The organism is Algoriphagus lutimaris (assembly GCF_017051705.1).
GTDB classification, from domain to species: Bacteria; Bacteroidota; Bacteroidia; order Cytophagales; family Cyclobacteriaceae; genus Algoriphagus; species Algoriphagus lutimaris.
On record NZ_JAFIDJ010000001.1, the window covers coordinates 1,496,142 to 1,553,812 of the forward strand.

The 57,671-nt window shown below is 38.2% G+C and carries 45 protein-coding genes, 2 pseudogenes and 1 riboswitch (2 of these 48 cut by a window edge); of the genes and pseudogenes, 23 read left to right on the plus strand and 24 right to left on the minus strand.

From position 1 onward, the window contains the following. Window positions 1-962 carry the 5' portion of a M14 family metallopeptidase gene (locus tag JYB62_RS06110; RefSeq protein WP_205644530.1) on the minus strand. The gene continues 301 nt to the left of window position 1, outside the view, so only the first 962 of its 1,263 coding nucleotides appear in the window; its start codon is at window positions 960-962; the stop codon falls past the left edge of the window. A gap of 636 nt (window positions 963-1,598) precedes the next feature. On the opposite strand from JYB62_RS06110, the gene JYB62_RS06115 reads away from it, so the two are divergent. Next, the gene (locus JYB62_RS06115; RefSeq protein WP_205644531.1) at window positions 1,599-3,137 is read left to right on the plus strand and encodes a S8 family peptidase; all 1,539 of its coding nucleotides are present in this window, start codon (window positions 1,599-1,601) and stop codon (window positions 3,135-3,137) included. A gap of 262 nt (window positions 3,138-3,399) precedes the next feature. Then, on the plus strand, window positions 3,400-5,247 hold the full coding sequence (locus tag JYB62_RS06120; RefSeq protein WP_205644532.1) for a prolipoprotein diacylglyceryl transferase: 1,848 nt from the start codon (window positions 3,400-3,402) through the stop codon (window positions 5,245-5,247). Between the two features lie 53 nt (window positions 5,248-5,300). Here the strand turns inward: JYB62_RS06120 and JYB62_RS06125 are convergent, their stop codons facing one another. Further along, a complete protein-coding gene (locus JYB62_RS06125; RefSeq protein WP_074223733.1) occupies window positions 5,301-6,641 on the minus strand; it encodes a Gfo/Idh/MocA family protein in 1,341 nt (446 codons plus the stop codon). 73 nt (window positions 6,642-6,714) lie between these two features. After that, window positions 6,715-7,482, minus strand: a complete 768-nt coding sequence (locus tag JYB62_RS06130; protein ID WP_205644534.1) for a 3-keto-disaccharide hydrolase — start codon at window positions 7,480-7,482, stop codon at window positions 6,715-6,717. 129 nt (window positions 7,483-7,611) lie between these two features. On the opposite strand from JYB62_RS06130, the gene JYB62_RS06135 reads away from it, so the two are divergent. Further along, complete coding sequence (locus JYB62_RS06135; protein ID WP_205644535.1) at window positions 7,612-10,152, plus strand: M14 metallopeptidase family protein; 2,541 nt, start codon at window positions 7,612-7,614, stop codon at window positions 10,150-10,152. Between the two features lie 116 nt (window positions 10,153-10,268). Here the strand turns inward: JYB62_RS06135 and JYB62_RS06140 are convergent, their stop codons facing one another. From JYB62_RS06140 to JYB62_RS06150, 4 genes and pseudogenes are all read right to left on the minus strand, one after another. Then, on the minus strand, window positions 10,269-10,673 hold the full coding sequence (locus tag JYB62_RS06140) for a TonB family protein (protein ID WP_205644536.1): 405 nt from the start codon (window positions 10,671-10,673) through the stop codon (window positions 10,269-10,271). Between the two features lie 110 nt (window positions 10,674-10,783). After that, a pseudogene (locus tag JYB62_RS20030) lies at window positions 10,784-11,098 on the minus strand (energy transducer TonB); the annotation flags it as partial. Between the two features lie 216 nt (window positions 11,099-11,314). Further along, a pseudogene (locus JYB62_RS20035) lies at window positions 11,315-12,064 on the minus strand (M56 family metallopeptidase); the annotation flags it as partial. Further along, complete coding sequence (locus JYB62_RS06150; RefSeq protein ID WP_074223727.1) at window positions 12,057-12,434, minus strand: BlaI/MecI/CopY family transcriptional regulator; 378 nt, start codon at window positions 12,432-12,434, stop codon at window positions 12,057-12,059. The pseudogene JYB62_RS20035 and the gene JYB62_RS06150, both read right to left, overlap by 8 nt. Before the next feature lie 491 nt (window positions 12,435-12,925). Between JYB62_RS06150 and JYB62_RS06155 the strand changes: the two genes are divergently transcribed. The 3 genes from JYB62_RS06155 to JYB62_RS06165 are packed head-to-tail and all read left to right on the plus strand — an operon-like array spanning window position 12,926 to window position 18,347. After that, complete coding sequence (locus JYB62_RS06155) at window positions 12,926-14,269, plus strand: ATP-binding protein (protein WP_205644537.1); 1,344 nt, start codon at window positions 12,926-12,928, stop codon at window positions 14,267-14,269. Window positions 14,270-14,318: 49 nt separating this feature from the next. Continuing rightward, on the plus strand, window positions 14,319-17,972 hold the full coding sequence (locus JYB62_RS20040; protein ID WP_205644538.1) for a sensor histidine kinase: 3,654 nt from the start codon (window positions 14,319-14,321) through the stop codon (window positions 17,970-17,972). 3 nt (window positions 17,973-17,975) lie between these two features. Then, window positions 17,976-18,347, plus strand: a complete 372-nt coding sequence (locus JYB62_RS06165; protein WP_074223725.1) for a response regulator — start codon at window positions 17,976-17,978, stop codon at window positions 18,345-18,347. A gap of 13 nt (window positions 18,348-18,360) precedes the next feature. On the opposite strand, the gene JYB62_RS06170 is transcribed toward JYB62_RS06165, so the two are convergent. From JYB62_RS06170 to JYB62_RS06185, 4 genes are all read right to left on the minus strand, one after another. Next, window positions 18,361-18,987 (minus strand): low molecular weight phosphatase family protein, encoded by a 627-nt coding sequence (locus JYB62_RS06170; protein ID WP_205644540.1) that lies wholly within the window; start codon window positions 18,985-18,987, stop codon window positions 18,361-18,363. Between the two features lie 9 nt (window positions 18,988-18,996). Next, window positions 18,997-19,464: a DUF6428 family protein gene (locus JYB62_RS06175; protein WP_205644542.1), complete on the minus strand. Its 468-nt coding sequence runs from the start codon at window positions 19,462-19,464 to the stop codon at window positions 18,997-18,999. 196 nt (window positions 19,465-19,660) lie between these two features. Next, window positions 19,661-20,491: a DUF4249 family protein gene (locus JYB62_RS06180; protein WP_205644543.1), complete on the minus strand. Its 831-nt coding sequence runs from the start codon at window positions 20,489-20,491 to the stop codon at window positions 19,661-19,663. A gap of 1 nt (window position 20,492) precedes the next feature. Then, the gene (locus JYB62_RS06185) at window positions 20,493-22,895 is read right to left on the minus strand and encodes a TonB-dependent receptor (protein ID WP_205644544.1); all 2,403 of its coding nucleotides are present in this window, start codon (window positions 22,893-22,895) and stop codon (window positions 20,493-20,495) included. Window positions 22,896-23,039: 144 nt separating this feature from the next. On the opposite strand from JYB62_RS06185, the gene JYB62_RS06190 reads away from it, so the two are divergent. From JYB62_RS06190 to JYB62_RS06235, 10 genes are all read left to right on the plus strand, one after another. Further along, window positions 23,040-24,005, plus strand: coding sequence for a vWA domain-containing protein (locus JYB62_RS06190; RefSeq protein ID WP_205644545.1), 966 nt, complete (start codon window positions 23,040-23,042; stop codon window positions 24,003-24,005). A 2-nt stretch (window positions 24,006-24,007) separates the two neighbouring features. After that, window positions 24,008-24,652 (plus strand): hypothetical protein, encoded by a 645-nt coding sequence (locus JYB62_RS06195; RefSeq protein ID WP_205644546.1) that lies wholly within the window; start codon window positions 24,008-24,010, stop codon window positions 24,650-24,652. Next, window positions 24,642-25,265, plus strand: coding sequence for a hypothetical protein (locus JYB62_RS06200; protein WP_205644547.1), 624 nt, complete (start codon window positions 24,642-24,644; stop codon window positions 25,263-25,265). The genes JYB62_RS06195 and JYB62_RS06200 overlap by 11 nt, the downstream gene beginning before the upstream one ends. 168 nt (window positions 25,266-25,433) lie before the next feature. After that, the gene (locus JYB62_RS06205) at window positions 25,434-26,615 is read left to right on the plus strand and encodes an acetyl-CoA C-acyltransferase (RefSeq protein ID WP_205644548.1); all 1,182 of its coding nucleotides are present in this window, start codon (window positions 25,434-25,436) and stop codon (window positions 26,613-26,615) included. Between the two features lie 45 nt (window positions 26,616-26,660). Beyond that, a complete protein-coding gene (locus JYB62_RS06210; protein WP_205644549.1) occupies window positions 26,661-27,749 on the plus strand; it encodes a toxin-antitoxin system YwqK family antitoxin in 1,089 nt (362 codons plus the stop codon). 62 nt (window positions 27,750-27,811) lie between these two features. Beyond that, on the plus strand, window positions 27,812-28,750 hold the full coding sequence (locus tag JYB62_RS06215) for a phosphoribosylaminoimidazolesuccinocarboxamide synthase (protein ID WP_205644550.1): 939 nt from the start codon (window positions 27,812-27,814) through the stop codon (window positions 28,748-28,750). Window positions 28,751-28,764: 14 nt separating this feature from the next. Then, window positions 28,765-29,148: an STAS domain-containing protein gene (locus tag JYB62_RS06220; protein WP_205644551.1), complete on the plus strand. Its 384-nt coding sequence runs from the start codon at window positions 28,765-28,767 to the stop codon at window positions 29,146-29,148. Then, the gene (locus tag JYB62_RS06225; RefSeq protein WP_205644552.1) at window positions 29,145-30,074 is read left to right on the plus strand and encodes a ribonuclease Z; all 930 of its coding nucleotides are present in this window, start codon (window positions 29,145-29,147) and stop codon (window positions 30,072-30,074) included. Before JYB62_RS06220 ends, JYB62_RS06225 begins: the two co-directional genes overlap by 4 nt. After that, window positions 30,071-30,862: a queuosine precursor transporter gene (locus JYB62_RS06230; RefSeq protein WP_205644553.1), complete on the plus strand. Its 792-nt coding sequence runs from the start codon at window positions 30,071-30,073 to the stop codon at window positions 30,860-30,862. Before JYB62_RS06225 ends, JYB62_RS06230 begins: the two co-directional genes overlap by 4 nt. Before the next feature lie 204 nt (window positions 30,863-31,066). After that, window positions 31,067-32,815 (plus strand): DEAD/DEAH box helicase, encoded by a 1,749-nt coding sequence (locus JYB62_RS06235; RefSeq protein ID WP_205644554.1) that lies wholly within the window; start codon window positions 31,067-31,069, stop codon window positions 32,813-32,815. Window positions 32,816-32,964: 149 nt separating this feature from the next. Here JYB62_RS06235 and JYB62_RS06240 read toward each other — a convergent pair whose 3' ends face one another. Next, window positions 32,965-35,571 (minus strand): ABC transporter permease, encoded by a 2,607-nt coding sequence (locus JYB62_RS06240; protein ID WP_205644555.1) that lies wholly within the window; start codon window positions 35,569-35,571, stop codon window positions 32,965-32,967. Then, window positions 35,564-35,902, minus strand: a complete 339-nt coding sequence (locus JYB62_RS06245) for a PadR family transcriptional regulator (protein ID WP_205644556.1) — start codon at window positions 35,900-35,902, stop codon at window positions 35,564-35,566. The genes JYB62_RS06240 and JYB62_RS06245 overlap by 8 nt, the downstream gene beginning before the upstream one ends. A gap of 200 nt (window positions 35,903-36,102) precedes the next feature. On the opposite strand from JYB62_RS06245, the gene JYB62_RS06250 reads away from it, so the two are divergent. The 3 genes from JYB62_RS06250 to dprA all read left to right on the plus strand — a co-directional run bounded on the left by JYB62_RS06250 (window position 36,103) and on the right by dprA (window position 38,348). Continuing rightward, window positions 36,103-36,807 carry a 16S rRNA (uracil(1498)-N(3))-methyltransferase gene (locus tag JYB62_RS06250; protein ID WP_205644557.1) on the plus strand — a complete coding sequence of 235 codons (705 nt, stop codon included), beginning with the start codon at window positions 36,103-36,105 and terminating at the stop codon, window positions 36,805-36,807. 88 nt (window positions 36,808-36,895) lie between these two features. Next, window positions 36,896-37,249: a MerR family transcriptional regulator gene (locus JYB62_RS06255; protein ID WP_205644558.1), complete on the plus strand. Its 354-nt coding sequence runs from the start codon at window positions 36,896-36,898 to the stop codon at window positions 37,247-37,249. Continuing rightward, the gene (gene dprA / locus JYB62_RS06260; protein WP_205644559.1) at window positions 37,230-38,348 is read left to right on the plus strand and encodes a DNA-processing protein DprA; all 1,119 of its coding nucleotides are present in this window, start codon (window positions 37,230-37,232) and stop codon (window positions 38,346-38,348) included. The genes JYB62_RS06255 and dprA overlap by 20 nt, the downstream gene beginning before the upstream one ends. On the opposite strand, the gene JYB62_RS06265 is transcribed toward dprA, so the two are convergent. Further along, window positions 38,345-38,896 carry a PepSY domain-containing protein gene (locus JYB62_RS06265; RefSeq protein ID WP_205644560.1) on the minus strand — a complete coding sequence of 184 codons (552 nt, stop codon included), beginning with the start codon at window positions 38,894-38,896 and terminating at the stop codon, window positions 38,345-38,347. The genes dprA and JYB62_RS06265 overlap by 4 nt on opposite strands. Next, window positions 38,897-39,751 carry a hydroxymethylglutaryl-CoA lyase gene (locus JYB62_RS06270; protein ID WP_205644561.1) on the minus strand — a complete coding sequence of 285 codons (855 nt, stop codon included), beginning with the start codon at window positions 39,749-39,751 and terminating at the stop codon, window positions 38,897-38,899. A 304-nt stretch (window positions 39,752-40,055) separates the two neighbouring features. On the opposite strand from JYB62_RS06270, the gene JYB62_RS06275 reads away from it, so the two are divergent. Next, complete coding sequence (locus JYB62_RS06275) at window positions 40,056-40,577, plus strand: hypothetical protein (RefSeq protein WP_205644562.1); 522 nt, start codon at window positions 40,056-40,058, stop codon at window positions 40,575-40,577. A gap of 71 nt (window positions 40,578-40,648) precedes the next feature. Here JYB62_RS06275 and metF read toward each other — a convergent pair whose 3' ends face one another. The 5 genes from metF to JYB62_RS06300 all read right to left on the minus strand — a co-directional run bounded on the left by metF (window position 40,649) and on the right by JYB62_RS06300 (window position 51,226). After that, a complete protein-coding gene (gene metF / locus JYB62_RS06280) occupies window positions 40,649-41,602 on the minus strand; it encodes a methylenetetrahydrofolate reductase [NAD(P)H] (RefSeq protein ID WP_205644563.1) in 954 nt (317 codons plus the stop codon). Then, window positions 41,599-44,295, minus strand: coding sequence for a methionine synthase (gene metH / locus JYB62_RS06285; protein WP_205644564.1), 2,697 nt, complete (start codon window positions 44,293-44,295; stop codon window positions 41,599-41,601). Before metH ends, metF begins: the two co-directional genes overlap by 4 nt. Before the next feature lie 4 nt (window positions 44,296-44,299). Next, on the minus strand, window positions 44,300-45,349 hold the full coding sequence (locus tag JYB62_RS06290) for a homocysteine S-methyltransferase family protein (RefSeq protein ID WP_205644565.1): 1,050 nt from the start codon (window positions 45,347-45,349) through the stop codon (window positions 44,300-44,302). A 58-nt stretch (window positions 45,350-45,407) separates the two neighbouring features. Beyond that, a riboswitch (SAM riboswitch) is annotated at window positions 45,408-45,505 on the minus strand. 82 nt (window positions 45,506-45,587) lie between these two features. Continuing rightward, complete coding sequence (locus JYB62_RS06295) at window positions 45,588-46,802, minus strand: hypothetical protein (RefSeq protein ID WP_205644566.1); 1,215 nt, start codon at window positions 46,800-46,802, stop codon at window positions 45,588-45,590. A 161-nt stretch (window positions 46,803-46,963) separates the two neighbouring features. Then, the gene (locus tag JYB62_RS06300) at window positions 46,964-51,226 is read right to left on the minus strand and encodes a PAS domain S-box protein (protein WP_205644567.1); all 4,263 of its coding nucleotides are present in this window, start codon (window positions 51,224-51,226) and stop codon (window positions 46,964-46,966) included. 238 nt (window positions 51,227-51,464) lie between these two features. Here JYB62_RS06300 and JYB62_RS06305 point away from each other — a divergent pair, with 238 nt between their 5' ends. Further along, entirely contained in the window at window positions 51,465-51,785 is a 321-nt protein-coding gene (locus tag JYB62_RS06305; RefSeq protein ID WP_205644568.1) for a YbjQ family protein, read from the plus strand. A 17-nt stretch (window positions 51,786-51,802) separates the two neighbouring features. Here the strand turns inward: JYB62_RS06305 and JYB62_RS06310 are convergent, their stop codons facing one another. The 4 genes from JYB62_RS06310 to JYB62_RS06325 all read right to left on the minus strand — a co-directional run bounded on the left by JYB62_RS06310 (window position 51,803) and on the right by JYB62_RS06325 (window position 54,641). After that, the gene (locus JYB62_RS06310; protein ID WP_205644569.1) at window positions 51,803-52,045 is read right to left on the minus strand and encodes a (2Fe-2S) ferredoxin domain-containing protein; all 243 of its coding nucleotides are present in this window, start codon (window positions 52,043-52,045) and stop codon (window positions 51,803-51,805) included. Then, window positions 52,046-53,299, minus strand: a complete 1,254-nt coding sequence (locus JYB62_RS06315; RefSeq protein WP_205644570.1) for a DUF819 family protein — start codon at window positions 53,297-53,299, stop codon at window positions 52,046-52,048. Window positions 53,300-53,362: 63 nt separating this feature from the next. Beyond that, window positions 53,363-53,998 carry an NUDIX hydrolase gene (locus JYB62_RS06320; protein WP_205644571.1) on the minus strand — a complete coding sequence of 212 codons (636 nt, stop codon included), beginning with the start codon at window positions 53,996-53,998 and terminating at the stop codon, window positions 53,363-53,365. 1 nt (window position 53,999) lies between these two features. Then, the gene (locus JYB62_RS06325) at window positions 54,000-54,641 is read right to left on the minus strand and encodes a hypothetical protein (RefSeq protein ID WP_205644572.1); all 642 of its coding nucleotides are present in this window, start codon (window positions 54,639-54,641) and stop codon (window positions 54,000-54,002) included. 358 nt (window positions 54,642-54,999) lie between these two features. Here JYB62_RS06325 and aceK point away from each other — a divergent pair, with 358 nt between their 5' ends. Continuing rightward, window positions 55,000-56,727, plus strand: coding sequence for a bifunctional isocitrate dehydrogenase kinase/phosphatase (gene aceK, locus JYB62_RS06330; RefSeq protein ID WP_205644573.1), 1,728 nt, complete (start codon window positions 55,000-55,002; stop codon window positions 56,725-56,727). A 30-nt stretch (window positions 56,728-56,757) separates the two neighbouring features. After that, window positions 56,758-57,671: the 5' portion of a leucyl aminopeptidase family protein gene (locus tag JYB62_RS06335; protein ID WP_205644574.1), read on the plus strand. Its footprint extends 523 nt past the window's final position; 914 of the gene's 1,437 nt are visible here — the first part of the coding sequence; it begins with the start codon at window positions 56,758-56,760; its stop codon lies off the right edge, out of view.

A 57,671-nucleotide genomic window follows, 5' to 3' on the forward strand; every position in this document is an offset into this window, starting at 1 on the left:
TGGAAGTCGGCTGCAAAAACAAACTTCCCTCCTGTTTCCTTTACCTTATTTTCCATAAAATCCGATAAGGCCTTGGTTTCAGGTTGATTGAAATTCACCCAGTCCCGATTTAAATCGATTCCCCCTAAATTATGTCTCCAATGCCCATTGGCCACCCCATCGGGATTCATCTGGGGCATCAGATATAAATTGTATTTTCTCCGAAATTTTCTGGTTTGGGGACTATCTTTCACCAGTTCTTCGATAAAAGCTTGCATTGCTAGAAAACCTGTCAATTCCGGGGGGTGCTGCATAGAAATGACCATCAACATTTCCTTGTCATCCGCTTCCCCGATCTTCAACACTTCCAAAGGTCTTCCTCCTTTACTTTTTCCAATTGTAATCTTAGAAACAAATTCTTTTTGTAAAAGGTCCTCTTTCCATTGTTGTACATGAGCAGTCCCCATTCTGTCCTGAGCAGCAATCCACAACGTATCAGAAGAACTTGCTACTTTCAAAAATCCAAGCTCTGGTCTCCTTTCGTCTGTTTCAGGTTGAAAAAAATCAGTAGAATCCACGTTGACAAAATTTACTCCATCTCTACTGAATTTTGGAAAATAACGGTGAAACCCAATACCTCCATAGGTAAACTGGATCCAAAATTCCTTGGACTCTTTAGACCATAGTTTGAACCCATACCAAGGGCTAGGATTGATCGGTTGGTTTTCCGGTAAAATCGTCACCTGGATTAACGTATCATTAACTCTCTTTACTTCATTCAGCCTGGCCCCTTCCAGTTCATTGGAGAAATAAACTCCCTCCCCTGCATCAAATTTTTGTTTGGTCTCGAGAGTGATCGGTTGATCTGTTGTCTCTATAATCTGAATAGGTCCTTGTCCCTCCCATTGGGTGACAGTCTTACAGGAAAAAAGAAGAACCAAGGACATCAACATCAGTAGGCCACTAGGTTTGGATGTTTTCATAGGTAAGAATTAATGAATAAGCTCAGGTTCTGAAGATATGCTTTACTGATGGAAAAACCCGCTGGCTCCCGACGGAATTTAAAAGCCCTTTTCATCAAACATAAAATTGATTTTTACCAAAACAAATTTTGAGATTGGCAAGAATTGAAATTTTTTACTTTTTGGACCTTGAGCCAATTTTAAAAAAGCAGTGTAATATTATCAAAAGAAAATTATGGGGAGCTGGAAGGCAATTTTTTCAACTCTTTAAATCTTGATTCTTGGATGAGGTAATCTCTTTTCCCTTTTTATTATTTTTTAGTTACATGCCTTCCTATCACTTAAATTAATTTTCACTAGATTTTTTCCTAAACGGATTGTACAAATAAACTTCAGGCAGTTAAAAAGTAATTTTTTAATCAAGATTGCAATACTAATATATTAAATACTAGATACTTTAGTTTTTTTGTAATATTTACCCTAAATCCTTAAATATCAGAAAGTGATTGATATTTTTTTATATTATTAGAGGTTTTAATTATATATTAAGGAGGTGAAGAAAAGCTGCAAATATCAATCATATTTTAAGCATGTAGCCTCTTTTCAGTCAAACATTAAAAACCCATTTCAACAATTTTTCATCAACCAATTAACTTTATGAAACAACTTAAAAAATCCAGATTTCTGCCCTTTTTAATTGCTTTGGGCTTTTTATTTAATGCTTGCGAAAGCATCATCATTGAAGATGAACATGTAAATACCATGGCCTCTGAAGATGAATTAAATACCAGTCGTTTTAATCTAAATGAATTACCTGTAGTCACAGATTTTTCCAACTTAAGAGTAGGCGACTATACAGGTAGGTATCTTATCTTAACGAAAGGAGATAATCTACCTAAAAACATCGGAAAAAGTATTGCTGATGCAGGAGGAGAGATCGTGAAGTCTTATCCTGAAATTGGGGTTGCGGTGGCTATATCCAAATCTTCGGAATTTCTTATTAAAGCACGAAAGATCAGTAGTGTTGAATCGGTAACTCCAGACTTTATTTTGCAGTACACCAAAGATCCTGAAGAGGTAAATGAACTAGAAGGACCTGTAGCACAAGGCGATCCCTTTGATTACCAAAGTGCATTTTTCGATGGTTTCCAATGGGCTCCTGAATCAATCAACGCTCCTACCGCCTGGGACAATGGCTATACAGGTGAAGGTGTTAGAGTTGCTATTATCGATGGAGGTATCCATTCATCCCATCAAGACCTTGCCCCTAATCTGGACATGGCTAGTTCTGTTTCAACTGTTCCAGGACAACCTTGGAACTTTGATACTGGAACTTTTTGGCATGGAACTCACGTGGCTGGGATTGTAGCGTCTTCAGGGTTAGCTACTGTCGGAATTGCACCAAAAGCTACTTTGATTGGGGTTAAATCCCTTCACAGTGGTTCTGGAGCATTTGAATGGGTTCTAGAAGGAATGGTTTATGCAGCTACTCCTCAATCTATGGGGGGAGCAGGAGCTCAGGTAATAAATATGAGTCTTGGAGCTACCATCGATTATAGAACTGATTGGAAGGATAAGGAATTCAGAGAGGCCATTACAGAGTTACAGAAGATTTTTGATCGTGTGAGCCGTTATGCTTATCAACTTGGCGTAACCATTATTGTAGCTGCCGGAAATGATGGATTAAACTTGGACGACAATAATGAATTCACTGTGATCCCAGCACAAAATCAACATATCATTTCTGTTGGTTCTACTGGGCCTACCGGCTGGCAATTAGGAGCATCTAATTTTACGGATCCAGCTTATTATACCAATTCCGGTAAATCTGGAGTGGACATTGCTGCTCCAGGGGGTACTGTAGGTCTTGCTTTGATTGACGGGAATTTTTCGAATTGTCAATTGGACGGCACCAATTTATCTCTTGTAAGATTTTGCTATGTATTCGATATGGTATTTAGTACTGTCAGAGGAACTACAAATGGATCTTACGGTTGGGCACAAGGTACTTCTATGGCAGCTCCTGCAGTAGCTGGAGTAGTTGCACTCATTATGGAATCAAATGGAGGAGCAATGAAACCTGCACAAGTGAAGACTACCCTATTCAGCTCTTCAACAGATCTTGGTAAGCCAGGAAATGATGAATATTATGGAGCAGGTTATGTCAATGCTGCAAAAGCCTTAGGATTAGAATAGTAAAAAATTAAAATTGACATTTGAAGCACTGAGAGCAATCTCAGTGCTTTTTTATTGGTATTCATTCCTTTTTTAGACACCCTCCATTCCAGCAACTCACCAATTCTTAAACAAGTTCCGGAAAAACACTATACTTCCGGAAAAATGATATTATGCAAAATATTATTTTACACTTTTGCATTTATTGCAATTTTTAATCCTTCCCAGAAAATATTGAATGATAGTTTATGGCTAAATTCAAAGTACTATTTATCAACAGGAGATGAAATTACTTTTTCGAAATGATCTGGCCATGATTCTAGGGGGAGATTACCTCTCTTCTTTTTTTAACATCTTCTATATCATCGCTTTCTTAGCTGTAACCGCTATCCTGATTTTAGAGGGTATTAAAAGAAAAATACCTCTTGTTAGTTGGTTGATTGTGTTAGCATTCTCAAGGCTTTTTTTCATCATTGGCACCAAAGTCAATTCTTATGAATCTTCTGAATGGCTGCACCTATTCCAAAACCTAGCCCTTCCTGAGGCGGAAGGAAAAGTTCTTTTGGGAGGAGTTCTTTTGGGGCTGATCAGCTTTATAATCGGGATTAAACTGTTTAAAATCTCATTTTCAAGTATTGATTCATTTGCTTTTGCCTTTCCTGTTGGGTTGGCTTTACAACGTTTTGGATGTCTGCTATTAGGATGTTGCTATGGTACTCCAACCACATTACCCTGGGGGGTAAGGTATGGATTTGATAGCCCTCCACATGCCCATTATTTTAATCTTGAACTCTTAGAGGGACTGAACTCCCCCACTCCTAGTTTACATCCTTTTCAGTTCTATGAAATCTTAAATGGGATCGCGGTAATCCTGATTTTAGTTTATTTAAAAAAGAAAATTAAGAAGTCCGGAAATTTATTTTTGATTTCTTTAAGTATCTGGGCTTTTATCAGATTTTTTACAGAGTTTTTTAGGGATCCTAGTGCACACGCCATGGGTGGAACACTAGTTTATGGTCTGAAAACCATGCAGTGGGTTTTACTTTTCATCTCTATTTTCACCACACTCATCATTATATATAGGGAAAGAAAATCCGAGCATTTGACCTTAGTCACAAAAAACTACTATCCAAGCTTTTTTACCGCTATCATTTTTTTAGGGATGACAGTAGTGATGACTTGGTCCCTAAGATTCTGGATGAGTTTCGCTGAATTGCTAGCAATGAACCTCATGCTTTTTCCCAGTATAGCCCTCTTTTCCGTTCATTATTTTAAAGAAAATACGGTTCCTCAATTTCGTTGGGGAGTGTTAGCTAGTATGATTCTACCTGTTTTTTTAATGAGTCAAACTTGGAACAAATTACCTAAAGACAGCACTCAGGTAAAAAGCTATGATTTTATCAAAGGAGGGTATTCATCCGGAAATTATTTTTCTACCTCAGTTTATAGAGGCTCCTCAAGTAGCAATTCTGGTTGTGCAAATAACTATCAATATTCTGCATTTGAATCTACTTATTCGACAGGAGGCCTTGGGATTGGAAGAGCAAAAATCAGTGATGATGGAATATTAACCTATGGCATTAATCTCTCTTATGGTCAACTTACAGAGAAGAAGCTCGATGCTGATCCAATTACCTCCAAAAGCAAAACTCTTTTCTCAGTAAACCCTTATGTCAAAAAAGATTGGAAATGGATTGGATTAGGAGCTGGGCTTCATTTGGGAAGTCTAGGATGGAATGGTTTTACAGAAAAGGAAGTAGATAAACCCGACCCTGCAACTTTAATTGTAAATACACCAGTTTATATCCAATCCTATATGAGAATTGGGCCAGAAAGAATTCTATTCATTGATGGAGGAGTTTCCAACAATCTTCCTAGCCCCTTTCCAGGGATGAGGTTTGAAGGCGCAATCGGAACAGGATTTGGGTTGCCCGCAGGAAATAAATTTAGAATTGGAACCAGTGACCTGGGAACATTCATCCAAGCTCAAGCGATCATAGAAAGAAAGTATTTGTTCAACCTGACTTATCAATTTTCAGATGTTACCGATGGAGGATATCCAGGATACAACAACCCTCGAAACAGCCAGATTTTATTGAATTTCGAATACCGCTTTAATTTCAGAAAATAAAAAAACCCTCCAATGAATTGGAGGGTCATTTCTAAGTTTAACTTCTTTAAATTTTAAACTTTCGGCAGTTCCCATCCATTGTGGTAATGCGCCTTGATCAATTGGTTGGCCTCTGAATCCGTAAACTGATTTTTGGTAGCATCCCAATACACTTTCTTACCGGTCTTATAGGCAATATTTCCCATCTGCGCATTAATAGCGGCCACACTTCCTGTTTGAATGGCACAATGCAACAAACTCGGATCATTCGCCTTCACCGCTTCCACAAAATTGACAGCATGATGATCCAAGGCATTTCCTTCTCCTCGAGTATGAGGAACCTCAGCCACTTTTGGAACACGCTGTCCATCTTTATTCTCCGTTTCAGGAATCACTTTCCATCCTCCTCTATTCACCACCAAAGTTGCATTGTTTCCAATAAAAGCAATTCCCTCAGTAGTACCATAATTACCTCCATCTATACCTGTGGCATGTTCCCAGAGCATATTAAATCCGTCGTACTCATATACCGTCTGAAGGGTATCTGGGGTTTCAGAAGCATCATCCGGGTAAGCAAATTTTCCTCCAGAAGCCATCACGGATTTAGGTGCGCTCACTCCCATTGCATAGAGGGCTATATCGATTTCATGTACTCCCCAATCCGTCATCAAGCCACCTGCATAGTCCCAAAACCAACGGAAATTGAAATGGAATCTATTGGGGTTGAAAGGACGCTCAGGCGCAGGTCCTAACCACATCTTATAATCTACCCCAGCAGGGGCAGTTCCATTTGGCAATACTGGAACAGGCTTCATCCAACCCTGGTAGGCCCAACATTTAACCAATCGAATTTGGCCCAACTGGCCAGATTTCACATAATCTATTGCTTGGGCATATTGTGTTCCGGAACGCTGCCACTGCCCTACTTGCACCACTTTCCCATATCGCTCCTGAGCTTTTACCATCAGTTGACACTCTTCTATTGTATTAGCAATAGGTTTCTCTACATACACATTCTTTCCGGCAGAAACGGCATCCACCATATTCAGGCAATGCCAATGGTCTGGAGTCCCAATGATGACAATATCTATATCTGGATCCTCCAGCAACTTTCGATAATCCTTGTACAGCTTGGGACGGGTTCCACGAAGTTTGAATACATCTTCACTTCTCCGGTCCAAAACACTTTGATCCACATCAGCAATTGCCACGCAATTGACTTCAGGTAATTTCAGATGGGCGTTCATATTGGACCAGCCCATTCCATTTGCTCCAATCAATCCATAGTTCAATTGATCAGATGGTTTTACTTTTCGGGTGTATCTTCCAAAATCTGCTGCGGTCAAGATCGTAGGCATGCTTAATCCTGCTCCTACCAGAATGGAATTTTGGATAAATCGTCTTCTAGATGACATGGTTATTTGGTTTATTGAGTTTGGACAAAAAAAGGAGCAGCATAAAAATATGTTGCTCCTTTCAAATGATTATTTAAAGCTTACGAACCCAAATATTTCTAAATCTTACTGGGTTTCCATGGTCTTGCAATTTGAGAGGCAATTCTTCTGGATGTGCTTTATAATTTGGAATACCAATGTATTCGGTTGGACCTTTTAAGGTAACATGGTTTTGAACCAAAACTCCATTCATTAACACGGTAACAGTAGCTGGAGAAGTGACGATCCCATCTTTGTTAAAGCGAGGTGCTTTAAAGATGATGTCATAGTAATTCCATTCACCAGGAGGTCTTAAAGCCATTGCCAAAGGAGCAAACTGCTTGTAAATACTACCTGCTTGACCATTGGTATAGGTTTTACTTTCGTAGCTATCCAATACTTGAACTTCATACAATCCCATCAAAAAGAAGCCTGAATTACCACGGCCTTGACCTTCCCCAACAATTTCGGTAGGTGCTGACCATTCTACATGATATTGTGCATCTCCAAAAGCAAGTTTGGATTGAATATCACCTTTTCCGCGAGTAACTACCAACTCACCATTTTCGATGGTCCATTCTGCCGGACTGGTCCCATCTTTTGCGCTTACAAAACCATTCAAGCTCGTTCCATCAAACAAAACGATGGCATCAGATGGTGGTGCAGTGTTATTGGCTCCAGGAGTAACTCTTGGAGGTACTGGAGTGTAAAATTCAGTTGCCTCTGGTCTCATTGGAGGCGGGGTTTTCTCTTGAGCATAAGCTAAAAAGCTGATACTAAATGCTGATAAGGTAAGCGCCAGGGTCAGCGATGTCTTTTTCATACAATAGATTATTTTAGGATAAATACTAAGGAGGATAATTTACTTCAAATTGACAGCAAACAAAAAACCATTGATGGATTTTTACCATTTTCCCTGAAATTCTATTCGATTTTGAAATAAATTGGACCTATGAAAAAACCACTACTTTCTTTATTTCTCGGAATATTCATGTGTTTGACCAGTCAGGCACAAGAAAACTACTTCTTTCCCGGTGAGACATTTAACCCGAATGTTCCATCCCCTTCCGAATTCCTTGGCTATAAAATTGGTGATTGGCATACCCGATATGATCTAATAGTCAAATATTTTGAAAAGCTCGACGAACTCTCGGAAATGGCTTCCCTAAAAACGATCGGTTATACGCATGAATTGCGACCCAAGATCATTTTAACCATTGCCTCTGAAGCCAATATGGGGAATTTGGAAGAGATTAGGTTAAAGCAATTACAATTAGCAGACCCTTCACAACCGAAACCAGATGTGAGCACCATGCCATCCATTATTCACCAAGGATATGGAGTACATGGAAATGAGCCTTCTTCTGCGGAAGCGGCCATGCTTACCGCCTACTGGCTATTAGCCTCTCAATCAGATTTAGCGAAAAACTTAAGAGAAAATGCAGTGGTCCATTTTGATCCAACAGTCAACCCAGACGGAAGAGATCGTCACAGTCATTGGGCCAATACCAATAAAGGCTTCCCTCCTGTAGCAGATCCTATGGATAGGGAACATAACGAAGTTTGGCCGGGAGGTCGAACCAACCACTATTGGTTTGACTTGAACCGTGATTGGCTTCCTTTGGCACACCCTGAATCCCAGGCCAAAATTGCCTGGTATCATACTTGGTATCCTAATGTGACTACTGACTTCCATGAAATGGGAACAAACAGCACCTATTTCTTTGAACCTACCAAACCATATGGAAGCGAAAACCCTGTGGTACCCAGAAAAAATTACGATGACATCAACACGAGATTTGCGAAATATTTTTCAAAATACCTAGATGAAATCGGTAGCCTGTATTGGACCAAAGAAGTCTTTGACAACAGCTACCCAGGCTATGGAAGTACCTACCCTGATATCCATGGAGGTTTGGGACTAGTGTTTGAGCAAGCAAGTAGTCGTGGTCATTTGCAGAGCAGCCAAAGAGGTGACATTAGCTTTGAATTTACAATTCGAAACCATGTAAGAAGTTCCCTGGCCACTATGGAAGCTGCATTGGACAACAAAAACTTCATGCATGATTATTTAAGAGAGTTCTTTGAAACTGCAGTTACTGAAGGAGCGAAAGACCCTACCAAGAATTATGTTTTTGGGGATGAATTTGACGAGAATAGAAACAGAATGTTTGTTCAATTCTTAATGGACCATCAAATCAAAGTCTATGAAAACACTGCTGACCTAAGTTTGGGTGGCTATGATTTCAAGAAAGGAAAATCCTGGGTCGTTCCTACTTCACAACCACAGTATAGAATGGTGAGAACTATGTTTGAAGAAGTCACCGAGTTTGCCGATTCTGTTTTTTATGATGCATCTACGTGGACCATGGCACATGCCTATGGTATGCCTTTCGCTGCCGGTCCATCTGTAAAGTTGGGGGAACAAGTAATTAACAATACTCCTACTCCCTATGAATTTCCAGATGGAAAAGCTTATGCCTACTTAATTGATTGGTCTGACTATTATGCTCCAAAAATGCTTTTCGATTTACAGAAAGCAGGCATCCATGTTGAAATTATCAACAGACCTTTTACTTCCCAAACCCAAAATGGACCCAGAGAATTTAGTGCAGGAACCTTGATGATCCCCATGGGATTCCAAAGTTTGAGTGAAAGCAATTTAGTAGATGAATTGAAAACTTTATCAATGGTGAATCATCAGCAGGTCTATGCTACTAGTACTGGTTTCAATTTGGAAGGAATTGATCTTGGTTCCAATCTAGTGGGTGCAGTAACCCAACCAAAAGTCATCATGGTGGTGGGAGATGGAGTGTCCAGTTACGAAGCTGGTGAAATCTGGTATTTACTAGACTCTGAGCTAGGCATGCCGATTACCAAAGTCAATTCTGATCAGATGGGAAGAGTAAATCTATATGATTATAATACGCTTATCCTTCCATCAGGTAATTACAATTCTTTTTCGGAATCAGTGGTAAACCATCTAAAAGACTGGATTAATAGAGGAGGAACCGTGATTTCCATGAAAACTGCCAGTCTTTGGTTAAATCAAAAGGAAATTATTAAAGAAAATATGGTCGCTCGAGGGGAAAGCACAGACCCAAAAGAGCTTCCATTTGCTGAAAGGTCTGCATTTGAAGGGGCAAAACAAGTGGGTGGAAGTATCTACATGGCGAGGTTGGATCTTACCCATCCCATCACATATGGCTACAATAGAGAAACACTTCCTGTATATAGAAACAATTCCATCTTCGTTCAACCAAGCAAAGACAAGTACCTCACTCCTATTCGATATACCGAAAACCCATTACTTGGAGGGTATATTTCTAATAAGAATCTGGAGCTGCTAAAGCAGAGTGCAAGTCTGATCGTTTCTCCTGTTGGAAGAGGACGAGTGATCAATTTCTTTGATTCCCCGAATTTCAGAGGAACTTGGTTTGGTACCAACAAACTCTTTCTAAACGCAATTTTCTTCGGAGACAAAATGGATTAACTCCCTTGGAAGCTCCCAATATAAAGCCAACTTGAATATTGATGTGCCCCCAATAAGTACCTAACTTTTTGGGGGCACATCATTTCAGAGGCTTTTCATTATTCAAGAACCATCAACTAAAGCTTGTATTTCACTGGCAGTTGAATTTGTGTATTTACTTTTTTTCCATCTTTCTCCCCAGGCGTCCAGCTTGGAAATGCTTTGACAACCCGAATCGCTTCTTCATCACAGCCAGCTCCTATACCTTTTAAAATTTCAGGATTGGAAATAGACCCATCCTGTTGCACCACAAAAGAAACTACCACTACTCCCTCAACTCCTTTTTCCTTTGCTTGCTCTGGATATTTCAAATTCTCCATCATAAATGCCATCAATCCCGACATACCTCCTGGTGGTTGTGGCATCACATCTACCTCCTGATGAACTTCTTGAGTTTGAGCAGTACCTTCCTGAACATTCATGAAAAAAATCATGCACAGCATCAGGGTAGTTATAATAATTGGTTTTGCGCTAGTTTTCATTGTTATACATTTTTTGGGTTTTACATATTGAATTAATTAGAGATCGGAATCTCAATTTCTTCAGGAAAGTCCTTTTTTACTTGGGATGGTTCTTTAGAGACTTCACCATTGCCTAGCATAAACCGGATCGGCAATCTCATTCTGGTATTGACAGCTCGGCCTCTTTGATTTCCAGGCTTCCAATCAGGAGAATTTTGCACTACTCGCAGCGCTTCTTCATCTGCACCTGCACCAATACCTCTTAAAATTTCAACATTGGAAACAGATCCATCCTTATTCACCACAAACTTTACGATGACAGTACCCTCCACTCCCATTCTTCGGGCCTGATCAGGATAGGATAAATTATTAGCCAAATACTCATTCCACCCTTTCATTCCACCTGGAGGAATAGGTTGATTTTCTACTATATCAAAAATTTCCTCTCCATCTTTACCTACATCATTTATCCTTGCTTTTAAATCAGTAATACCTACCGCAACTTCTTTTTCCCCATTTTGAACAGGCCCTTCTAATTCTTCATCAACTTGAGCGAGATCACAGGAAAATGCAAAAAACAAAAGTCCCAACACCGGTACAGCCCATAAAAAACGGCTTTTCTGTTTGCTTTGAGATTTTGTTTTATTCATCATGATAATCCTTTTTTTGGTTTGAAATTGGTTAAAGTTGTTCATGAATTGCCAACCCCTTCCTGCTGTTAACAACCTCAAAAGAAGTCTTGAATAGTCAGATTGGGAATAGGACTCAGTCACTCCTTGATCCGCCTGAAATTCATGCACCTCCCGAATCGAATTCTCATAGATGTATATCAAGGGATTGAACCAAAAAACAGTTTTTGCTAACTGTAGAAAAAGTAAATCCCAACTGTGCTTCTTCTTGACATGAACCGATTCATGAAGAATAATCCGTTGCTGATCTTCATCATCCATATGAAACTCAGGTAACAAAATATATTGAAAAAAGGAAGCAGGACTGAAATCAGGGTGCACTGCGATCATTTGATTTTGATAAAAAAGTAAGTTGGATTTACCCAGTAAATTGAACGACTGAAAAAATCCCAAAATCAATCTAGATGCAGTAAATAATACACCTAGTAAATAAATCCCACCAATTAATTGAAGCCAATTTAGATCAAAAACACTTTGATTATTGGCTACCTGATCTCCTACCCAAACCAAGGGAAGGGTTACCTCTTGTATCACATCGTTGTTTTGAAACAGAGCAAAATCAATGGAAATAGCTGGAATCATCAATGAAATTGCCAACATCGAAAGAAGAAAAAACCTATTCAAAGAAAAGAAAGTCAATTCACTCAATACCAATCTATAAAAGACCAAAGAGGCTGTAAGGCAAATACTCGCCTCGAGTAAATAGGTTAATAAATCATTCATTTTTCTTGGGGTTTTCGTAGTCCTCTATTAGCTTTTGCAAATCCTGGATCTCATCATCAGAGATATTCTTTTCTTTAACCATAAAGGAAAGAAAGTTACTAACAGAACCTTCAAAGAAATTCTTGACGATTCTATTGATGCTCTTTTTACTATACTCTGCTTGAGAGATAATTGGAAAAAACAAATGGGTGGTTCCATAGGTCTTATGACTGAGATACCCCTTCTTTTCCAATAATCTGATGGAAGAAGCCAAAGTAGTGTAAGGCGGTTTTGGTTCGGGTAATTCCTCCAAAACATCTCTGACCAAGGCATTTTCAAGCTTCCAAAAAATACCCATGATCAATTCTTCGTTGTGGTTTAATTCATTCATATGTCTAATCTAAAATGAATTTTTTAGAAACACTACGAAATTTTCATATATCTACGATTTTTTTGCTGAAACCCATTTAAACATCTTTTTAAATCGGAATTTTCTATGCTAGAAAAGGTTATTTTTCAAAATATTATTTAGTTAAAAAATCTGTCTATCAAATTTAAAATCTATTTTTTTGTAGTTAATCCCTATAAAATATTTTTTACCAATATTTTCTGTTAAATTATCTGAAGGTAAGTGCCTAAAGTATGGATAGTAATAACAGTTTATCCATCCCATTCATTCTTATGGTACTTTACTTCAATAAAAGTTCTTCATGATGCAAAAACCAGCAGCTAACTTTAAATTATTTCTTTAATCCCTTCGGGTTAAAAAAGCTTATTGGTTTACTTCATGCTAGGGTTAGGGCCACCATTTTTAGAAAAGCACTACAAACACTGAATAGATTCTAATTCTTCAATGAATCAAGACCATTCAATTGATAAGAGATGAGTTTAGATAAAGATTACTTACTTCAAAAATCAAAAGAAGAAATACTGAAGATATTCACTTCTGAGTATCCTTTGGAAAAGATTCCTGAGTTTATCGCAGAAGAAGTAAGTGGTTTTGGCACTACCCAAGATGAACGAGCCCATAATTTTCAAGAATTCATGAAAATATTGGTTTTACAATACCAACAATCCCAAGAAATGGGAATAGAAGTTTCTTTTGTAGAAAAGCCCTTTCATCAATGGCAAAATCTATCTAAAGATCTTGCGCTCTTAGTTCAGGAATTTGATTTATCTATCAAAAGTAAGGTTGGAGTGAATACTATTGACTTCAGGTTGAGTAGTCTTTTTGAATGGAAACAGGATTCCTGGAAACTCATCCATTGGCATGGCAGTACACCAGTCAATGTAGAAAAAGATGCCTGGCATGTGACGGAGTGGCAGAAAAAGAACGATGAGTTGAAACAGAAAGTCGAAGAGCAAACACAAAACTTAATGTTGAAGAACGAGCAACTCCAAAAAGCAAAAGAACAGATCGAAGACACCTTAAAAGAGCTTAAAGAAACGCAAGACCTTCTGATTCAATCAGAAAAAATGGCTTCTCTGGGCGAGTTGACTGCTGGAATTGCCCACGAAATCCAAAATCCACTCAATTTTGTCAACAACTTCTCAGAGCTCAGCAATGAATTGCTGGAAGAAATTCAGGAAGAAATAGAAAACAAAGACTTTGATGAGGTAAAGGCCATTTGCCAGGACCTGAAAGGAAACTTGGAAAAAATCAACCATCATGGCAAAAGAGCTGACTCCATTGTCAAAGGAATGCTTCAACATTCCCGAGCAAGTACAGGTCAAAAAGAATGGACTGACCTTAATGGCTTGGCAGATGAATATTTAAGATTGGCCTACCATGGCTTACGAGCCAAAGACAAATCCTTCAATTCTGAATTAAAAATGGATCTTGATCCGAATTTGCCTAAAGTCGAAATTATAGCCCAAGATTTTGGACGAGTGTTATTAAATATGATCAACAACTCTTTTTATTCGGTCAATGAAAAAAAGCAACAGCTCGGAGAATCATTCCAACCCGTAGTTTCTGTATCTACCAAACTATTAGACGGTCAAATTCAACTGAAAATCAGCGATAATGGAAATGGAATTCCTGAAGAAATAAGGCATAAAATCTTTCAACCTTTTTTTACTACCAAAGAAACTGGTCAAGGTACTGGCTTAGGTTTAAGTTTAAGTTATGACATTATAAAAGCACATGGAGGCACAATAAAAGTAGAGAGTAAAATTGGTGAAGGAACCTCCATCCTAATTGAAATTTCACAAAAGAAGGAATGAAATGAAGATGAACCATCAATCCTTTATAAGCTTATTGTCAACATGCTGTATGTTGGTTTTTTTGGCATCTTGTAAGCAAAGCAAAGAGGTCCCTTTTCCGGATAATCCATCTGGACTTTCCGCTCCTGTCACCAAACCTTTTTCCTTTCCCGAATTCAAAACCTTTGAATGGGAAAAAATCGAACAGGAAAACCATCCTAAAATCTCGAAAATCAATTTTCGCATAAGTAATTACCCCTCCAAACACTTTTCCATTCATGATTTCAAACCCCTCTTAGCCCCTATTTCCAAAAGTCCAATTAATTGGAAAAATCCTGAAGAAATTCAAATCAACTTAGATACCATTCAAACAGAAACCGTCCCCTATATCAGGTATTTGCTAGATGAGCCCACGATCACCAAGCTTGGCTCCTTGACAAAATGGGAAAACACAACTTCAGGAATTTTAAGAATCGGACAATCAGAAGGACTTTTGGGAAACTCAGTATACGCCATACTTGACGATCTCCAAGGTTCCATTTGGTTTTCCACAGAGAAAGGAATTCATCGATTCACCGGAGACCAGTTTGAAAACTACAATTTCACCCAAAGAACACTGGATGGAAATCAGGATCCAATTTCAGAAATGGTATTACTTTCTGATGGGAAAATTGCAATGATAGCCAATGGAACAGGGTTATACCTCTTGGATATACAAATCAAACTTGTTGAACAATATAAAATAGGCTCCAATTTCATAAGGTTAATGGAAGATGAAAAAGGACTTATATGGTTTTCCAATACCCAAAGAGGAGTTTCATTCTTAGATAGAGAAACCAAAACGATCAAGTTTTTAGCTGCCTTGACGGAAAAGACCGGGATTTTTTCGGCAGGTCTATTTATGGATTCAAATAGAAATATCTGGATGGGTTTTTTTCAGAAAATTGGTATTCTAAATCCTCAACGAACAGTCATTAGGATTCTGGACGAACAAAGCGGATATGATATAAAAACAATTGCGGCCAATTTTACAGAAGACGCCAATGGAGTGGTATGGGTCGGTAATTTTTCAGATGGAGCAAAAGGCATCTCTTTGGAAAAAGAAGAGTTATTGACATTGGGTAAAAAACAAGGTTACTATGGGCAGGGAAAGTCTTTTGAAATTGACTCTAAAGAAAGGTTATGGGTAGTGGATAATGATACCATTACTCTATATGACCCCCATAAAAACCTGATGAAAAAAATTCCAACAGGAGCAGAAGTTAGAGGTGCTGGAATTCCTAGTGCTACTTTACTGGACTCAAAAGGAAATCTTTGGGTAGGAACTACGTTGGTTGGAACCTTATTAATCAATCCTACAGGTATTCTTGCAGAGCATTTTGACAAATCAAATGGTTTGGCTAGCAATGACACCTGGGGTATGGCAGAAGATAAAAACGGAAAAATCTGGCTAGCTACCTATGAAGGGATTAACGTATATGATCCTGATTTAGAACAACTTTACTTAATAAAATTCCCAGATGACTTACTCGTAAACAATTATAGATCAATCAGTAAGCTCAAAAACGACCGATTGTTAATCGGGGGAATCAGAGGATTTGTTATCATAGATTTAGATCAAAATAGTGCAGAACTATTTCAGTTTAAAGCAGAGGTTTCCAGAATATTCTGGAAGGCTCATGAAAAAAATGACGGATCTATTTGGATGGGAACCCTTGATGGATTGATCAAATATGATCCAGCCGAAAATAGTTTTTTCAAAATAGATGAGTTTTCAGGCCTTTCTTCTAGTCGAATTTGGCTAATTGAAGAAGATAAAAACGGGAAACTCTGGCTGGGAAATGACTTAGGAATCAATGTACTCGATCCCAGCAATAACACCGTTACTTATTTAGGAAAATTCAATGGTTTGACGAGTGATTATGTATCCATGCTTCTTCAAACTCCACAAAAGGAATTGGTTTTTGGAGGAGACAATGGATTTTCCATCCTTAATCTGGACTCAATGAGCATCACGAATGTTCTTCCAGAAAATGGAATGGTCCCTCCTATTATGTATGACATGCTTGCCATAGGCGAGGATATTTATGTAGGGTCTGAAAATGGAATTGTAAAAGTGGTCAGACCAACCTACCAAAATCCAGATAAATCATGGAAATTTACTCGGTTCAGTAAACCCGAAGGATTTCCTTTTAATGATTATAATCAAGCCACTGCTATTTATACCTCTACAGGACAAATGTGGTGGGCTGCAGCGCCTATTCTTTCAGTGATAGAACAAAATGCTGAATTAGATACCATTAAGCCGACTGTAAGTATCTCTTCTGTAAATGTGATGGGGGAAAGTCCGAAATTTGTTAACTCTTCTTATTTAAAAAGTCAGCTTTCGGATACCGATTCTATTTTCAGTTCAGATCAATCTATTTTATATACCAAAAGCACCTTGCCTTTGGATTCGGGACTAATAAGCCATCAAAAAATTAAATGGGATAGTTTAAATCTAGCAAGTGGTTTACCAATTGGGATGAAAGTGCCCTATGACCAAAACTCATTTAATTTTTCATTTAACAATCCAGCAATCAAGGGCCGGGATAAAATTTTATACCGCTATGTATTGGAAGGAGCCGATGACTCATGGTCTTCCCCCTCTCCTGTAAGCAACTCTAAAAACTATTATAATTTAGTTCCGGGAGAATATAAATTTAAAGTTGCAACCACTGGATTCAACGGAGTTTGGAGTGACCCAGCCTCTTTTGAGTTCACCATTCTTCCTCCCTGGTGGCAAACCTGGTGGGCCTACCTCCTATTTTTCACGTTATTCTCTGCTTTGACTTATTCCATCGTGTACTTGCGTTCACAATGGCTTCAAAAAGAGAATAGAATTTTGGAAGAAAAGGTAAACCACAGAACCATTCAGCTTAAAGAAAAAATCGAAGAACTTAAAAACACCCAAAACCAATTAATCCAATCCGAAAAAATGGCTTCACTTGGGGAATTGACTGCAGGTATTGCACATGAAATTCAAAACCCATTGAACTTTGTGAATAATTTCTCAGAGGTAAATGCTGAGTTATTGGTTGAACTAAAAGAAGAAATTGATGCTGGAAACAAAGAGGAAGTTGCTGATCTCATCAAAGACATTATTGATAACGAAGAAAAAATAAACTTACATGGCAAAAGGGCCGATGCCATCGTAAAAGGCATGCTTCAACATAGTAGATCCAGTAATGGGCAGAAGGATCCAACAGATATCAATGCGTTGGCAGATGAATACCTTAGGCTTTCCTATCATGGATTAAGAGCTAAAGACAAATCCTTTAATGCAAATATGGAAACTGATTTTGATCCAACTTTGCCTAAAATCAATGTGGTAGCTCAAGATGTAGGAAGAGTAATCCTCAACCTCATCACCAACGCATTTCATGCCGCTTCAGAAAAGAAGCAGAAGTTAAATGGTACCGAATTTATTCCCACTGTAAAAGTGACCACAAAAAATTATCAAGACCATATCGAGATTTTGATCAAAGACAACGGAAACGGTATTTCCGATTCGGTTAAACAAAAAATTTTCCAACCATTTTTCACCACTAAACCAACGGGCCAAGGAACCGGTCTGGGGTTATCTCTCAGCTATGACATCATTAAATTTCATGGAGGAGAAATTCAAGTTGATTCGGAACTTGGTTCAGGAGCACAGTTCAAACTTATTATTCCAAAAATTTAAATTATGAAAATTCTTGTTGTTGACGATGAAGTAGACGTGAAAACCTTATTTGAACAGCGGTTCAGGAAGGAAATTCGTTCTAAAGCAGTAGACTTTGTCTTCGCTTTTTCGGGAAAAGAGGCATTGCAGTACATTGATCAATTGAATCATGAAGCAATTCTTATTCTCTCTGATATCAATATGCCAGGCATGAGTGGCTTAGAGCTTTTAAAAGAAATCAAGCAAAAAGAGCTCGTCCCAAAGCCAATCGTCATGATGATCTCGGCTTATGGAGACGAGCAAAATTACAATACCGCCAAAAGTTTAGGGGCTGATGAGTTTTTAACTAAACCTGTAGATTTTAAATTATTGAAAGAAAAGCTTCAACTGAATTAACAAATAGTCCCGCCTAATTTTGGGTTTCTTGTTCTTGAACCATCCCAAAAACATAAAATAGCTCTGAGGCAATTTGAATAGATCGTTCCCTATACTTTTGACTTTCTAGTTCAGTATCGTCAAATAATTTCGGATCCTCGTATTTTAAAGGAAGTCTGACTTCTGCTCCAGGTATGAATGGACAATTTTTATCCGCATGGTCACAGGTCATCACGGCTGCAAAATCATTCTTTGGATTGATTTCGTCAGAGAAAATTTTTGAAAACGCAATGATAGCAGGCCGGTCCTTGGCATATTTAATCTCATAAGTAGGATTTGATCCAGCTCCTGATTGAATTTCAAAGCCCATTTCTTCTAAGGATTTAATTGCTCTCGGATTAAAAGCGGTTATTTCCACACCTCCTGAATAACTACCTAATACTATCCCGAAATAATCTGAAGCCACCTTAGCCCAAACTTGGGAGAACTGACTCCTGCGGCTATTATGGGTACAAATAAAATTCAAATTGACAGGATCACCATTATTCAGCTTTTGACTAATATAATGTATCAAAGGGGCAAGCTCCAATTTTCGGCTCTCCTGGATAGGAGTTTGCTTAACCTCTGTAAGTGTTTGCAATAATTTAGGAAAAATCTCCATAGTGTAAATTTAGCAAAAACCTCCTCCCGGTGAACAAGAAATAGCTGTATTCATTTTATTTATTGATAATTCAGAACTTGATTTTGGAGCTCCACAAGTCTCTTTGGCTAGACAGGTAGTTTGTTTAGTAGTCAAATTGATATTTCCATCAATGACTTGAATACCATATTTACCGATGGTATCACCTTGGTATTCTACCTCAATTTCATGATCCTCTAACCTCAAGGCTTGTACGGATAAGTTAATAATATGTAAAAGCTTCTTGGCTCCTAATCTATGATTAAAATCCCCATCTTCCCAAAGCTGGAATGATACTGCTTTGTCCTCTCTGATTTTCCCACCACAATCAATAAACTTCTTATTGATTTGGCCTATTTCGGTTACATGAAAATGTGAAGGAACAAGTTCACCATTTGGAAGAACAAATCTCAACTCTTCCAATTCTTTCAATTCTGTTGTCAATTCTGATAGTTTCATAGCTATTAATTGTAATATTGCGATAAATAAATTCAAATTTTTTTCTTTCCCCAATTAGACCTATTCAAAATCTGCTCTTCCCAAAATTATTCTGGATGGAGATGTTTTTGAAAATAACTCATTGAAAAGAATATGCATTGAAGTGGTTTTTTTAATACATCGTAATATTACGATTAAATAAGAAATTAAAAAAGGATTATTCCTTTTTTATAAAAATCGATTCATTTAATACCGGAGAAACTAGAAAATACCCTAAGACTTTTCCTTTGCCGGAATCCACCTTGAAATTGGTTTCCGGATTTTGAGGAGGAGGACTAAACAAGCCTCCGTCATTGAATAGTAACCCGACTAATTGAGTAAAATAATCATAGGTATCTTTATTCATTCGAAACAATTCAAGTCTTACCTTATCCCCTTCTTCAAAAGGATAATTCAACTCCAAGCCTTCTTCAAAAAACTTCAATCCAAACGTATCGTCAAACAACAAATAATCATCACGATCATTTCTCAAGGTATCATTTTCAATTACCCGAATTCTATAATAATTATCTTCTTCAAAAGGAATCTTACCATAAACTTTAATGTAATATCCTTCTTCCCTGAATAATCGCTCTTCTTGGTAGCTATAGGTCAAACTATCTAAGGTAGGTGCTTCTAGCATCAGCCCTCTCGCTGAATATAGTTCATCTTCCCACCTTACTTGTACTTCATAGGTCACCCCCACTTTTGCCACATAATTATTAGATATAGGCTTATAACTCTTGGTTTCATTATTAAATCTAAAGGGAATCCGTTCTTGCGTTCCAGGAACCAATATGGACACCTGTGCGTCAGAAATGATGGTAATGTCAGTAGTATCAAAATAATTTTCGGCCAAGGAAACTTTCACTTCATTGAAAAATGGTTTATCAGTCCAGGTTGCTTCAATTACAGGCACTACCTCATCCAAAGTAGTTAAAGGAAGCGTTACCTCTTCTTGACAAGAAAAAAGTCCAATTAATAATAACAGGTATCCTAATTTTTTCATCTTAAAATTGAAAGTTATAGGTAATTGATGGTAAAAAAGTAAATAAATAAGTCATTACAATCCCTTGCTCTTTTGACACCACAGGGCCATCCACATCTGGATCATAATTTATTTGACCATTAAATATTTCTCTGAATTCATAGGCAAAAGGATTCTTCCTTCCGTACAAATTATAGATACTGAAATTCCAACTTCCTTTCCATTTTCTCCCCTTATCCGGGTTTTTCCAAGTGATAGAGGCGTCCATTCGGTGATAATCAGGAAAACGATCTTTATTTCTGTATTCAGAATAAAGAGGAATTACTTGATTGTCTACCTCATAGGTCCCTATTGGAAATGATACAGCCTGCCCAGTAGTATATACGAAAGTCAAACCAGCTGACCATGCAGGAGAAAACTCATGGTTCAACACCAAGGTAACATCATTGGGTCTGTCATACCGAGGGTTATATCTTTCTCCTAGACTTATCCCTTCAATCTTCCTCCATGTCCGTGAATAGGTATAAGAAAGCCAACCCGTGGTCTTCCCTACATTTTTTCTTAATAAAAATTCCACCCCATAAGCATAGCCATCCCCAGTCAGAATTTCCGTTTCCACCTGATCTGTAAAGAGCACAGAGGCCCCATTTTTTAGGTCTATGACATTTCTGATATCCTTGGCATACGTTTCTAGTGAAAACTCCCATTTATTGTCTAGGAAATTTCTGTAAAACCCGATTGATAGTTGATCTGACCGCAAAGGGGCCATGTATTTCCCAGCTAGTATCCATCGGTCTATAGGTAGACCTGCCGAACTATTAGTCGCAATTTGTACGTACTGAAAATTTCGGTTATAGGCAGCTTTGATAGAAAATTCATCATTTACCAAGTATCTAAAGGCTAGCCTAGGCTCTAAACCTTGGTAAAAATGCATGGCCTGAAAAGCAGGGTACCCAATACTGTCCACCACTTCAACTTCCTCGTCCGGAATTCCACCTTCGTAGAAGTAGTCTACCCCTTTTCCTATCTGATGGTAAAATCCCCATCTCAACCCCAAATCAACGCTAAATTTAGGACTTAGCTCTTTTGTCATTCCTGCAAAAACACTATTCAGAATCCCGTTTTTCGGATTGGTTGCGATTGGTTCGATGGCACTTCCTCCCTTAGGATACAAACCGATGGGTGCAAAATGATAATATTGACTTTGAAATCCCCAAAAGGATTGGAATCGATCCGTTTTGTTCCAGCTCCATTGCCCTTTTACTCCTGTCTCAGAAAGCTTATTCTTCCAACTAAAGCCATTATCGGGATCTTCAAAATCTACTTGATAATTATATCTAGAGTGGTATGCCTCCAAATCGAAAAACGAATTTTCAGAAATGATATGTCCCCAGGTAGCAGCACTCACCCAATTTCTCCACCCTAATCCGAACTGGTCATCCAACCCTAAAAAATCACTTCCTTCATAGCTTGAAAGCGTAAGTTTATCTTTATCACCTAAGCGAAATGCGAATTTGGCACTTAAATCATGAAAGTTTAATTTATTGTTTCTTACATCCTCATTATTGGAGAGTTTCAAAAATAAGTCCGCATAAGTTCTCCTTCCCGATATCGCAAAAGTCGAATTTTCAGAAAAAAGTGGACCATCCAGCATCAATCGAGAAGAAATGGTTCCAATCCCTCCCTGCCCATGAATTTGATCATTATTCCCTTCTTTTAAAGAAACATCCACCAAAGCGGCTAAACGTCCACCATAACTAGCAGGCATATTGCCTTTGTAGAAATCTATCTGATCTAATGCATCCGGACTAAAGACTGAAAAAAAACCAAAAAAGTGAGAAGGGTTATAAACTGGAGCTCCATCCACCTGAACCAAATTTTGATCTGCAGATCCACCCCGTACAAACAATCCTGTGGTTCCTTCGCCTGCAGTCTGAATTCCTGGAAGAAGTTGCAAACTCCTAAGCAAATCTACCTCTCCAAATAATGCAGGGATATTCTTGATGGTTTCAATAGGAATTCTTGCTTTCCCAGTTTCCAAATTCCGGACTTGTTCATCAGGCCTCCTTTCTTGAATGATGATTTCATCCAAAGAAAGCTCTGAAGGTTTTAAGAAAAATCGAACATCTTTTCCTTCTTCAATTTTCGAAATAGTCCGGATTGACTGTTCATATCCCACATAGGACACTACTAATCTTGCTGGTAATTCCCGGCTTTTCAGTCGGAAATTTCCATTTAAATCAGTCACTACCCCAGAAGAAACGTCCTCTTCCCAATATACGCTGGCTCCAATTAATGGCTCGGAATTACTCGCGTCTAGGACTTCTCCGATTAGAATAGAATTGTTTTGAGCAGAAAGAGTACCTGATATCCCAAATAGTACCCAGACAAATAAAAAAATGAAATCCTTACGGAAAAGCTGCATTCTTCGATCTTTAGTGCTTTAACTTCATTGTTATACTAATAATTAAAATTAATGTTTGTTAATTTTCTCAATTCTTTAGACGTACATCCGACCACTCTTTTATTAGTAGCTTTTAAAGTAAGGTTTATTTTATAATTTCAGGCCATGATTTGGGCATATCCCGACGTAAAACTCACACTCTTATTAGCCGGTATTTTTGGCTTGTTATATTTCATTTACCTAACTAGGTATTGGTCAATCAATAAGCGGCTAGAAGTAGAAAAAAGAAGACTATTCACCAAAATGGTCATTAGAACTACTTATTTCGTATTGTTTCTAATTGCATTTGCAGGCCCCTCCATTGGTACCTCCACAAAAGAGATCAAAGAAGAAGGCAAAGATATCTTCATTGCGGTAGACCTTTCCCAGTCAATGAATGCTACTGACATTGGCCCTAGTAGGCTTCAGCGGGTGAAGTTTGAATTAAAAGAACTTACTAAAAGCTTCCCTTCAGACCGAATTGGATTGATCATATTTAGTTCAGAGGCATTTTTACAATGCCCTTTGACCTTTGACCAAAGTGTTCTTCAACTATATATTGATGGATTGAATACAGGGTTAGTTCCCAATTTTGGAACAGATTTGAATTCCCCTCTTCGAATTGCACTAGATCGATTTGAAAAAGATGAAAGTCAAGAAGTGAAATCCAAATCAGTTATTTTGATTTCTGACGGAGAAAACTTTGGGGATGAATTGGAAACCATAGGAAGTCAGTTGAATGACTTGGGAGTGAAAGTGTTTTCCTTGGGTATAGGAACAGAAGCAGGAAGTACCATCCCAAGAGGAAATGGCGTGGTGATTGATCCACAAACTGGAGAACCTGCTAGATCCGTCCTCGAGAGAACCCCTCTCCAACAAATTGCTGCTGAAACAAACGGTCAGTATTTTGAGATTTCTGATCAAGTACAGGAAATTGGTGAATTGATCAACAGTTTAGAGAGATTAGAAGGAGGAGTGACAGGTTCCAGAATTGTTGAAGCTTCAGCAAATAAGTATTTCTATTTTCTTCTTGCTGCATTAGCCTTATCTTTAATAGATATGATTTTACCTATTAAAACCATTAAATTATAATGATGAGTTGGAGCAAAGTTTTATTGGCAACCTTGGTGCTAATTCCTGCCTCCTGGACTCGGGTTTCACGCCTCAATACTGCCATTGAAGAAGCGGAAGAAAGTTACTCTAAGACAGAGTATGAGCTTTCTGTTGAAAAGCATTTGGCTTTAATTGAAAACTTTCAATATGCTTCACCTAATCTGGATTTTAACCTTGGATTAAGCTATCAATATTCTGAAAAACCAGATGAAGCTGCTGCATCTTTTGACAAGGCTTCGATCTCTCCTGATAAAACCATTTCTTCATTTTCCTTCAACCAATCCGGTGTCTTACTCGGAAATAAGCAGGAATATGAAGCAGCGTTAAACAAATTTCAATCGGCATTGATTAAAGACCCCACAAATGAAGTGGCCCGTTACAACTATGAAATGTTGGCTCGCTGGTTGAAGAGAGATGAGGAGCGTAAAAATGAAGATCAAAATAAACCAGAGCCATCCGAGTTTGCTAAGCGAAAAAAAGCAGAAGCAGATCGATTGGTGGAACAATTTAGATTTAAAGATGCGTTGAACTTAATGAACGAGGCGTTACAGCAGGATGAAACTGTTGCTGCCTATCAAGAGTTTATTAGTACCTTAACCGAAGTCACAGAAATCGATGAAAATTAGAATAGTAACATTTCTTGGATTATTCTTAATGCTTGCTTGGTTTCCAGTAAGTGCACAGACTTCTGGAGATTATTTTAACAGAGCTGCAAGGTCCTATGTTAAAACACAAAAAGAACAAGCTTTAAACACTGTAAATGAAGGGCTTGGAAAGTTTCCAGGCGATGCAAAGCTCCAGGCTTTGAAAGAAAAGCTGGAAAAAGAACAAGAAGAAGAGCAGGATAAACAACAACAAAACCAAGACCCTCAGCAAAACCAGGATCAGCAGCAGAAAGATGATAATCAGCAAGGAGAAGGGGAACAATCTGAGCAGCAACAGCAAAAGGATCAGGGAGAGAAAACCCAGGAAGATCAAGCCAAAGAAGGACAGGAAGGAGATCCCTCCGAGAAAACAGAAGATGAGGTAGGCGAAAATGCCAACGATCAAAAGGATGCAAATTTAGCAGATAGGCAAAAGGCTATGGAAGAGTTTAAAGAAAAACTCAAAGCCATGAATTTGACACCTGAACAGGCAGCCCAAATTTTGGAAAGTATGAATGCTGCAGAATTGCGTTACATTCAACAGAATAAGAAAAAACCAACTCAAAGACCGAAAAGAGGGATTCCTGATTGGTAAATCGACCAAAACATTGCCTGTCTAAATTCAACCCTTGGCACTGATACTTGGATTCTGCTATGCAGATATTATTTGACCTTTAAGACCAATCAATTGGTTCATTCAAGTCAATCTTATTTGATCCATATTCCTCAGTTTTATTATTAGATTAATTAAAACCCAAATAGCATGTTTAAAGAAGTTTTTATAGTTGCCGCAGTTAGAACTCCCTTGGGAAGTTTTGGTGGTAAATTAGCTGGTTTAACCGCGGTGGAATTAGGAAGTACTGCCATCAAAGGTGCTTTAACCAAATCAGGTGTAAGTTCCGAGGAGGTAAATGAGGTGTTTATGGGAAATGTAATTTCAGCCAATTTAGGGCAGGCTCCTGCACGGCAAGCTGCTTTAGGAGCTGGGATTGGTTATGATGTTCCTTGTACAACCGTCAATAAAGTCTGCGCTTCAGGAATGAAAGCGGTCATGTTTGGAGCTCAATCCATTATGCTAGGGATCAATGATGTGGTAGTGGCCGGCGGAATGGAAAGCATGTCCAATGTTCCTTTTTATGTCCCTAAAGCCCGATTTGGTTACAAATATGGAAATGCCGAATTCGTAGATGGTTTAGTTAAAGACGGGCTTTTCGAAGTTTACAATAAGTTTCCAATGGGAAATTGTGCTGACAATACAGCACGTGAAATGAATATTAGCAGAGAAGAGCAAGATGCTTATGCCATTCAATCTTATCAACGATCTGCAGATGCTTGGGCAAAAGGTTATTTCAAAGAGGAAGTAGTTCCTGTAGAAATGAAAGGTCGCAAAGGTGAGGCAATCGTTATAGACGAGGATGAGGAATATAAGAATGTCATGTTTGATAAAATCCCTTCTCTCCGTCCTGTGTTTGATAAAGAAGGCACCGTCACTGCTGCTAATGCCAGTACAATGAATGACGGAGCTTCCGCATTGATTTTGGTAAGTAAAGAAAAATTAGAAGCGCTTGGTCTTACTCCATTAGCTAAGATCCGAGGTTTTGCAGATGCTGCCAAAGACCCTCTTTGGTTTACCACAGCACCAGCCCTAGCAATACCCAAAGCGCTTAAGCATGCTGGAGTGTCTGCAGATGAGGTAGACTTTTATGAAATTAATGAAGCCTTCTCAGCTGTGGCATTAGCTAATCAAAAAGAATTAAATCTTAATAATGATCGTTTGAATGTTTTTGGGGGCGCAGTCTCTTTAGGTCATCCACTTGGAGCTTCCGGTGCTAGAATTATTTCTACTTTAAACTCGGTATTACATCAAAAATCAGGTAAAATCGGAGTGGCAGGAATATGCAACGGAGGCGGGGGTGCATCAGCAATCGTAATTGAGAAACTATAATAGTCAGCAGAGGTCCTACTACATTTATAACCGGAATACTTGAATATGGGAATGAAATTTCCAGTCATCTTCTTTTTTTCAATTCTTATCAATTGTTCCGTTTTTGGACAAGACACTGTAAGGACTTATTACGGTGGAGATTTCCCTACTCTAAAAGAAGTTTTTGTCAAAGTAAATGGAGTAGCACAAGGCGTAGTCAAACGATATGATGAGGAGCGAAACCTTATTTTAATTGGACATTTAAAGGATGATAAAAAAGAGGGACTTTTTTACGATTTGGACCCAAGAACAGGTGACACTACCAGAATCACTCAATTTGTAGATAATGAGCGATCAGGCCCAAGCAAAAGCTTTTATCCTAATGGACAAATCCGTCAGGAATTGACTTTTGAAGGGAATCAAATTGAAGGTTTAGTGACTTCCTATTTTGAAAATGGTCAAGTCCAGGACAAAACGGTATTCATGAACAATAAACCCAATGGGTTAAGTGAAAAATACTATGAATCTGGGGTTTTAGCCTCAAGAATATATTACCAGGACGGAACACTCGATGGAACCTACGAGGAATTTTACGAAGATGGTACACCACAGATTACCTCCTATTATATCGAAGGTGATTTGGATGGTCGCGAAACGGTTTATTTTCCGAATGGAGGAATAGAAGCCATTCGAGATTATAAAAGAGGTGAACTTCACGGTTCCTATGACCTCAACTATGAAACAGGGGAGCCTTTGAGAAGAAGTACTTATAAAAAAGGGCTTGCGGAAGGAGAACTTGTGATTTATTATAAATCAGGTGAAATCAAGGAAAAAGGAATTTTCAAAAAAGGTGTCGCTTTAGAGCCCTATAAAGAATATTATCAGTCTGGAATACTCAAAGCACAAAAGAATTTTGATACACAGGGTAATATCATCAATGAAATCACCTACCATGAAAATGGTCAGGTAAACTTTGAACTGAACTACCTAAACGGGGAACTAGAGGGTGAAGTAAAAATATTTAGAGAGGATGGCTCACTAGAGGAAATCCGCCGGTATCAAAAAGGATTTCTTTCAGGAAAGCAGGAGTTTTTTGATGAAAATGGAACGTTAATCCGGACAGTGGTTCATGAAAATAGAAACCAAAGATCATAATTAATAGAAATCGAAGGAGAAGAAAGCAAAAGCTTTTCTATTTTTGCCAAAACTGAATTCGCATGAGCAACGCTATAAAAGAAACTCAATTTAAATTTCCAGGACAGATCGGATTTTACAAGGGAAAAGTACGTGATGTATATATTTTTGAAAAAGAACTTGTAGTTGTGGCATCCGATAGAATTTCGGCTTTCGATGTAGTGTTGCCTAGACCCATCCCTTTCAAAGGTCAGGTATTAAATCAGATTGCTGCAAAATTTCTAGAAGCCACCTCTGATATCGTTCCTAATTGGGTAACTGCTACGCCTGATCCAAATGTGACGATTGGTAAAAAATGTGAGCCCTTCAAAGTTGAAATGGTGATTAGAGGGTACATGGCAGGCCATGCTGCCAGAGAATACAAAGCTGGAAAAAGAACACTTTGTGGAGTAGAGCTACCTGAAAACATGCGTGAGAATGATCCTTTTCCGGAACCAATTATTACTCCAACTACCAAAGCTTCTGAAGGTCATGATGAAGACATTTCAAAAGAGGCTATTTTAGCCCAAGGCATTGTGAGTCCTGAGGACTATGCTATTCTTGAGAAATATACACGAGCACTTTTCAAAAGAGGACAAGAAATGGCCAATGCCATGGGGTTGATTTTGGTGGACACCAAATATGAATTCGGAAAGTTCGGAGACAAAATTTTACTGATCGATGAAATCCACACCCCTGATTCCTCCAGGTACTTTTACGCAGAAGGCTATGAAGAAAATCAGGAAAAGGGGCTTCCTCAAAAACAATTGTCTAAAGAATTTGTGAGACAATGGTTGATTTCTAATGGATTTCAAGGTAAAGAGGGACAAACTGTTCCCGAAATGACAGATGAAATTGTAGATAGCATCTCTGATCGCTATATTGAGCTGTTCGAAAAAATCACCGGCGAATCATTCCAAAAAGCTGAAACCAGTCAAATTTCTAATAGAATAGAAAAAGCAATACTTGCCCATTTGGGTTAATATTTATAAATGTTATGAAATACTCAATAGATAAAAAAGAACAATACGTTGTATTTTCCCCACAAGAGGAGAAAATCGATTCCTTGCTTGCTCCTGCATTAAAATCTGAGATTTTAACCATCCATGCAGAAGGATACCCTCATATGGTACTTGACCTTAGTGAAGTTAAATACGTAGATTCCAGCGGATTAAGTGCCCTACTTGTAGGAGATCGTGAATTTGGTAGAAACGGAGGGATTTTCGTTATATCCGGAATTCAGGACCATGTAATGAAGTTGTTGAAAATCTCTATGCTTGATAAAAAGCTTAACTTAGTGAGTACTTTGGAAGAGGCTGGTGAAGCAATTTTCATGCATGAGATTGAAAGTGGTGAAGAAGAAGAAGAGGAGGAAGATTGATTCCCGACTTTGAAGTCACCATATTAGGAAACACTTCTTCCATCCCTGTACATGGAAGAAACCATACCTCTCAATTAATCCGCTTTGGCCAGGAGCTTTTGCTCCTGGATTGCGGTGAGGGAACTCAGATGCAACTCAGGAAGTACAAAATCAAAACTTCCCGCATCAATCATATTTTTATTAGCCACCTACATGGCGATCATTATTTAGGCTTAATTGGCCTGCTCTCCTCCTACAATCTTTCGAAAAGAACAAGTCCTTTGACCATTTATGGACCTCTAGGACTAAATGATATCATTACCACCCATTTCCGTTGGAGTAATACAAAATTGGGATATCCTTTATCTTTTGTGCAGACTTCAACTGAAGGAAGTAATATCTTACTGGAAACCTCATCATTTACAGTATTGAGCTTTCCTCTAAAACACCGGCTGCCCACCACAGGATTTTTAATTACTGAAAAAGCTGGACTGAGAAGTTTAATCAAGAAAAAATTAGAAGAACATCCTATCACCGTGGACGCAATCCAATCCCTTCGACTGGGAAAAGACTTTATAATGGAGGACGGGAAAATCATCAAAGTTTCGGAATATACCTATCCCCTACATTCATTGCGGAAATATGCATTTTGTTCCGATACTATTTTTGATCCAAGCATCGCCAAATACCTGGATCAGGTGGATTTGCTTTACCATGAATCCACATTTTTGACCGCGGAGGAAGCACGTGCTGCTGAAACTTTTCACAGTACCAGTGCCCAAGCTGCTCAAATTGCTTCTTTATCCGACGCAAAGAGCTTATTATTAGGACACTTTTCTTCCAGATATAAAGAATTGGGTCAAATGCTTCAAGAAGCGATACAAGTTTTCCCAAACAGTATCATTAGCGAAGAAGGTCAAACTTATCCTGTCAATCCAGAAGTATGAATAAATCTCAAAACTCCAGAAAAACCAACCTATTCATCATATTAGGAGGCATCTTTTTGACGAATGCTATATTGGCTGAAATCATTGGAGTCAAGATTTTTTCAGGTGAAAAAACACTAGGTTTTCAACCAGTCAATTGGACCTTTTTCGGGGAATTTGTCCTTGACTTTAACCTGACAGCAGGAGCGATTATTTGGCCAGTGGTATTTATTACCACCGACATCATCAACGAATATTTTGGAAAGAAAGGAGTAAGAAAAATCAGTTTTTTAACCGCAGGACTGATAGGATATGCATTTTTGGTTATCATGGTCGTAACCAGATTAGTACCTGCAGACTTTTGGTTGATAGTAAATTCAGAAACACCAACAGGAGAACCTTTTAATATAGATTATGCCTTTAATACCATATTCAGACAGGGAGGAGGAATTATCATAGGATCATTGACCGCATTTTTATTGGGTCAATTAATTGATGTATATGTATTTCAAAAATTAAGGGCTATCACTGGTGAAAAAATGATTTGGCTTCGAGCAACAGGTTCCACGTTTGTTTCTCAGTTTATTGACTCATTTGTAGTACTTGGCATCGCATTTTATGTTTTTGGCAATTGGAGTTTAAGTCAAATCATTGCCGTCGGTATCATGAATTACATCTATAAATTTGTGGTTGCCTTGGTTTTGACTCCCCTACTCTATTTGGGACATAGTTTGATTGACAATTATTTGGGAAAAGAATTAGCTGAGGAAATGACAACTGAAGCAGCAAAAGACAAGTCATTTATCTAGAAACCAAATTTATTTTGCTCACAAGCTTGATACATTACTTGTATTTATAGAAACTTTTGAATAAAGCTTTGTTTTCAAAATAATTTATTCTACTTTTGCACCGTCAATAAGACGAAGAACAATTTTTCTGAGCCGTGAAATCCTTACTGTCGCTTGTCTGGGATAATCACTAGGAGTACATGGCAAGAAAAGTAAGGAAACATCATGGAAAATACACTCAAGTTCTCTGACTTGGGAATTTCTGACGAAATTCTTAAGTCCGTGGAAGAGATGGGCTATACCCAACCTTCCCAAATTCAATCACAAGCTATTCCTTTCGTACTAGAAGGTAGAGATGTCATCGGACAAGCTCAAACCGGTACTGGAAAGACTGCAGCTTTTGCTATCCCTATCATTGATTTAGTAGATTCGGATTTAAACCACCCACAAGCTATCATCCTTTGCCCTACTCGTGAACTTGCAGTTCAAGTAGAAGGTGAAATCCAGAAGTTGGCTAAATTCCATAGAAGAATCAATTCTGTAGCTATTTATGGAGGGGAATCAATCGACAAACAAATCAGAACCCTTAGAAAAGGTGTTCAAATTGTGGTAGGTACTCCAGGTAGAGTTCAAGATCACATCAACCGTGGTACTTTAAAATTGGATAACGCTGGAATCATCGTTTTGGATGAAGCTGATGAAATGCTAGACATGGGCTTCAGAGATGATATTGAAGCAATTTTGCAAGAAATGCCTGAAGAAAGACAAACTGTCTTCTTCTCCGCAACCATGGCAAAGCCTATTCTAGATTTAACTAGAAAATATCAAAACAACCCTGAAATCATCAAGGTTGCTAAAAAAGAATTGACTGTAGATCGTATCGAGCAAGTATTCTATGAAGTTAAACCTTCATTGAAACTAGAATTGATGGCTAGATTGATGACAGTAAATAACTATGCATTGAGCGTAGTATTCTGTAATACTAAAAGAATGACAGATGAGGCTACCGAATCTTTGGGTTCAAAAGGTATCCTTGCAGAAGCGCTTCACGGAGATTTGTCTCAAGCTCAAAGAGATAAAGTAATGAACAAATTCCGTAAAGGTCTATGTACAGTCCTAGTTGCAACTGATGTTGCGGCAAGAGGGATTGATGTTGACAATGTGGAAGCTGTTTTCAATTATGATTTGCCATTGGACGATGAGTCTTATGTACACCGTATCGGTAGAACAGGTCGTGCAGGAAAATCAGGTATTGCCATCAATTTTGTTACTGGAAGAAGAGATCTAGGAAAGATCAGAGATTTGGAGAGATTCACCAAAGCTACGATCAACAAGATGACTCCTCCATCCGTCGCGGAATTGATTGAATTAAAGAAAGCTCAATTTGTTAAAGACGTTCATAAAGTTTTAAGCAAAGAAGAGGATAATCAAATCTTCGAAGCTACTGTAGGTCAGCTATTGACCGAAGGATTATCTATCGAACAAATCGCTCTTGGCCTGATGAAACTTCAAATGGGAGATGTGGTGAAGGAAATGAGAGATCAAGACTTCAGCTTAAGCTCTTATGGAGACAGAAGAAGAGATGGAGGTCGTGAAGGCGGTCGTGAAGGCGGAAGAGAAAGATTCGGTCGTGGCGGAGAAAGAGGAGAAAGACGAGGTGGAGAAAGAGGAGAAAGAAGTGGAAGAAGAGAAGGTGGAAGAGAAGGAGGAAGAAGACCAGAAAGAGTTAGAGATGCTAACATGGCCAGATTGTTTATCAATCTTGGTAAAAGAGACAGAATCCGTCCAAATGATATCGTAGGAGCTATTGCCGGTGAAGCGGGCGTTCCAGGAAGATCAATTGGAGGAATCGATATATATGACAACTTCTCCTTTGTGGATGTACCTCAAAAAGATGCTGATCACGTGATCAAAGTGATGAAGCATAATACCATCAAAGGTAAGAACGTCAATATGGAAATTTCAAAAGGGTAAATTGGTTATAAGGTTATTTGGTTTAAAGCACATTTCTTGTTAGAAATGTGCTTTTTTTTTATCCTAAACCCAAAATAAAAAGTGTTCAAGCCATTTAAACTTGAACACTTCAAAGAGCCTATTTTTCTACAAAACAACCAAATCAATCCCTACTCAGACTTTAGAATCATTGAAGGGTTTGCTTTGATCACTTTCAAAATTTGCGAAGCAACAGTAGTAATGATCACTCCTAATAATATAAATAAGGCAAAACCTAGAGGGATAATCCCTACCCCAGAATGGAAAGCAAAAAAGCTATCAAGGAAAGACGAAATGAAGATCACAGAGAAAACACTTCCAATTACCGCTGCTATCCCCCATATTAACAAATACCGCTTTACCAATTTCTTAGAAAGGTCCTCAACATTTGCCCCAAAGACCTTTCGGATGCAATAATCTTTGATACGGGCAGTCATATTCAAGGACACCAAACCGAAAAGACCCAATAGCGCTAGAGTTACAGATAGTGTGGCTGAAAACGAAATTAACTTCGCAATCCCATTCACATCAGCAATTTCTCGCTCAAATACTTCGGTCTGCAACTTCCCTTCAAATAGGCCTAGCGGCACAATTTCATGCCAAATTTCCTTAACCGATTGCATAGAAGCTTCCGCAGAACCGGGATTCATTTTCAATGTCAAGTAATTAAATACTGAATCAGGGGAAGAACGAATCGCCATCGGTGCAATTTCATTTTTGAAAAATGTCGTGTGAAAATCCTCGACCACCCCGATGACATGATAATTAGCGCTATCAATGGTAACCGTTTGATCAAGCGGAAATTCCAACCCAAGCTGGTCCAGAAAAGTTTGATTCACCAATAACGACTCCTGAGTATCTGAAATCAGATTGGGATTAAACATTCGCCCCTGCTTCAATTCCAAATCCAGTAATTCAGGATAATTGGACTCCGCATCCAAGAAGTTGACATTATACTTCTCATCTCCTATTTCCACTTCCTCCTCTCTAATCCAATTTCCTACGTAATCCTGGCTTCCACTTACTTCCACCACAGATGAGAGCGCTGAAAGCTTGTTCTTCAGAGGCACATAATCCTTGGATTCCGGCACATTGATAATAATCTTATCCGCAGAATTGTACCCCCAATCCCTGTTGGCATTGATATAATTAGTTTGCACAAAGGCAATAGCTGCTACCATACTGATAATAGCCAGCGTAAATTGGAAAGTTAAAAGCACACTGGTGAATACACTTTTGCTTCCAATTTTTTGATTGCCTTTTAAAATACCGATCGGTTTAAATGAGGATAGATAGGTAGCTGGATACAAACCTGTAATTAAAGTGATCGCTAACAACATGGACCCCAAAAATATCCAGATGTTTTTGTCCCGAAATAAATCGATTTGGAGGTTTTTGGAGGCGATCTCATTGAATCCTGGGAGAAAAATAAACCCAGCCAAAAGACATCCCAGAAAAATAGCGAAAAAGCAAATCAAGAGGTTTTCGCTGAGAAACTGGAAAACCAATTGACTTCTTTTGCTTCCAATTACCTTTCGAACCCCAATCTCTTTTAGTCTTCTGGATGCCATTAATATAGATAAATTGATATAATTGAATACCGCCAGCAGAAGTATGAAAAGTCCAATGGTACCCAAAAGAATCTGAGGACCAATACCCAAAAAATCCCTGACCCCTCTTTCAATTTTGCCCACATTATAAATAATATCCGGGTAAGCAATCAACCCCATGTCGACATAAGGTTTTTCAGGATTCACTTGATTTTGAATTTGGGTGAAACGCTCCAACTCAGACTCAATTCGAGGAATATCTGCTCCTTTTTCTACCTGGATAAATGTCCACAATTCTTTGCTCCATGCATCTTTCAAAGGAATATCTGTGATGGTATGAGGATGAGATTCAAAATTAACAATGAGGTCAAAAGTAAACATGTCCATGTCTTTCAAATCCTCCAAAACACCTCCAACTTTAAAGAGTTTTTCCTCTCCATTGATCACTAAAGACAGTTCCTGACCAAGAGGGTGCATATCACCAAATAGCTTCTCAGATAGTTGGTGAGTTAAAATAACCTGATCAGGTTCCTTCAAAGCACCAGGATATCCGAACTCCATTCGGTATTTAAACATTTCCATAAAGGAAGGATCCGCGTAAATGGACCGCTGAAAAAAGCTCTCATTATCTTGAATCAATAATGGAAACTCATACAATACCTTAGTTTGATTTTTCACTTGGTTTAGTGTATTCGGAATCAATTCGGAGACTGGTTCAGCGACAGTTCCATAAGTCACCAGTCCTTCAGCTTCTTCTGAAGTATATACCAATTGATAGATTTCATCTTTGTTGGGTTGATTCAATCCCTTAAACCAGATATTTGCAATAAACAAGTAAGCTACTATACAGCAACCCACTGCACAGGACAATCCAAAAACAGAAATAAAGGTGGTGCCTTTTTGCTTGAGTATATTTCTCCAACCGATTTTAAAATAACTTCTAATCATCACCGTATTATTAGTTTTTAAATACATGAATTTGCTGAACCCGATATTGCTCCATTTGAAAAAACTAAACACATGGAAAATGAATCTAAAGCGAGCGAAAGCCAGTCCTTTTTCTTCTAAATCAAGGTAAAATATCTCATAGGCATCTCCTTGGATCTGCTCAAGTCGATCTGGTAAGCAATAAAACTCCAAAAATCGATCTGCTAGTCTAGGCGGATAATGGTTGCGTTTCTTATCCATTGGTAAAATCTAATGCTAATGGTGGCAACTGATCATAAAGTCTGTTTCTCATCATCTTCACTTCATTAATGGCAGTTCTACCGCTTGCCGAGAGGCTAAACAAACGTTTCCTTCTCCCTCCCCTTTCCTCGGTAGCTCCTCCCATATGAGATCTGACAAACCCCTTTTCTTCTAATCGGTTAAGGACAGTATGAATCGCACTTATATTGACTTTTCTCCCAGTTTGACTTTTGATTTCCTCAGCTACCGAAACTCCATAAGCCTCCTGATCCAAAATCCCAACAATCAATAAAACCAGCTCCTCTAATTCCCCTAAATGATATCCTTTCATATCAAGATTATTATATTTACAAATATGAATCTAATTTATTTCATTCACATTTGTAAATTATATTTGAAAATATTTTTCAATTAAAAAATCAATTTGCCGATTTCCCAAAATCACAGGAACCTTATAAACTAATTCAGCATCCGATTAACTTTGATTCAATAGGTGCTTTCTCAAAAAATAAATTTTAATTTTAACTCCTCATGCAGCTCTTTTTTCAACAAGGTATTCTACCACCTACCATTAATCTGGAAACGGATGAATCCAAGCATCTGACCAGGGTACTTCGAAAATCTGAAGGAGATATCATTCATGTCACAGATGGGGAAGGTAATTTGTATGAATGCAAGCTTATAGATGCCAATCCCAAAAAGTCCATACTTCAGGTGATCTCAAGAGAGCAGATTCCAGGTGATGACTTTTATATTCATCTTGCAATTGCCCCGACTAAAAGTCCTGATCGAATGGAGTGGATGATTGAAAAGATTACAGAAATCGGTTTTCATGAAATGACTTTGCTTTCGACCATGAATTCCGAAAGGAGCTTTCTAAAGACAGAAAGACTACATAAAAAGATGATTTCGGCATGTAAACAAAGTTTAAAGTATCATACGCCAAAAATTAATCAAACCATTGATTTAAAAAAATTTATAACCAATCCTGAATTTGATGATTTTCAAAAATTCATCGCATATGTAGATGAAAATCATCATCATCATTTGATGGACTTGGCAAAACCAAAAGGTAATTATCTAATTCTGATTGGGCCAGAAGGAGACTTTGATCCAAAGGAAATAGAAAATGCATTTTCACATGGCTTTAAACCAGTATCCTTGGGAAAAAGTAGATTAAGAACTGAAACCGCTGGTTTGGCAGCTATCCAGATGTTCCAAGTACTAAATCGTTAATTTTTTCGTTATTTTTTTTGAAACCTTAAAGCAATACTTAAGCATTGTTTCGCATTTTGATTAATTTAGTGCTAAATAAATTTTTACTGTGCCGTACAAAGAGCGAGAAATAGAAAAGAAGTATTATTCCATAGGTGAGGTAGCCCAAATGTTTAAGGTGGCCCCTTCACTCATTCGCTACTGGGAAGGTGAATTTGATATCATTCATCCTAAAAAGGATAAAAAGGGAAACCGCCGATATGTCAAAGATGATATCGAGAAAATACGATACATCTATCATCTGGTCAAGGAAAAAGGCTATACCCTGCAAGGCGCTCAAGAAGTTATAAAATCTGGAAAAGAGCAAGGATTTGATAAAGTTGCTGCTGTTCAAAAGCTTCAACAAATCAAAGATTTTTTAATTAATATCAGGGAAGAATTCAATGCAAAAACCGACAGATGAAGAGCTACGGTATTTTATAGCACTTTGGTCAGCTCCTAAAATAGGGCCTGGAATTATTAAAGCAATTATCGCCTATTCAAGCTCTGCACAACGATTTTTTGAAATACCAAGAGGTAAAGCTGCCAAAACACCTAGAGTTGGTGAAAAACTTTTGGAGATCAGGAATCAGAAGGATTCACTACTTCAGAAGGCAGATGAATTAATTAACCAATGTCAGCAAAATGGTTATCAGATTCACACTATGCTTCACTCCTCCTTTCCCCAAAGACTTAAACTTCATGAAGACTGTCCAGCCCTTATCTTCACTCGAGGAAACCTGGATTTCAACCCAGAAAGAACAGTTGGTATCGTAGGGACAAGAAGTGCCACCACCTATGGCAAAACAGCCACACGAAAAATCGTAGAAGACTTGGCCATATATCAACCAACCATCATTTCGGGTTTGGCCTACGGAATAGATATAGAAGCGCATCGAGCGGCACTTCAGGCAAACCTTCCTACCATTGCCATTATGGGCTCGCCAATCAGTCAAATTTATCCATCTGTTCACAAAAAAACAGCGGAAGCAATACAAGACCAGGGAGGGTTAGTGAGTGAATATGCTCCAGGCACCTCCATGGGGCCTGGGAATTTTCCTGCCAGAAACCGGATCATTGCAGGACTCTCTGACGCCTTGATCGTGGTGGAGGCAGCAGAGAGAGGAGGAGCTTTGATAACGGCCGAAATTGCATTCTCCTATGACAAAGAAGTATTTGCCGTGCCTGGTAACTTACAATCTCCTTATAGTGAAGGTTGTAATCAATTGATTAAGAAAATGAAGGCCAGTATCTATACAGGTCCCAATGATATTGCAGAAGCTTTATTTTGGTCCAAACCAGGTGAGGAAACTTCAAAAAAAGTAGCCCTTAGTTTTTCTGAAAGGGATCAGGAAGAGGTCAGGATTTTGAATTTATTAAAAGACCAAGGTGAATCAGAAATCGATTTGATCAGCCTAAAAACTGAAATTCCTCTGGGGATGCTGTCCTCCAAGTTACTCGCTTTAGAGTTTGAAGGAATTGTCAAATCTCTACCGGGAAAGAAATATAAACTCCTCGGCTAGGAATTCTTAATCTTGCGTATTCGCTTCGGGAAATACCAAAGATAAAACCCACTCAAGCTCATAAAAATCAATCCCAAAGAAGTCAAGGTAGAGTATGTAAGTTTTGCACCCTCCTCCCCTGTCCAATAATAATCCAGAATACTCCCATCATGTACTTTTTCTATCCAATCAGAATGTCTAGTGTCTACTGACAGCACTGCTCCGGAATAACCATCCACCTGCACTTCTGAAAAATGGGTTTTAAAGGTCACTTTGGCAATGCCCTTATCCGGTCGGATATCAATTCGATCTATCTCATTAGATTCACCCAAACTATCCATGACCGTTTGTGCCACTGCAATCATTTTTGAAGGTGAAATCCAAATTTCTTTTTGTTCGGATTGGGATTTAGTAGTAGGTGGTAATAACTCTACTTTCTTCTTCCAAGCTAATAGGATTGAAGTGATGCCAATGATAAAAAAGAAAATAATCAAAGGTATACCTAACCATCGGTGAAGAACCCGATAGCGCCTTAGAGCTTTAACTTTTGACTTTATTTTATTGGACATTTAAACTTCGGTAAAAACAAACTGGGTTAATTTCATGGCTTCTTTCAACTCACGTTTATTCAATTTCAAATCATGACCTGCTTTTTCAAGTGTTTCAATCATTACCTCTGTGGCCATATTTCCGACCAAGTCATCCTTGGCCATTGGACAGCCACCAAAACCATTTAAAGCACCATCAAAACGGGTACACCCCCCTTTTAACCCGGCTAAAACCTTTTCACCTATTGTTTCTCTGGTACTATGTAAATGGGCGCCAAACTCAATGTGTGGAAAGGCCTGAATTTGAGTCTCAAATAACTCTGTGATTAATGCTGGACTAGCAACTCCGATGGTATCAGAAAGTGAGATAATTTTTACCCCCAATTGGTCTAGCCGCTCAACGAAGCTTAAAACCATTTCCGGAGAGTACTCCTCACCATAGGGATTACCAAAGCCCATGCTTAGGTAAGTGATCAAGATTTTCCCTTTTACTTCACAAAGATTTTGTATTTCCTCCAATTCATTGAAAGCCTCAGAAATGGATTTATTGGTATTTCTCTGCTGAAAAGTCTCAGAAATGGAGAGCGGGAAGCCCAAGTAATCTATTTCAGGAAAGTGCCCGGCATCTTCAGCTCCTCTTAAATTAGCCACGATCGCCAATAGTTTTGATTTGGAATGATGTAAATCTAATAGGCTCAACACCTCTTCCGTATCCCTCATCTGTGGAACTGCCTTAGGGTTCACGAAGCTCCCAAAGTCAATAGTATCAAAACCCACCTCTGACAATTGATTGATATAGGCAGCTTTGATGGCTGTATCAATAAAATGAGGGATCCCCTGCATGGCATCACGTGGGCACTCGATTAATTTAATCATCCGTGAATTTAATAAAGTTAAAGAAGGTAAACTGTGAAAATTATTTGAAAGTCCCTTTCTTTTGAATTGATGGTATCTGAAAATGACCTTCTACTAAACTTTCACTCTAAAATGTTGAACAAAGGGGGTAAAATGGGGAGATTTCTCCATAAAAAACAAATCACAACCAATTGATAATCAGCTCTAATAAAATCAAAATAGGCCCATAAAGCCTTAAAATGGCCATTTACAGCTCAAATCCCTTCTAACATAATTTTTGGTCATATCATTGCATCTAAATGATTAAAACCAACCATAATTAACTATGAGAACTAAATCAACTTTATTAATTAGTGCTGCATTACTTTCGGTCTTTGCCTGTGAAACTAAACAATATAATGAACAAGATAAGGCAGAAGTAACAGCCAACTTGGAAGATTATGTGGACAGTATTGAAACTGCTGTCAAAATAGTCCCCGTTCATAATTGGACGGCTATTGATCAAAAGTATGATAGTCTAGACAGCAAAGCAGAGATTGTCTACAAAGACATAAATGCAGATGATCAACAAATTGAATTGATCGAAATACGATATGAAACAATTGTGGAAAAAGGTAAAACTGATCAGGAAATGTTTGAAGAAACCGCCGACATGCACATGAAAAACTTGGAAGCTTGGTGGGAGAAAACCTCAGGTAAGGTGGAAAAAGGAACTGAAAACACCGTTGAAGAAATTGAAGAAGCCTCTCAAGAAAGCTTAAATTGGCTCGAAAAAAACTTTGATAAATTAAGTAAGGAATCGAAGAAAAAAGTAGAAGAGATCCGAAAAGAATTAGAAAAAGATTAATCACCTATTCCCCTCTAAAAAAGAGCCCTTCCCGGTGATCGGGAAGGGCTCTTTTTTTTATTTGAAGGGGATTAAAATATCTCTTTTGCAATCGCATAAGTAGTCCCAGCCTTACTCATGGTATAAAAGTGTAAAGACGGCACCTCCGCTTTTACTAATTCTTTACATTGCTTTATAGCCCATTCTATACCTACCTCTCTCACCTCAGAGTTGGTTTTACACTTTTCCAATTCATCCATTAATGGATCAGGGAGGTCCAAAAAGAATGTTCTTGGTAACATGGTAATTTGCCCTACAGTCGTGATGGGTTTAATCCCAGGAATAATAGGTACAGTGATCCCTGCTTCTCGAACTTGATCCACAAACTCAAAATACTTTTGATTATCAAAAAACATTTGAGTAACGATGTATTCTGCTCCTTTTTCTACTTTTTCTTTCAACCTTTTCAGATCAAATTTCATAGAAGGTGCCTCGAAATGCTTTTCTGGATATCCAGCAACTCCAACACAAAAATCAGTATGAAAACTGGTTTCTGTTTCCTCATGCAAATACTTTCCATTGTTCATTCGAACAATTTGTTCTACTAATTCACTGGCAAAGTGATGTCCATCTGGCTCAGGAATAAACTTTCCCTCTGTCTTTGGGGCATCCCCTCTAAGAGCCAAGACATTTTCTACTCCGATAAAATTTAAGTCTATCAGTGCATTTTCAGTTTCTTCTTTATTGAAACCGCCGCAAAGTAGGTGAGGAACCGCATCCACTTGAAATCTATTCATAATGGCAGCACATATCCCCACGGTTCCGGGTCTCTTTTTAGTACTGATCTTCTCCAACAACCCATTGGGATGTTTTTTATAAATATATTCCTCGCGATGATAGGTTACATCTACGAAAGGAGGCTTAAACTCCATAAGAGGAGCTATTCCTTCAAGTAGTTCATTTAAACTTTGCCCCTTCAAAGGGGGTAATATTTCAAAGGAAAAAAGCGTTTGATCAGCTCTTTTCAAGTGTTCCGTAATTTTCATATAGGTTGTGAGGCAAGATTAGTATTGGGTTGATAAGCTAAATTTGGGGACAGTAAACTTTCTGCTTCTTTCAAGGATATTCCTTTTCTCTGAGCGTAACTTGCTACTTGATCTTCTCCAATTTTACCCAATCCAAAATATTTACTATCCGGGTTCGCAAAATAAAATCCAGAAACAGAAGAAGTAGGATACATGGCATAGCTTGACGTTAATGTAATTCCAGCATTTTTCTCCATTTCAAGTAATCTTGAAATTTCCTCTTTCTCGGAATGTTCTGGACAAGCAGGATATCCAGGAGCCGGTCGGATTCCCTGGTACTCTTCGCGAATTAAAGAGTCATTGGAAAGTTCTTCGCCTTTCGAATATCCCCAATAATCTTTTCTGACTATTTCATGAAGGTATTCAGCGCCTGCTTCTGCCAATCGATCAGCAAGAGCCTTAAATAAAATATCATTATAATCGTCTCCAGCTTTCTGAAATTCAGCAAGTTTTGTTTCCATCCCTGTTCCTGCAGTTACCGCAAAGCAACCCAAGTAATCTGTTTTTTCTGGATGTATGTAATCTGCTAAGGAGCGGTTTGGAACTCCTTTCCCTTTTTTCCCCTGCTGTCTTAGAAAATGAAACTTGCCAATACTTTGACCCTCCTTATTCAGTACTTGAACATCATCTTCAGTTCGTTTTACTGGATAAATCCCAAATACTGCATTTGCAGAAAGCCACTTTTCTTTTATGACTTTATCCAACATCTGGTTAGCATCAGCCAATAACTTTTTGGCTTCTACACCTACTATTGGATCTTCCAAGATCTTTGGGTATCTACCACTCAGCATCCAAGTACTAAAGAAAGGAGTCCAATCAATGTAATTTCGCAATACTGAAAGATCGAGTTCCTTTAAAACAGTATTCCCTAATTGATTCGGCTCTACAGGATCAAAATTCTCCCAGTTTATATCAACTGGGTTTGCCTTTGCCTCTTCATATGAAACCAGCTGTTTTACAGCTTGCTTGGATTCATGCTCTACTCTCAATTGAGCGTAGGTCTCCTTAATCTTTTGTCTGTAAGTATCTTTCGTCTCCTCTGAAATTGCCTCTCCTGCAATTGGCACAGATTTACTAGCATCGGTCACGTGGACTACAGTTCCACTGTAAACCGGATCTATCTTTACTGCGGTATGGATTCTAGAGGTAGTAGCTCCTCCAATTAACAAAGGAATTTTCAATCCTTGTCTTTCCATTTCGGAAGCCACATTCACCATTTCGTCCAATGAAGGGGTAATCAATCCACTCAATCCTATGATATCTACCTTATTTTTGATGGCTTCGTCAATGATTTTCTGCGCATCCACCATCACTCCCAAATCGATGATTTGGTAGCTATTACAAGCTAAGACCACTCCGACTATATTTTTGCCAATATCATGTACATCTCCTTTTACGGTAGCCATCAAGATTTTCTTCAAGGAGCTTTCCTCCTTTCCTTCTTCTGGTAAAGGCATAAAAGGCTCCAGGTAAGCAACAGCCTTTTTCATCACTCTAGCAGATTTTACCACCTGGGGAAGAAACATTTTACCTTCTCCAAATAAATCACCTACCACATTCATCCCATCCATCAAAGGTCCTTCAATCACCTTCAATGGATTAGTTAATTCCAGCCTTGCCGCTTCAGTATCCTCGATAATAAAATCTAAAATTCCTTTGACCAAGGCATGCTCGATTCTTTTGGCTACAGGGTCAGACCTCCAAGCTTCATTGACCACTTCCTTCTTTCCAGAAGTTTTTACTGTTTCGGCAAATTCCAACAATTGCTCTGTAGCATCCTCTCTTCTATCAAAAAGAACATCCTCCACTTTTTCCAGCAAATCCTTAGGAATGTCATCGTAGACTTCCAACAAGGTAGGATTGACAATCCCCATGTCCATCCCATGATGAATAGCATGATACAAAAAGGCTGCATGCATGGCTTCCCTTACAGGATTATTTCCACGAAAAGAAAAGCTGACATTACTAACGCCTCCACTTACCTTGGCTCCTGGTAAATTTTCTTTGATCCATTTGGTAGCCAGGAAAAAGTCTAAGGCATTTCTTCTATGCTCCTCCATTCCTGTAGCTACCGGGAATATATTAGGATCAAAAATGATATCTTGAGGATTAAACTTAACTTGATCCACCAAGATCCTATAACTACGTTCACAAATTTCGATTCTACGAGCATAGGTATCGGCCTGACCATCTTCGTCAAAGGCCATTACCACAACTGCCGCTCCAAATTTCTTGATAGTTTTGGCTTGGCTGATAAACTCCTCTTCCCCATTCTTTAGTGAAATAGAGTTCACAATCCCTTTTCCCTGAATACATTTTAATCCGGCCAAAATAATAGCCCATTTAGAGCTATCAATCATAATCGGAATTCTGCTGATTTCTGGTTCGGAGGCTATCAAATTCAAAAATTTGACCATGGCCATTTCTCCATCAAGCATCCCTTCGTCCATACAGACATCCAAAATCTGAGCACCACCTCTTACTTGATCCAATGCTACTTCAAGTGCTTCGTCATATTGGCCATTTAAGATCAATCTTGCGAATTTTTTAGAACCTGTAATATTGGTTCTTTCGCCTATGTTGACAAAGTTTATTTCGGGGGTCAAAACCAAAGGTTCCAACCCAGATAATTTCATGTAATGATTCGTTTCCATCGCCTCAATCCAGGGTTTCTTCTACTTCTTGTTGTAATTTTCTTGGCTGGTATGCTGCTGCAAGTTTTGCCAATGCGGCAATATGTTCTGGAGTAGTTCCGCAGCAACCTCCTAAGACATTCAGCATGCCCTCTTTCAAAAAGTCTCTTACTTGATCAGCCATTTCATTCGCTCCTTGATCATAAGCCCCAAATTCATTTGGCAATCCTGCATTTGGATAAGCACTCACATAGAATGGCGCCTTTTGGGCCAATACTTTCAAATAAGGTCTTAATTCCTTTGCTCCCAAAGCGCAATTCAAACCAACAGACAACAATGGAACATGCGATACAGAAATCAAGAATGCCTCTGTGGTTTGGCCGGAAAGGGTTCTCCCGGATGCATCTGTAATCGTTCCAGAAATCATGATAGGAATTCCTCCATCGTGAGGATCCAACGGAATTCCACGTTCTTCATAAACATCCTGAATCGCATAAAGTGCAGCTTTCGCGTTGAGTGTATCAAAAATCGTTTCAACCAATAAAATATCAGCACCTCCATCAAGCAATCCTCTCACCTGTTCAGCATAAGCCGTCGCAAGTTGGTCAAAGGTAATAGCTCTATACCCCGGATCATTTACGTCAGGAGAAAGCGAGGCGGTTCGATTGGTTGGACCAATTGCTCCCGCTACAAACCTTGGCTTATCTGGAGTTTTAGCACTATATTCTTCAGCTACTTCACGGGCCAATTTTGCCGATTCATAATTGATAGCATAGGCTAAATGAGGAAGATTATAATCCTCTTGTGCAATAGTGGTCCCTGAAAAGGTATTGGTTTCTATAATATCTGCACCAGCATCTAAATACTCTGCATGAATTGCCTTAATAATATCTGGTCGGCTAAGAGACAATAAATCATTATTGCCCTTCAAGGCCTTGGGATGATTGGCCAATTCAGGTGTTCTAAAATCTTCTTCTGTAAGGGTATAACGCTGGATCATCGTACCCATCGCTCCATCCAGAATAAGAATTCTTTTAGAAAATTGCTGAAGTAGAAGTTCGGTTCTGTTTTGCATCATTATTTTTTTATACTGCTAATCGAGCAAAACACGGAAAAAAGTACCTGGACTTATCCGCTCATCTGTTCCCGAAAATCGGGATGGGAGTTAGCACCTTGGCTACAGGTTGCTAAGACGTCTTAGGGCCCTTCCCTCGGTCTTTCTCGATAAGCAGACCAAAGGTAATATCATTTTACCAATAAAACAGATTGTATGGTCAAATTTGCTGGGTGGATTAATTTTTATTGATTTGCTCCTAAGGCCTTATCCCAATTCCAAAACTCAAATAAGGAGCGGACATAAAGCCAGACATGTTAAAGTCTCCTAGTTTATAATTAGCAAGTGGTAACTCATAGCCAAATGAACTTGTAAGAATCACATCAAATAGATTTCTTCTTCCTATTGGAATCCCATACTCCAAAAAAACTTCTGGTTTGGTCATCAAACCACTATTCTTCAAGTAGCCATCAAAACGTGGCTTTTCAAAAAGCTCTGGAAAATCAGGTTTCCCCTTTTGGGTATTTGTATATCGGATATTTCCATAACCGATCCCTCCCAACACTCCAATAGACATATTTCTATATTGGATAAATTTCATACCAAGATTCCCATATACGCGAAGACTATTCAAAGTATGGTTTCTGAAATTGTTCGCTGCCCCATTCATAGATAAATTATAGACATCCGAACCATAAAGCAGATTTCCACTTTCTCCTAAAATACGAAGTCCCCAATTGGAAGGAGAACCATCCAGGGCATTAAAACCAGCTTCCTCCAATTGTTTATTAAATTCAGTAGGAGAAGTAAAATGAATTCCACTAATCATGGAAAACCCAATGCTAGCATCTTTATAAAAAAAATTCCTATCTGGCAGTGTCAACCCAGCCCCTACTCTTATAAATGCACCACTTTGAGCATTGTCAAATGAAATTCCGTTGAGATTCCATTTCCCCTCAAATGGGCTAAAGCCATATCCTAATTTCATTAAAACTTCCAAAGCTTCGTTTCTGCCAAGAAGATCAAAATCATAACTAAGTTGAAAACCAATTTCGGTTAAAAAATTGCCATAATGCTTGGTACCTTTTTGGATATCTTTTTTTCTGAGAATATAGCCTTGCGAGGGATCATTCAAAAAATCCCCTAAGTTTTCGCTGGGATGCTGCGGTAACATTTGAAAATTCAAAAAACCTGCTCCCACTGACATATAATGGATGAGTTGAAATCTTGACTCTTCTATAAAAGCATATCCTACATTCAATAAAGCTCTGGATGTTCTATAATATAACTTGTAGTCATCAAACTCACTTTTGGAACCTCGGTTATGGTAAAGCTCCATACCGATGACAAAATCATTATACCTGACCTGGTACCCCAGCCCAATGGTGTTGTACCTATTTCTTAAGCCAGTAAGCCCTCTTTCTTCCAGTAATTTATCGAATTGATTCAATTTAGCCCCGGAAGTACCTGCCATAAAATAAAAAGATGGTCTTTTGGTTACAAGTCTTTGGGCGGAAGCACTGAAGGAAATCCCAAAACACAGGATTAACAGAAATAATCTTGAAAAAAAAGGCATTTAATCACTCTATTAGAAATAGGTCAACTGGTCCAAAACCTTACTAGGCAAAAGTAATGCTAAACCGACATTTCGGAGTGATCTTTCCCATTTAGATGAAAAATTAATTTTTCATATAGTATCTCTGGAACGAATGGCTTAGGGACAAAGTCATTAAAGCCTATCTTGACTAACTCATCTTTTACCTCTTGAATCGAAGTCGCAGTCAAAGCTAAAATCGGGGTCTTTCGTTTTTTTTCTTGATGATGGGAACGAATAGCTCGTGCTACTTCAAAACCATCCAACACGGGCATTTGAAGATCCAATAAGATTAAATTAAAATCCTCTTCTTTAAATTTCCCAAGTGCTTCTTTCCCATCAGAAACGATGACGAACCTTCTAACATCCCATTTCTTTAGAAATTTTTGAATGAGAATTTGATTTACATAGTTATCCTCTGCTACTAAAATGGAAGCCTCCTGAAGAGTCCTTCCTAAATCTCCCAAAGGACCCTTATTTGCTACCTGATCAAGCTTTCCTATTTCAAGTTTAGAAGTAAACCTAAAAATACTTCCTCCTCCTTCTCTTTCGCTCACAGAAATTTCACCTCCAAATAATTCAACTAGCCTTTTGACAATAGCTAGTCCCAAGCCAGTACCTCCGTATTTTCTTGTGGTCGAAGAAGAAGCTTGTGTGAAGGCCTCAAAAATACTATCCCTTTTATCTTCAGGTATACCAATCCCACTATCCTCAAATCTAAATTCTATCTCGGTAAATTCCTGGTCCCTTTGAATTTCTTCAAGGACTATTTTCACAAAGCCATGTTCGGTAAATTTAATAGCATTGGATAAGAGATTGTTGATAATTTGACCTAGCCTGATTGGGTCACTGACCACTTGATTTGGAAGATTCGGATCAAATACACATTCTACAGCAACTGACTTTTCATGGGCTTGAAAACTATGAGAATGCACAATTCGAGAAACCACATTTTGAAGATCAAAAGGAACTGACTCCAACTCCACTTTACCGGAATCAATCTTATTGTAATCTAAAATATCATTAATCAGAGCCATTAAGTTCTCTGCAGAAAACTGCAAGGTTTTAAGATTCTCCAATTGATCCGGTCGAGGATTTCCTTCCACTAACAAGTGTGAAAGTCCGATCACCGCATTCATTGGGGTACGGATTTCATGACTCATCACTGATAGAAATTGAGATTTGATCTGTGACGCCTGCTCTGCATTTTCCTTGGCTTTCAGCAGTTCTTTTTGTGCCTCTTTCAATTTGGAAATATCTCTTGCTATTCCCGTATAATAATTTTCCTGGCCGTCTTTGGTATTAACCAGCTTTCCATTGGAATTGAAAACTTTGAATTCTCCATTCTTATGCTTCAAGCGAAATTCCAGGTATTGATTGACAGAAAGAAAATCCTCCGTAGATTCAAGCATTTCCTGAAACTTACCCATGTCATCTGGGTTCAAAAATTCAAAAATAGACCTTCCAATTACTTCCTCTGTTTTATAACCTAAAAACTGTTGGACGTTTGGAGAAACGTATTTCAGGTCAAAAGACTCAGTCAAGGAAAAAATGATTTCCGTGGACTCTTCTACCAGTGTCCGGTATTTTTCCTCAGATTGTAATAAATCAATTTTTGCCTGGTGTTCCTCTGTAATATCCCGAATGATACTTAAGACAAATTCCACCTCATTTCGGATTATAATTGGTCTAAAAATCCTGGAATAATATCTGCCGTTTATCTGAAGTTTAGATTCAATAATCTCTCTTTCATAATAAACTTTATCTAGCAATTCATTTACCTCCTTATAAGAGGTAAGTTGTACTTCCCATAAAAATTTCCCTTCAAAATCCTCACTTGACATTCCCCAATTTTCAAAATTGGTTCCTTCTGCAACAATGTACTTCCTTTCTTTATCCAGCAAGAAGATATTGGTACCGGGTATATTGGAAGCTAAGATTCGGTATTGCCTATCTCGTTCTTCATTGATTTCCTCTAGGTTTTTTCGATCATTGATATCTTGAAAAATCCCCTCATGCAGAATAATCTCTCCTGCATCATTCAGTACATCTTGGGTCTGGTCTTCCACCCAAGTATATTTTCCATTAGCATTTCTGAACCGATAAGTTCCGGAAAATGATTTTATCCCTTTTTCAGTTTTTATCAATTTTGCTTTTTCTCTGAATTGACGTGCATCCTCAGGATACAATAAATCCAGAATAGACTTTTTTTCTTTTAAAAGCGTCTTTGAATCATAGCCAAAGCGACTGATGTTTTCTGAGATATATACCAATTCAAAATCATTGTTGGGGTCGGTCCTAAAGAGTATGGTTGGACTATTTTCAACAATCACTTGAGCCCTTCGGGCCAACTTTTCGCTTTCATATTTTTCGGTTAGATTTCTTAACACAAATGAAAACCCAATTTTCTCATTTGTTTCCGAAAAAATAGTCTGAATAGAAATATCAAAAGGTTCTAGTGGACGATCAAGAATTTTAATGAACACTTCATTTTTCCATAGTGAAGACTCTCCCTTTTTTGTCAAAAACTCATTCAAACTCGAGTCCTTGTCCTCAAATTTGAAATACTCTTTGATGGTTCCTGAAAAAGTTTGTTTGCCACTCTGTCCCAACAACCCTCTAGCAGCTTCATTTAAATAAATGAAATTAAGGTCTGGATCGGTCACAACAATGGGGTCATTAACCTGTGCTAAAATCTGAGATTGTAACAGTAGATTCTCCTCAGAGGCCCTTTTATGGGTAATATCCGTACAAAAACCTACCACTTCCACACGTTGATTGAAAAACTGCTTCCTTGCGTCAATTTCATATTGAATCACCACCTTCTTCTTTTCAGGAGACAGCATTACAAATTCCCCCGAAGTAGATTTGTGGGTAGCAACTGTTTCTTTCAGATTATTGATAAATCCCCGTCGGTACTCTTTTTCCATGCTGTAGATTAACTTGGAAAATTTTGCATAGGTAGGACTTTCTCCCATACCAAACATATGGGCTAACCCCCCTGAGAAATGAAAACTCTTTCTAGCAGGGATGTACCTCCAGGATCCTGACTTGGCTAGTAGCTCGGTTGTAGCAAGTAAGGTTTCATTTCTTTCTATTTTTCGAAGTAATTGGCCTCCTTGATAAGCTCCAGATAGAATATCCCCCAACTGCCTCAAAATTTGAAGTTCGTTTTCCTCTAAATAACTGGTCGAATTATCTATTTCAAGAACTAATATCCCTTTCAATTTATGAGAGGAAATTATTGGGACTAAAATGAAAAAAGATTCCTCCGATGATCGAATGAGCTTCACTTTTCCAAAATCCTGAGATTTTGTTGAACCTTTCACTAATTCAACCAATGATACTAATTGGGAATCTGGTATGGAGTACTCGCCTTCTTTTTCCCAATGACTTAATACTTCGAACCCCCTATCCTCTGAATTTAAAAATAAGACAGTAGAATATCGAGCGTTCAAAAAAGGACTTAAAATCTCCAGGGACTCTTGAAAATTCCTGCTAAGATCTTTTGGATTCCCGTTTAATAGACGGGAAGAAATTTTATTAATGATATTTTCTAACTCAAAACGTCTTTGTAGTGAAAGGTCAGTTTGAATATATTCTGTAATATCTCTAGCACTAAACAACACTCCATTTATTTGAGGATGATGTTGAAGGTTTTTCGCAAAGCTTTCTATATAGATTTTTTTACCATTTCCTTGATGGACCCAAAAGTCAATATTGACCTCTTGATCTGATTGCAAAGCTTCCTCAAAACTCCCCTTTATAATTTCAATAATCCCTGCATCAATTAGATCTCTAAAATTTTTTCCAATGATATCTTCTGCCTTAAAACCAAGTTTTTGGCCTACCGTAGGCCCTACAAACTTATAACACCCTTCTTTATCCAAAACTGTGATTAAATCATGGGTATTTGTCAGAATACTTTCCAAATATTGTAAACTGAAATCGGATTGGGTTTCATTTGTTAATTTAGAGCGTACCCCTTTAACAATTATAAAACGATCTTGATAGCTAGATGGAAGAGGAGTAAAACTCCATTCAAACAAAAGATTTTCTGAGTTAATTGATTTAAGAGACTTTAAAAATGAAACAGGCTTTAAATCGTCACCATCAAAATAACTTTCAAGTAGCTCTATTACTTCAGGGTCTTGTATGAACTCCTTCCAATGATCATGTAACGAAATAAAATTTGATTTAAAGAACTCATTGTAAAAAATAATCTCCTCTGAATCGATCAAAAAAAGTGGCTCTCTTAGTTGATCGAAAAAATGGGAAATATCAAATTGTTGGAACTTTGTCATACTTTTCTCCTACTCATCTTAACATTCAGTGCTTCCCATAATTCATAAAATGTTAGCTAATATGGCTAAAAGAAGGTTTACATACCAACCCCCAAATGGCTTACTTTAAATTTAACTATTAATTTTTTACTATTACTAATTAGTCTTTTCTAGGAAAAAATCAAAAAACAAAAACCTCGATAAGAATTAATTCGTGATAAAATGACAATTAATCAGTTCATAATTCAAAATTCAATCTATGATCATTTCGACAACCCCAAATCTTGAAGGCTATCAAATCACTGAATATTTAGGAATTGTTTCAGGGGAAACAATTATAGGAGCTAATGTTTTTAAAGATTTTTTTGCAAGCATCACTGACATCGTTGGTGGAAGAGCTTCTTCTTACGAGCAGGTTTTACGTGAAGCAAAAGCTACAGCCACTTCAGAAATGGAAATGCAAGCTAGAGCTTTTGGGGCAAATGCAATAGTAGGAATCGACCTGGATTATGAAACCATCAGGGATGGCATGCTCATGGTCACTGTCAGTGGAACGGCCGTAAAAACCACAAAATTGTAACATCAAGTCCTGAGATTTCAGGACTTTTTTAATTGCTGGGTTACTTTCTCGAGATTCGCTTTTTTGCAAACAAATTCACCGACGATAACCACTGGTGCTGATTTGCAAAAATCCATGCATTTGGTTTTGATCAACTTGCATTGACCTTTCAATTCTGAAGACTTAAGCTCCCTGGCAATTTCTTTATTCAGAATTTTTGAACCTGCTTTTTTACAATCAGATCCCCCACATACAAAAACAAGTTTTCTCTTAGATTCCATTTAACCTCCTGATACAGCCTGCATCATTAATCCACATAAATAGGCTCCATAGGTACCCGCAGCATATCCCAATACTGCAAGCAATACTCCTACTGGTGCTAACGAAGAATCGAAAGCTGAGGCTACAATTGGAGCTGAAGCTGCTCCCCCAACATTGGCCTGAGATCCAACCGCGACATAAAAAAACGGAGCTTTGATAAAATAAGCGACGATCAACATGATCAGAATATGAAAAAACATCCATAATATCCCTATTAAAAAAAGGATGGGGGAATCAAATACTGCTCCTAAATCCATTTGCATCCCAATCGAAGCTACCAAGATGTATAATAAAACACTTCCCATCCTAGAGGCTCCTGCTCCTTCCAAATTCCTGGCTTTGGTGAAAGAAAGTAATAACCCTACCGTCGTTGCAATAACCACAATCCAAAAGAATGCAGAATCCAATGAATATTGGCTTAATTGAGGATAATTTTCTCCTATAAAAGGTGCGATGGCATCTGCAATCAAATGGGAGAATCCGGTCACTCCAAATCCAACCCCAAGAATCAACATCGTATCAGCCAGATTGGGAATTTTCATGATCCCAGCTCTAAACTCGGCAATTTTATCTCGGAGCTCATAGATTGCAGAACTGTCAGCTTTAAACTTTTTGTCAAATACTTCTGGTTTTGCAGCCCAGTACAACAAAACAGCCATCCATAGGTTTGCAACCAACACATCCACGGCAATCATCTGACTAAACAAGGAAGGACTTGCTCCAAAAACCTCCAACATAGCGGTTTGGTTTGCTCCTCCACCTATCCAAGATCCAGCAATGGTAGCTAAACCACGCCAAATCTCATCAGGACCGCTTCCACCCAGCAATTCTGGTTGGATAAAACCTACTGTTGCCAATGCAAGTGGTCCTCCAATCATGATCCCAAATGTACCTGCCAAAAACATGGTCAAAGCCTTGGGCCCTAACTTCAATATACTTTTTAAATCAATGCTAATGGTAAAAAGCACCAAAGAGGCAGGTAACAAATACCTACTCGCTACTCTATATATCCCTGAACTTTCTCCCGAGATCCATCCAAAAGAGTTAAACAAAGCTGGTATAAAATAACACAGCAAGACTGTAGGAACTACTTTATAAAACTTTCTAAAAAACCGGTTCTCACTAGCAGATGTAGCAAATACAATAGCCAAAATAGCCATCAAAATCCCAAAAACTACTGCATCATTTGTAAATAAAGGGCTGTGTTCTTCCATGCTTCGAAATACGGAGTGATTTTCAATAATACCTATAATAAACTTGAGAAAATCAACGGTTAGCTATTTTCCTTTCTCTAAAATTTGGAGCAATTCCCCTAAAATCATGGCTGTAGCTCCCCAAACTACCTCTTGGTCAATGTCAAAATAGGGCGTATCTAATCTAAATGACTTACTTATTTCTAGAGTCTTTTGTTTTTTTACCTCTGGACTAGTCAAATGCCTCACCGTTGTCTGTATGATTCTTTCCACTTCCTTTTCCTCAGGAACAAAATCCGGCTTGAAAGTTGAAAATCCAATCACAGGGGTAACCAAAAAATTGCTTGGAGCTATGTAAAGTTCTGTCATGGTCCCGATAATCTCTACCTTTTCAGGGACCACTCCCACCTCTTCAGATGCTTCCCTTAAAGCAGTATGGACCAAATCAGAATCTTCCTCTTCCATTTTACCACCGGGTAATGCAATCTGTCCACTGTGCACTCCTTCATAAACAGGTCTTTTGATCAATGGAAAAAAAGCTTCTCCATTATCTGGATAAAAAAGTAGAAGCACTGCGCCCTTTCTATGATTCTTAGGTCTCTCAGGATTAAACCGCTTCATATTGATCGGCCTGGGTGACATGTCCATATGAGCATCTATTCCTGGAAGAGGATTTTTTAACCCGGTTTTTAGAATTTCTATGACTTCAAGAAACTCCATTTCAACTCAAGTCAACTTTCTTAATCTTGTTATTTATATAGGACTCAGGAGCATATTCTGAGGCTACCTTGTTCAACTGATACCGATGAAGTTGGTGGGTATCCAAATCAATAATCCAAGCCATGGGTCTAAAGCCTGCTTCTTCTTGGAAATACCCAAACACAACAAAGGTGGTGTTATTTAACCATAAGCCTTCTTCAAACATTCCAGATGGTCCCATAAATAGCAGGCGTTCCTTCATTCCGTCCTCACGATACCAAATTACTTCGGAGTCAGGATTTAAAAATGGTGAATCCAATCCTTCTTGGGCTTCTACTTTATAGCTATATATATCCATTGTACCATTCCCATCTGGATGTGGAATTTGGTATGGAAAAAGCGGATCTCCAGGCAAAATTGGATTTTTCTCTGGCATTTCCATTGGATCAATTGAATCCGTCTGAATTAAAGAAAAATCCATTCCCTCAAAATTTCCAATTTGATCTATCCAATGAGACTTCCAATCTGACTTTTCACCAAGTCCAAACTCCAAGAAGCTTCTTAACTTTCTTGACTCTTCCTCATCAACTTTCACTTCAGAAACTGCTCCTTCAGATTCAGAATCAGAACTTTCACAGGAATAAAAAAAACCTGTTAATGCCATTAATGCGAGGATTTGAAGTATATATGAAATGGATACTTTCATGGAAATCTTGTAGCAGAAGTTGAAACTAATCTAGAGTTAGTAAAAAACAAAAAAGGCCTGGATAAAATCCTGGCCTTTTCCTGCTCTCAAACCTATTAAACCTATTGTAGATATTCAATTCATGAATACTTGCGAAAAGTAGAAAATGTTTTCATATCCTCCAAACAATCGATTGCGAAAGATTTTCAAAATTTTATTTCCTCTCCCATTTTTTATGTTAAAGGCCTAAAAATCAGGACAAATAATCTATTTCAAATTTAAAATATTTTTATCCTTAGTATCTTGTCCAAATCTATTTTGGTAATAATCTTTTGGCATGACGAAAAACCTTGATAAACAGGTAGCACATAAAATATTAGACGGATTCAATACTTACATTCACTCTTTCAAAGCTTATACCAGGTTAACCCCAAAATATTTTAGTGAAAGAAATTGGAAAGCAATCCAACTAAATCATAAGCAACGGCTTCGTTTATATAAGGATCTATTGTTTCCTTTGGCTGCTACATGTAAAGCACTATTAGAAGAAAAAAGTACAGACCGTGTTCTTTGGGGGAAAATAAAAAATCAATACACCACATTAATTGCTGATAAACCGGAACTGGAAATAGCAGAAACCTTTTTCAATTCGGTGATTCGTAAAACCTATGAAAATATTGCCATTGACGAGGAACTCATGTTTGTCATGGAAGGCCATGATTTTTGTAGTATAAGAGAAAACTCTGATTTGATTAGAAATTATCCTAAAGGGTTGGGGCTGGACAAAATCATCCGTCAGATATTAGATGACTTCGACTTTGGTGCACCTTTTATGGACAAGGAAAGAGATATTCAATTCTTGATTGAAGGAGTCCAAAAAGTAATCCTTACCCGATACAATATTGCACCCGATACAAGGACCCAAATCTTGAAATCTGTTTTCTATAGAAATAAAGCAGCTTATTTAATTGGAAGGACCTTTGTTGGAAAGAAATGGATGCCTTTTATTATACCAGTTCTCAATGGAAAAAAGGGGGTATTTGTGGATACGCTGATTTTTGATCCTAACCTCATGAGTCATATGTTTAGCTTCACCAGATCCTATTTCATGGTGGAAGCCGAAGTCCCTTCTGAGATTGTTGCATTTTTAAGCTCAGTAATTCCTCATAAAAAAATCCATGAATTGTATAATGCCATTGGATTTAATAAGCATGGAAAGACCCTTTTTTATAGAGATTTTCTGCATCACCTTGATAGTAGTACCGATCAGTTTGTAATCGCTCCTGGAATCAAAGGCATGGTAATGACGGTGTTCACCCTACCATCCTTAAACATTGTATTCAAATTGATCAAAGATCATTTTGAGCCTCCTAAAAACATGACACGTCAGGAGGTTAGAGAAAAGTACAAGCTTGTTTCCCTTCATGATCGGGTAGGGAGAATGGCAGACACGCATGAATTTGAATATTTTAAAATCCCCAAAGATCGGATAAGTCCCGAATTAATTACTGAACTTAGGAATACTACGAACTCCTTGTTAAAATTTACGGATACCCATTTAATACTGAAACACCTCTACACGGAGCGAAAAATGGAACCTTTAAACCTATACTTGGAACATTGTAGCACGGAAGAAGGCAAAAAAGCAGTCGAAGATTATGGAAGAGCAATTCTGCAATTGGCTCAGGCCAATATTTTCCCAGGGGATATGATGACCAAGAATTTTGGATTGACTAGACAAAAACGGGTCATATTCTATGACTACGATGAAATTGAATTTCTATCAGATATGAATTTTCGAGTCAAGCCAAAAGCTGAAACTTATGAACAGATCTATGCCCCAGAGCCATGGTATTCTATCGCTAAAAACGATGTGTTTCCAGAAGACTTTAAAAGATGGATGATCGGTAGAAAGGATTTAAAGGAACATTTTTTAACATACCATGAGGATTTATTTTCGCCTGAGTACTGGCAGGGGGTCCAAAAACGTATAGTAAAAGGCGAACTGATACATGCCTTCCCCTATCCTGACGAAATCCGATTTAGACCCGAACAAAGAATCTAATTTAACTACTCCTTCCAGTCACTATTTCCAATGAATTTTCATATCAAACCAATCTCATCAAAAAGTCAAGGCCTGAAAGTGATTCCTGTCCAAGAAGACTTACTCGATCAAACACTTCAAGAAAGTGTGGGAAAACCGATCAACCCCTCCTTATTTTCAGGCAAACAAGACAGTATCTTTTTACTAGAGTCAAATCAAGATATACTCCTTTTAATCGGATTAGGAAAGACCGCTGAATCTCATGAGGTTGAAACCTGTTTTCGAAGAGTTCTGGCAAAAAACAAAGATTTGGTAAAGGATCAAATCATCTTAGAATTTCCGGATTCTTGCTCCAAAAAATTGATCGAAAGTGCATTGATAGGCTTTCAGCTTGGGTCTTATTCCATTGGCTTTTATAAAAAAGATAAACCTAAGGATTTCAAAGATCTACAAGTGATTATAAAAACCAATCACCCTGAAATTGAGCAAATTTTATCCAGAGTAGAAAAAATAGCAAATGCTAAAATAGAAGGGTTCAAATTGGTGGATTTGCCTCCTAATGTACTTACTCCTGCATACTTGGCTGATTGGGCTACTAAATGGGCCACTAAGCCTAATACGAAAACAATCATTTTTGATCAAAAGGAAGCAGAAGAAACTGGTCTGAAGGCATTCTTAGCCGTGGGAAGAGGAAGTGCTAAACCGCCGAAATTCATCATTATGGAATATAGGCATCCCAACGCAAAATTTCATTTAGGTCTGGTAGGAAAAGGGGTCACGTTTGATACAGGAGGACTAAATATCAAAACATCAGGCATGGTAGATATGAAATCCGATATGGGAGGAGCAGCAGGAGTTTTAGCTGCCACTCAACTGATTGCCGAGTTAAAGCTAGAAATAAACCTGACAACCATCGTTCCATCCGTTGAGAATGCGGTGGACAAAGAAGCGTACCTGCCAAGTGA

Excerpts from the sequence above, each read along its gene's own strand:
- JYB62_RS06115 (WP_205644531.1), top strand. The coding sequence starts at position 1,599 with ATGAAACAACTTAAAAAATCCAGATTTCTGCCCTTTTTAATTGCTTTG.
- JYB62_RS06120 (WP_205644532.1), top strand. The coding sequence starts at position 3,400 with ATGAAATTACTTTTTCGAAATGATCTGGCCATGATTCTAGGGGGAGAT.
- JYB62_RS06125 (WP_074223733.1), bottom strand. The coding sequence starts at position 6,641 with ATGTCATCTAGAAGACGATTTATCCAAAATTCCATTCTGGTAGGAGCA.
- JYB62_RS06130 (WP_205644534.1), bottom strand. The coding sequence starts at position 7,482 with ATGAAAAAGACATCGCTGACCCTGGCGCTTACCTTATCAGCATTTAGT.
- JYB62_RS06135 (WP_205644535.1), top strand. The coding sequence starts at position 7,612 with ATGAAAAAACCACTACTTTCTTTATTTCTCGGAATATTCATGTGTTTG.
- JYB62_RS06140 (WP_205644536.1), bottom strand. The coding sequence starts at position 10,673 with ATGAAAACTAGCGCAAAACCAATTATTATAACTACCCTGATGCTGTGC.
- JYB62_RS06150 (WP_074223727.1), bottom strand. The coding sequence starts at position 12,434 with ATGAATGAATTAAACCACAACGAAGAATTGATCATGGGTATTTTTTGG.
- JYB62_RS06155 (WP_205644537.1), top strand. The coding sequence starts at position 12,926 with ATGAGTTTAGATAAAGATTACTTACTTCAAAAATCAAAAGAAGAAATA.
- JYB62_RS20040 (WP_205644538.1), top strand. The coding sequence starts at position 14,319 with ATGTTGGTTTTTTTGGCATCTTGTAAGCAAAGCAAAGAGGTCCCTTTT.
- JYB62_RS06165 (WP_074223725.1), top strand. The coding sequence starts at position 17,976 with ATGAAAATTCTTGTTGTTGACGATGAAGTAGACGTGAAAACCTTATTT.
- JYB62_RS06170 (WP_205644540.1), bottom strand. The coding sequence starts at position 18,987 with ATGGAGATTTTTCCTAAATTATTGCAAACACTTACAGAGGTTAAGCAA.
- JYB62_RS06175 (WP_205644542.1), bottom strand. The coding sequence starts at position 19,464 with ATGAAACTATCAGAATTGACAACAGAATTGAAAGAATTGGAAGAGTTG.
- JYB62_RS06180 (WP_205644543.1), bottom strand. The coding sequence starts at position 20,491 with ATGAAAAAATTAGGATACCTGTTATTATTAATTGGACTTTTTTCTTGT.
- JYB62_RS06185 (WP_205644544.1), bottom strand. The coding sequence starts at position 22,895 with ATGCAGCTTTTCCGTAAGGATTTCATTTTTTTATTTGTCTGGGTACTA.
- JYB62_RS06190 (WP_205644545.1), top strand. The coding sequence starts at position 23,040 with ATGATTTGGGCATATCCCGACGTAAAACTCACACTCTTATTAGCCGGT.
- JYB62_RS06195 (WP_205644546.1), top strand. The coding sequence starts at position 24,008 with ATGAGTTGGAGCAAAGTTTTATTGGCAACCTTGGTGCTAATTCCTGCC.
- JYB62_RS06200 (WP_205644547.1), top strand. The coding sequence starts at position 24,642 with ATGAAAATTAGAATAGTAACATTTCTTGGATTATTCTTAATGCTTGCT.
- JYB62_RS06205 (WP_205644548.1), top strand. The coding sequence starts at position 25,434 with ATGTTTAAAGAAGTTTTTATAGTTGCCGCAGTTAGAACTCCCTTGGGA.
- JYB62_RS06210 (WP_205644549.1), top strand. The coding sequence starts at position 26,661 with ATGGGAATGAAATTTCCAGTCATCTTCTTTTTTTCAATTCTTATCAAT.
- JYB62_RS06215 (WP_205644550.1), top strand. The coding sequence starts at position 27,812 with ATGAGCAACGCTATAAAAGAAACTCAATTTAAATTTCCAGGACAGATC.
- JYB62_RS06220 (WP_205644551.1), top strand. The coding sequence starts at position 28,765 with ATGAAATACTCAATAGATAAAAAAGAACAATACGTTGTATTTTCCCCA.
- JYB62_RS06230 (WP_205644553.1), top strand. The coding sequence starts at position 30,071 with ATGAATAAATCTCAAAACTCCAGAAAAACCAACCTATTCATCATATTA.
- JYB62_RS06235 (WP_205644554.1), top strand. The coding sequence starts at position 31,067 with ATGGAAAATACACTCAAGTTCTCTGACTTGGGAATTTCTGACGAAATT.
- JYB62_RS06240 (WP_205644555.1), bottom strand. The coding sequence starts at position 35,571 with ATGGATAAGAAACGCAACCATTATCCGCCTAGACTAGCAGATCGATTT.
- JYB62_RS06245 (WP_205644556.1), bottom strand. The coding sequence starts at position 35,902 with ATGAAAGGATATCATTTAGGGGAATTAGAGGAGCTGGTTTTATTGATT.
- JYB62_RS06250 (WP_205644557.1), top strand. The coding sequence starts at position 36,103 with ATGCAGCTCTTTTTTCAACAAGGTATTCTACCACCTACCATTAATCTG.
- dprA (WP_205644559.1), top strand. The coding sequence starts at position 37,230 with ATGCAAAAACCGACAGATGAAGAGCTACGGTATTTTATAGCACTTTGG.
- JYB62_RS06265 (WP_205644560.1), bottom strand. The coding sequence starts at position 38,896 with ATGTCCAATAAAATAAAGTCAAAAGTTAAAGCTCTAAGGCGCTATCGG.
- JYB62_RS06270 (WP_205644561.1), bottom strand. The coding sequence starts at position 39,751 with ATGATTAAATTAATCGAGTGCCCACGTGATGCCATGCAGGGGATCCCT.
- JYB62_RS06275 (WP_205644562.1), top strand. The coding sequence starts at position 40,056 with ATGAGAACTAAATCAACTTTATTAATTAGTGCTGCATTACTTTCGGTC.
- metF (WP_205644563.1), bottom strand. The coding sequence starts at position 41,602 with ATGAAAATTACGGAACACTTGAAAAGAGCTGATCAAACGCTTTTTTCC.
- metH (WP_205644564.1), bottom strand. The coding sequence starts at position 44,295 with ATGGAAACGAATCATTACATGAAATTATCTGGGTTGGAACCTTTGGTT.
- JYB62_RS06290 (WP_205644565.1), bottom strand. The coding sequence starts at position 45,349 with ATGCAAAACAGAACCGAACTTCTACTTCAGCAATTTTCTAAAAGAATT.
- JYB62_RS06295 (WP_205644566.1), bottom strand. The coding sequence starts at position 46,802 with ATGGCAGGTACTTCCGGGGCTAAATTGAATCAATTCGATAAATTACTG.
- JYB62_RS06300 (WP_205644567.1), bottom strand. The coding sequence starts at position 51,226 with ATGACAAAGTTCCAACAATTTGATATTTCCCATTTTTTCGATCAACTA.
- JYB62_RS06305 (WP_205644568.1), top strand. The coding sequence starts at position 51,465 with ATGATCATTTCGACAACCCCAAATCTTGAAGGCTATCAAATCACTGAA.
- JYB62_RS06310 (WP_205644569.1), bottom strand. The coding sequence starts at position 52,045 with ATGGAATCTAAGAGAAAACTTGTTTTTGTATGTGGGGGATCTGATTGT.
- JYB62_RS06315 (WP_205644570.1), bottom strand. The coding sequence starts at position 53,299 with ATGGAAGAACACAGCCCTTTATTTACAAATGATGCAGTAGTTTTTGGG.
- JYB62_RS06320 (WP_205644571.1), bottom strand. The coding sequence starts at position 53,998 with ATGGAGTTTCTTGAAGTCATAGAAATTCTAAAAACCGGGTTAAAAAAT.
- JYB62_RS06325 (WP_205644572.1), bottom strand. The coding sequence starts at position 54,641 with ATGGCATTAACAGGTTTTTTTTATTCCTGTGAAAGTTCTGATTCTGAA.
- aceK (WP_205644573.1), top strand. The coding sequence starts at position 55,000 with ATGACGAAAAACCTTGATAAACAGGTAGCACATAAAATATTAGACGGA.